At 34.1% G+C, this 57671-nt stretch carries 50 protein-coding genes (1 of these 50 only partly in view); 20 read left to right on the top strand and 30 right to left on the bottom strand.

From position 1 onward, the window contains the following. From T367_RS0119700 to T367_RS0119685, 4 genes are all read right to left on the bottom strand, one after another. Positions 1-772, bottom strand: partial view of a mechanosensitive ion channel family protein gene (locus T367_RS0119700; protein WP_027421366.1) — the beginning only. The gene continues 1106 nt to the left of window position 1, outside the view; 772 of the gene's 1878 nt are visible here — the first part of the coding sequence; its start codon is at positions 770-772; the stop codon falls past the left edge of the window. A 17-nt stretch (positions 773-789) separates the two neighbouring features. Further along, positions 790-1572, bottom strand: coding sequence for a transporter (locus T367_RS0119695; protein ID WP_027421365.1), 783 nt, complete (start codon positions 1570-1572; stop codon positions 790-792). Continuing rightward, a complete protein-coding gene (locus tag T367_RS0119690; RefSeq protein WP_027421364.1) occupies positions 1562-2467 on the bottom strand; it encodes a mechanosensitive ion channel family protein in 906 nt (301 codons plus the stop codon). The genes T367_RS0119695 and T367_RS0119690 overlap by 11 nt, the downstream gene beginning before the upstream one ends. A 277-nt stretch (positions 2468-2744) precedes the next feature. After that, the gene (locus T367_RS0119685; protein ID WP_027421363.1) at positions 2745-3371 is read right to left on the bottom strand and encodes a TetR/AcrR family transcriptional regulator; all 627 of its coding nucleotides are present in this window, start codon (positions 3369-3371) and stop codon (positions 2745-2747) included. 84 nt (positions 3372-3455) lie between these two features. On the opposite strand from T367_RS0119685, the gene T367_RS0119680 reads away from it, so the two are divergent. The 11 genes from T367_RS0119680 (at position 3456) to T367_RS0119630 (ending at position 12104) form a co-directional block, all read left to right on the top strand. Further along, the gene (locus T367_RS0119680; protein ID WP_027421362.1) at positions 3456-3875 is read left to right on the top strand and encodes an LIC_13387 family protein; all 420 of its coding nucleotides are present in this window, start codon (positions 3456-3458) and stop codon (positions 3873-3875) included. A 93-nt stretch (positions 3876-3968) separates the two neighbouring features. Then, positions 3969-4811, top strand: coding sequence for a helix-turn-helix domain-containing protein (locus T367_RS0119675; protein ID WP_027421361.1), 843 nt, complete (start codon positions 3969-3971; stop codon positions 4809-4811). Positions 4812-4900: 89 nt separating this feature from the next. Then, positions 4901-6334, top strand: a complete 1434-nt coding sequence (locus T367_RS0119670) for a zinc-dependent metalloprotease (protein ID WP_027421360.1) — start codon at positions 4901-4903, stop codon at positions 6332-6334. A gap of 107 nt (positions 6335-6441) precedes the next feature. Continuing rightward, entirely contained in the window at positions 6442-7206 is a 765-nt protein-coding gene (gene map / locus T367_RS0119665) for a type I methionyl aminopeptidase (protein WP_027421359.1), read from the top strand. A gap of 103 nt (positions 7207-7309) precedes the next feature. Next, entirely contained in the window at positions 7310-8026 is a 717-nt protein-coding gene (locus T367_RS0119660; RefSeq protein ID WP_027421358.1) for a VIT1/CCC1 transporter family protein, read from the top strand. Between the two features lie 185 nt (positions 8027-8211). Next, positions 8212-9135 carry a hypothetical protein gene (locus tag T367_RS0119655; RefSeq protein ID WP_027421357.1) on the top strand — a complete coding sequence of 308 codons (924 nt, stop codon included), beginning with the start codon at positions 8212-8214 and terminating at the stop codon, positions 9133-9135. A 101-nt stretch (positions 9136-9236) separates the two neighbouring features. Then, the gene (locus T367_RS0119650; protein WP_072032231.1) at positions 9237-9659 is read left to right on the top strand and encodes a GNAT family N-acetyltransferase; all 423 of its coding nucleotides are present in this window, start codon (positions 9237-9239) and stop codon (positions 9657-9659) included. A 13-nt stretch (positions 9660-9672) separates the two neighbouring features. Continuing rightward, positions 9673-10512, top strand: coding sequence for a sulfurtransferase (locus tag T367_RS0119645; RefSeq protein WP_027421355.1), 840 nt, complete (start codon positions 9673-9675; stop codon positions 10510-10512). Between the two features lie 2 nt (positions 10513-10514). Next, positions 10515-10913: a hypothetical protein gene (locus T367_RS0119640; RefSeq protein ID WP_035846441.1), complete on the top strand. Its 399-nt coding sequence runs from the start codon at positions 10515-10517 to the stop codon at positions 10911-10913. A gap of 4 nt (positions 10914-10917) precedes the next feature. Further along, positions 10918-11382, top strand: a complete 465-nt coding sequence (locus T367_RS0119635) for a DinB family protein (protein WP_027421353.1) — start codon at positions 10918-10920, stop codon at positions 11380-11382. A 2-nt stretch (positions 11383-11384) separates the two neighbouring features. Beyond that, positions 11385-12104: a hypothetical protein gene (locus T367_RS0119630; protein WP_027421352.1), complete on the top strand. Its 720-nt coding sequence runs from the start codon at positions 11385-11387 to the stop codon at positions 12102-12104. 44 nt (positions 12105-12148) lie between these two features. Here T367_RS0119630 and T367_RS0119625 read toward each other — a convergent pair whose 3' ends face one another. Beyond that, positions 12149-13948 carry a T9SS type A sorting domain-containing protein gene (locus T367_RS0119625; RefSeq protein ID WP_027421351.1) on the bottom strand — a complete coding sequence of 600 codons (1800 nt, stop codon included), beginning with the start codon at positions 13946-13948 and terminating at the stop codon, positions 12149-12151. Between the two features lie 204 nt (positions 13949-14152). Between T367_RS0119625 and T367_RS23290 the strand changes: the two genes are divergently transcribed. Together T367_RS23290 and dinB are read left to right on the top strand one after the other, a co-directional pair. Further along, a complete protein-coding gene (locus T367_RS23290) occupies positions 14153-14467 on the top strand; it encodes a hypothetical protein (protein ID WP_051568692.1) in 315 nt (104 codons plus the stop codon). Continuing rightward, complete coding sequence (gene dinB / locus T367_RS0119615) at positions 14464-15555, top strand: DNA polymerase IV (RefSeq protein WP_027421350.1); 1092 nt, start codon at positions 14464-14466, stop codon at positions 15553-15555. The genes T367_RS23290 and dinB overlap by 4 nt, the downstream gene beginning before the upstream one ends. Positions 15556-15560: 5 nt before the next feature. Here the strand turns inward: dinB and T367_RS23285 are convergent, their stop codons facing one another. From T367_RS23285 to T367_RS0119575, 8 genes are all read right to left on the bottom strand, one after another. Continuing rightward, positions 15561-16490, bottom strand: coding sequence for a GSCFA domain-containing protein (locus T367_RS23285; RefSeq protein WP_035846426.1), 930 nt, complete (start codon positions 16488-16490; stop codon positions 15561-15563). After that, a complete protein-coding gene (locus T367_RS23280; protein ID WP_051568691.1) occupies positions 16480-17193 on the bottom strand; it encodes an ABC transporter ATP-binding protein in 714 nt (237 codons plus the stop codon). The genes T367_RS23285 and T367_RS23280 overlap by 11 nt, the downstream gene beginning before the upstream one ends. Continuing rightward, complete coding sequence (locus T367_RS0119600) at positions 17180-18190, bottom strand: iron ABC transporter permease (protein ID WP_035846417.1); 1011 nt, start codon at positions 18188-18190, stop codon at positions 17180-17182. Before T367_RS0119600 ends, T367_RS23280 begins: the two co-directional genes overlap by 14 nt. Positions 18191-18214: 24 nt before the next feature. After that, complete coding sequence (locus T367_RS0119595; protein ID WP_027421348.1) at positions 18215-19330, bottom strand: ABC transporter substrate-binding protein; 1116 nt, start codon at positions 19328-19330, stop codon at positions 18215-18217. Beyond that, complete coding sequence (locus T367_RS0119590) at positions 19320-20600, bottom strand: polysaccharide deacetylase family protein (protein WP_027421347.1); 1281 nt, start codon at positions 20598-20600, stop codon at positions 19320-19322. The genes T367_RS0119595 and T367_RS0119590 overlap by 11 nt, the downstream gene beginning before the upstream one ends. Further along, a complete protein-coding gene (gene wecB, locus T367_RS0119585; RefSeq protein ID WP_027421346.1) occupies positions 20597-21739 on the bottom strand; it encodes a non-hydrolyzing UDP-N-acetylglucosamine 2-epimerase in 1143 nt (380 codons plus the stop codon). Before wecB ends, T367_RS0119590 begins: the two co-directional genes overlap by 4 nt. A gap of 60 nt (positions 21740-21799) precedes the next feature. Beyond that, positions 21800-22489, bottom strand: a complete 690-nt coding sequence (radC, locus tag T367_RS0119580) for a RadC family protein (RefSeq protein ID WP_027421345.1) — start codon at positions 22487-22489, stop codon at positions 21800-21802. Positions 22490-22617: 128 nt separating this feature from the next. Continuing rightward, positions 22618-23325 (bottom strand): hypothetical protein, encoded by a 708-nt coding sequence (locus T367_RS0119575; RefSeq protein WP_157454324.1) that lies wholly within the window; start codon positions 23323-23325, stop codon positions 22618-22620. A gap of 169 nt (positions 23326-23494) precedes the next feature. Here T367_RS0119575 and T367_RS0119570 point away from each other — a divergent pair, with 169 nt between their 5' ends. Genes T367_RS0119570 through T367_RS23275 form a run of 4 tightly spaced genes read left to right on the top strand, consistent with a single transcriptional unit; the run spans position 23495 to position 27777 of the window. Next, entirely contained in the window at positions 23495-24103 is a 609-nt protein-coding gene (locus T367_RS0119570) for a hypothetical protein (RefSeq protein ID WP_027421343.1), read from the top strand. A 15-nt stretch (positions 24104-24118) separates the two neighbouring features. Further along, complete coding sequence (locus T367_RS0119565) at positions 24119-24565, top strand: rhodanese-like domain-containing protein (RefSeq protein WP_051568690.1); 447 nt, start codon at positions 24119-24121, stop codon at positions 24563-24565. A 17-nt stretch (positions 24566-24582) separates the two neighbouring features. Then, complete coding sequence (gene priA, locus T367_RS0119560; protein ID WP_027421341.1) at positions 24583-27066, top strand: replication restart helicase PriA; 2484 nt, start codon at positions 24583-24585, stop codon at positions 27064-27066. A gap of 9 nt (positions 27067-27075) precedes the next feature. After that, entirely contained in the window at positions 27076-27777 is a 702-nt protein-coding gene (locus tag T367_RS23275; RefSeq protein WP_051568689.1) for a lysophospholipid acyltransferase family protein, read from the top strand. A 31-nt stretch (positions 27778-27808) separates the two neighbouring features. On the opposite strand, the gene T367_RS0119550 is transcribed toward T367_RS23275, so the two are convergent. After that, entirely contained in the window at positions 27809-28984 is a 1176-nt protein-coding gene (locus tag T367_RS0119550; RefSeq protein ID WP_169736091.1) for a PP2C family protein-serine/threonine phosphatase, read from the bottom strand. A gap of 488 nt (positions 28985-29472) precedes the next feature. Here T367_RS0119550 and T367_RS0119545 point away from each other — a divergent pair, with 488 nt between their 5' ends. Continuing rightward, positions 29473-29988: a DinB family protein gene (locus tag T367_RS0119545; protein ID WP_027421339.1), complete on the top strand. Its 516-nt coding sequence runs from the start codon at positions 29473-29475 to the stop codon at positions 29986-29988. A gap of 84 nt (positions 29989-30072) precedes the next feature. Continuing rightward, a complete protein-coding gene (locus T367_RS0119540; RefSeq protein ID WP_027421338.1) occupies positions 30073-33468 on the top strand; it encodes a WD40 domain-containing protein in 3396 nt (1131 codons plus the stop codon). A gap of 110 nt (positions 33469-33578) precedes the next feature. Here the strand turns inward: T367_RS0119540 and T367_RS0119535 are convergent, their stop codons facing one another. The 8 genes from T367_RS0119535 to T367_RS0119500 form a co-directional block, all read right to left on the bottom strand. Then, entirely contained in the window at positions 33579-34004 is a 426-nt protein-coding gene (locus tag T367_RS0119535) for a hypothetical protein (RefSeq protein ID WP_157454323.1), read from the bottom strand. A 108-nt stretch (positions 34005-34112) separates the two neighbouring features. Then, the gene (locus tag T367_RS0119530) at positions 34113-34856 is read right to left on the bottom strand and encodes a queuosine precursor transporter (protein ID WP_035846403.1); all 744 of its coding nucleotides are present in this window, start codon (positions 34854-34856) and stop codon (positions 34113-34115) included. 149 nt (positions 34857-35005) lie between these two features. Further along, entirely contained in the window at positions 35006-38347 is a 3342-nt protein-coding gene (locus T367_RS0119525; protein WP_027421335.1) for a T9SS type B sorting domain-containing protein, read from the bottom strand. Positions 38348-38474: 127 nt separating this feature from the next. Continuing rightward, positions 38475-39164 (bottom strand): hypothetical protein, encoded by a 690-nt coding sequence (locus tag T367_RS0119520; protein ID WP_027421334.1) that lies wholly within the window; start codon positions 39162-39164, stop codon positions 38475-38477. Between the two features lie 19 nt (positions 39165-39183). Then, the gene (locus T367_RS0119515; RefSeq protein ID WP_027421333.1) at positions 39184-39657 is read right to left on the bottom strand and encodes a hypothetical protein; all 474 of its coding nucleotides are present in this window, start codon (positions 39655-39657) and stop codon (positions 39184-39186) included. Position 39658: 1 nt separating this feature from the next. After that, positions 39659-41140 carry a histidine ammonia-lyase gene (gene hutH / locus T367_RS0119510; protein ID WP_027421332.1) on the bottom strand — a complete coding sequence of 494 codons (1482 nt, stop codon included), beginning with the start codon at positions 41138-41140 and terminating at the stop codon, positions 39659-39661. Between the two features lie 5 nt (positions 41141-41145). Further along, positions 41146-42510, bottom strand: coding sequence for a histidine--tRNA ligase (gene hisS, locus T367_RS0119505; protein ID WP_027421331.1), 1365 nt, complete (start codon positions 42508-42510; stop codon positions 41146-41148). 128 nt (positions 42511-42638) lie between these two features. Next, positions 42639-44906 carry a T9SS type A sorting domain-containing protein gene (locus tag T367_RS0119500; RefSeq protein WP_027421330.1) on the bottom strand — a complete coding sequence of 756 codons (2268 nt, stop codon included), beginning with the start codon at positions 44904-44906 and terminating at the stop codon, positions 42639-42641. Positions 44907-45075: 169 nt separating this feature from the next. Between T367_RS0119500 and T367_RS0119495 the strand changes: the two genes are divergently transcribed. Beyond that, positions 45076-47133, top strand: a complete 2058-nt coding sequence (locus tag T367_RS0119495) for a dipeptidyl-peptidase 3 family protein (RefSeq protein WP_027421329.1) — start codon at positions 45076-45078, stop codon at positions 47131-47133. A 405-nt stretch (positions 47134-47538) separates the two neighbouring features. On the opposite strand, the gene mltG is transcribed toward T367_RS0119495, so the two are convergent. From mltG to T367_RS23270, 8 genes are all read right to left on the bottom strand, one after another. Next, positions 47539-48582 (bottom strand): endolytic transglycosylase MltG, encoded by a 1044-nt coding sequence (gene mltG, locus T367_RS0119490; RefSeq protein WP_027421328.1) that lies wholly within the window; start codon positions 48580-48582, stop codon positions 47539-47541. Next, complete coding sequence (locus T367_RS0119485) at positions 48583-49098, bottom strand: GNAT family N-acetyltransferase (RefSeq protein WP_035846390.1); 516 nt, start codon at positions 49096-49098, stop codon at positions 48583-48585. Further along, positions 49085-49588: a hypothetical protein gene (locus tag T367_RS0119480; RefSeq protein ID WP_027421326.1), complete on the bottom strand. Its 504-nt coding sequence runs from the start codon at positions 49586-49588 to the stop codon at positions 49085-49087. The genes T367_RS0119485 and T367_RS0119480 overlap by 14 nt, the downstream gene beginning before the upstream one ends. Continuing rightward, positions 49578-50360 carry a diaminopimelate epimerase gene (gene dapF, locus T367_RS0119475; protein WP_027421325.1) on the bottom strand — a complete coding sequence of 261 codons (783 nt, stop codon included), beginning with the start codon at positions 50358-50360 and terminating at the stop codon, positions 49578-49580. The genes T367_RS0119480 and dapF overlap by 11 nt, the downstream gene beginning before the upstream one ends. Continuing rightward, positions 50353-50988: a hypothetical protein gene (locus T367_RS0119470; protein WP_027421324.1), complete on the bottom strand. Its 636-nt coding sequence runs from the start codon at positions 50986-50988 to the stop codon at positions 50353-50355. The genes dapF and T367_RS0119470 overlap by 8 nt, the downstream gene beginning before the upstream one ends. A 1245-nt stretch (positions 50989-52233) precedes the next feature. Further along, the gene (locus T367_RS0119460) at positions 52234-54423 is read right to left on the bottom strand and encodes an OmpA family protein (protein WP_169736090.1); all 2190 of its coding nucleotides are present in this window, start codon (positions 54421-54423) and stop codon (positions 52234-52236) included. Between the two features lie 25 nt (positions 54424-54448). Next, positions 54449-55381 (bottom strand): PorP/SprF family type IX secretion system membrane protein, encoded by a 933-nt coding sequence (locus T367_RS0119455; protein ID WP_027421322.1) that lies wholly within the window; start codon positions 55379-55381, stop codon positions 54449-54451. Between the two features lie 55 nt (positions 55382-55436). Then, positions 55437-57671 (bottom strand): T9SS type B sorting domain-containing protein (locus T367_RS23270; RefSeq protein WP_027421321.1); only part of this gene is annotated, 2235 nt, incomplete at its 5' end.

The raw sequence follows: 57671 nt of genomic DNA, 5'->3' as shown, positions 1-57671 counted from the left end.
CCTCAATTTTCTTGGTAGTCCAATTAAATAAACGCCCCGTCCAGAATAATGCAGCAATCAATACGATTAGTACGATAGCGACTAATCCTACTCTTTTTAGAATTGTCATCGTACTGGTCTCGGCATGATATTGATCAATGGCTGCACGAATAATCACAGCATACTCTTCAGCCAATAATTTTAACGGTTTATTGTTCCAAATACCATCATTCTCTGAGACAGAAACGATAATTTGTTCTTTGTACATCACATCAAAAGCACCTTCCACCTCAACGACAGTTAAGCTGTCCTTATCACTTATTTGATCAGCCAAAATATTAATTCTACTTCCAATAGCAATTGCACGATCCTTAGGTGAAAAACTCCCTAATTTCGAATAAATCATGAATAAAGTATCATTAAAAAAGCCGATCACGGGAAAACCGTTCAAGGTCAGACGCATCGCATCAATTTGCATTTTTTTATCCGATAATCTTTTTTCCTTTTCTGTATTTAAAGCTTCTAATTCTTGCAATAATTCTTCCTTCTTAATATTGTCAGTTGTTTGCAAAGAACTCAGTTGCTGCTCCAATTCCATTCGTTTAAGAGAATCCTGAACATATTGAAACTCAATAGCAGCCAATTTTTTATTGAATTCAATTAATTGTACATCGTTCAACGAATCTTTGACATTCGATAAACTATCCAATTCATTAGTATCAGCAGTTAAGTCTTGATTAAAACCAACGAAACTAGTCAGTACAGCGATTATTAATAAGGTAATATTCTTCATTTATTCTAAATTAATTATTAGTTGGATTGATGCCATCCAACAAATCTCCATGATACACCTACACTTACAAAATAACGCATATTATCGTCATTCAATGCCAATCCTCCAAGGACATCCAATTGTAAATCATTGGTAACCAAATACGATATTCCTGCATCCCAAAAAGTATTGTAAAACGATTGTCCAAAATCGCCATAATTCTCTATAAACACACCAACCTTATCCGTCATTGAGTAGGATAAGTTGGCAACATATATGCCTATAGGTTGTGCGTTAAAACCATTATAATCAATACCTAAATTGAGTGTAAGCGCCAATTTTTCAGCTAATTTTTGATTGGCAATCGCCATAATTCTAGGTGCAATAAAACTGACATTATAATCGGGAGACAGTATTGGTAATTTCATTGTCACCTGAATGCCTACAGCGGGCAAATAATTATTCGCTTCAATAATATTAATTCGTGTGCCAATAGTCGCCTGACTCAATCCACTGCGCTCACTTGAAATGAATGGTGTCTCATATTGTTCGTACTGATAAGCCCAGCCCGTATTAATTTCAATTTTTTCTGTCAATCCAAATCTTAAAACTGTATTTGGATTGAAACTATTTTGAGAAAAGTTGAACACATCATTTTGCAAACCTCCATAATCGATTCCTGTTTGCATTTGAAAAACTTTTGCACCAACGGCATATGAACCTATCGCTTGACCTGGTCTTCCACTTCTAATTGTTTCTGCTAATTGCGCAAAGCTATTCGCACTGCAGAATAATAGGATGAGGACAAAACTATTTTTCATCTTTTTGTTCACCTGAATAAGTTGTTATCTCAAGGGAGCTAGTTGCAATCATCAAAAGATCGTCATTTTTATTGATTTCTTCGAGTAATCGTGTATAAAGAATGTCTTTTGTTGATCTTCTCTTTGTATAATCAACAATAAAACGAATGGTGAAAGTGATCCAATTTTCATCAAAACGCATCGTGATCATAGGTTCGACTTGTGCATTTTCAATTTTATATTTACCGTGCATTTCTTGCCATACTTGACTAGATTTCTCGGCAAATTCCCCACAAACCTCATTGGTGATATTCTTGAACAATTCTTTCGCCAATTTAAAATCACTATTCGTTCGTAAAGGCACTTCTATTTCATCCCATAAAAAAGGATAATCAGCCGAGTAATTTTGAATCGGTTCTTTAAAGACGAAACTATTCGACAAAGTTGTTATTCGACCATTATACAAATCACCATTCACCCAATCACCTATTTCCATAATGGTAGTTTTAAGGACTTGAATATCGATAATATCTCCCTTTAAGTCTCCTATTTTAACCCTTTGACCAACTTTTACTTGTTTGGTCACCATAATACTTAACCAACCTGCAAAACTTGTAATGACTTCGGACAATGCGAAAGCAATTCCAGCACTTGCTAGACCAACAGTCACGCCTATATTTCCCAGTTTATCACTGAATACAAAGAGAATTATAATCAGGATAAAAACATAAGCGAAAATATTAGACACCTTTTTCGTACGATAAGTAAAATTTGGATCTTCTACATGTTTCGCAATTGCCTTTTTCACGAAGAATAGAACAACATATACCAATAATATTGCGACTAGCATAATTGCCATCCTATTCACAGTTTCATCACTGAGCCAAGTACTCAAAAAGGTCTTTATTTTATTCATTTTCTATCTAATTTTTTACTAAAAAATACAGTGATAATTTGAGAATCTCAATGCGCTTAAGACCATACAAGCAACAGTCTACCCTACATTAAAACGACTTCTTTAACCGCTCTAATAAAGTTAAACATACGACAAGGATTTAAAAGTGCAATCAAAATTCGAATTTTATTTTTATTAACGTTCGAAAACCACGTTAATTAGTCAAATAACAGAAAATATGTAGCGTTTATAATTTGAAAAAGTCTACAATAATCTTCGATACCCCCCTCAAATTCAATCAAAAAACTTCACCTATAGCAGCCGTATATTCTTTTTGGCCTATTACCGTCAAATACGGAAAAATAGCTTGAGATAAAATCACACCGTATGTCGAAATAGACTTTTTAGTGATTTTAGAATTGAGAATTTCTGCATCAGAGATCCAAAAATCACCTAATATTTGAATGCGTTTATACAAGTTTTTATACTCATCAGGTAAAATTTCTTCTCGCATTAAACCATGTTTCACTAATGATTCAAAAAGGACTGAAAATTGTGTTTCCCTTTGTTTGGACAATTCCATATAATGTCCTTTAATCTTCTCATTCTCTCGCATAATTTGAGCAAAATCAAGTAGAAAAAATCGATACTCATAAAAATTTGTCATGAGTGTTTTTGAAATATTTGCCAATAATTCAAAAGGATTCTGGAGCTGTGTATTGTTCGCCATGCTCTTGTCAATATTCCCAACCAATTGAAAATATAAAGCTTCAATAATATCTTCTCTTTTTTTAAAGTGATAATTCAAATTCCCTTGACTGATTTCCATCTTCTGTGCAATTGTACGAAGTGTCACTTTAGCCAATCCAAGGGAATTAAATAATGATAAGGACGTATCTAAAATTATCTCTTTGGTCTTTTTCATATTTCAAAGATACTCATTTTAGTAACATTGACCTAATTCATAAATAAATTAGTAACTTTGACCTAAATATTAAAAATACACCATATGAAGATTGGCAACATCACTAGTAAATTCGCAAGTTGGGCGCTCCTTTTAGTAGGAATAGGACATACAATGGCCGTATTAACCAGCCCAATTACCGAACAGCAAAGCAACTACATTCAACAAATGAAAGGATTTCCCATAGAGATGTTCGGAAGTAATATTGACATCTATTCGTTCTACCAAGGCTTTAGTTTAATGATGGGACTCTTACTTTTTGGATATGGACTTATCAACCTCATGATTTTAAGTATGCCGCAAGTAATAAAATTGCCAAGAAATATTCTCATTCTAAACGTATTTGTCAGCCTATTGAGCTTTGTCTTATCTGTTCAATACTTCTTCACCGTTCCGGTTATTTTCACTGGAATAGCTTTAACAGGATTTACGATTACACTTTTTACAAAAAAAATTAAATTATAAATGGCGTAGATTTTGTGAACCATTCTTTATTTAATATTCAATTTTATTATTTCGTGCTACAACTTTTAACTTTTTAATCCGTTTGTTTCATTGATGAAAAATATATTTCAATCGGCTGCTCCTGCTTCAAAACTACTTCAAAAGCATATTGCTTATTATTATTTTGATCAATCTACCGACGAATCTCATAAAAAGTCATTTTTTTATTATCCGCATTATAAAAATGCCATGACTATTTATAAAAATTCAACGGTTACGTTAGAAGGTCCCTATTCTACTATTACAAAACCTTCTCCTGTCAACTATTTTTTTGGATTTGCTAAATTGATCAATCATGCAGCAAAGGCGCAGATTCAATCCCCTTTTAATAAAATAGGTATTGTTTTTCAACCACTCGGTCTGAATCAATTCCTACCGGGAAACTTAAGTGACTTCATACAGGACCCAATCACATTAGAATTCAATATTTTCAAGGCATCGTTTGAACCTGTTTTAGACAAAATATACTCGACAGATAATATTGACGAAAAAGTAGCGCTATTGGATGAATATTTTTTGTCCATCTATATTGGTTTTAAAAACGATAAAATTGAAAAAGCGATAGATATTTTGATTAAAAATGATGCTAAATACTCGGTAGATGAATTAGCTGATGCTTTAAATATCAATAGAAAATCGTTATTAAGATTGTTTAGAAAACATCAGAATTGTTCTGTAATAGATTATATCAAACTCATTCAATTCAGGAAAGCGATAGATAATTTTCAAAACTCTGTTGACAAGTCTACATTGACCAAATTAGCACATGACACCTCCTATTATGATCAATCCGACTTTATAAATCATTTTAAAAAATTAACAGGTTTTAATCCAAAATCCTTTTTTAATAACATTTCTGACCAAGGTAAAGAAGGAACCTATTGGACATTTAGTTAGCTAATTTAAGCATTGTCCCAAATTTCCAATTTTCCGTATTATGCAGGCTTTATTTTTGTATTCAAATAATTTATCTTAAATAATTAGATATGAAATACTTTAATATTTTGATGATTCTCAACATGATCATCTTTTTTTCGACTAAAGCTAATGGACAAGGTGCGATAATGGGATTAAATGACCTTGAAATTTCGGCTTCATATCCTAGCTGTGGAAGTTTTAATTTCATGCAAAACATACAAACAGAGACCGCTGATTTAGTTGATTTATCAGATGAATTCATGGAAAAAATAACAAGATTAGTTCAGATTCATAAAGATGACAGAGAATATGCAGATTTACTTGTAATACCTGTGGTTTTTCACGTTGTATACAATGGAGAGGACGAGAATTTACCTGATTCGATTATATACAATCAAATTGAAATATTAAACGAATGCTTTAGACGCACCAATGCTGATGCATCAGAAACAAGATCTGAATTTATTGAACTTGTAGGTGATACTAAAATTGAATTCAGACTTGCAGAAGTTGACCCTTTTGGAGCCGCTACCAATGGTATAACACGAACAGCCACTGATGTGGAAAATTTTGGTGGCATTTTACCATACGGGCCTGGTGAATCAGATGAGATTGCCACTTGGGTTGGCGATAGCTTATACTATAATTTATTCAGATTAACAGAACTGTCCTTAGGAGGTTCTGACGCTTGGGACACAGAAGTATATTTAAATATTTGGAGCGGTGATTTACGAATATTTGAACCAGAATTCGGAGATATAGAAGAGTTGGTCTATTTTGCATTAGCAACACCTCCACTCGATCATGAAAACTGGCCTGAAGAATTACTTACTGAATTAGCTGAATTCGAACAAGGTGTATTAATACATTATGTTAATGTGGGAAGTAATAATCAAAATAGATTACCAGCTCCATATGCTGCTTATAACGGCATTGTTACTACTGGTAAAATATTAGTTCATGAAGTTGGACATTACTTAGGCTTAAGACATATTTGGGGAGATGGAGATTGCACAGCGGATGATTTTATTCTGGATACGCCGAATAGCAATAATTCAAGTAATTGGACCTGTAGTCATGCTGCAAATTCATGTATAGATGATATTGGTGGTACTGACTTGAAAAATATGGTTGAGAATTATATGGATTACTCTAGAGGTAATTGCCAAAACTCGTTCACCATTGGTCAAGCAGATGTCATGAGAACAGTGCTAGAGATCAACCGCCCATTTCTTGCAGAAACCATTTCTACAGCAAATATTGACAATCTGTCTAAATTCGACCATTTAAATATTTATCCGAACCCCTTCAAGACTGAAATACATATTGAAAACGCATCCAACTATTCGAATTTTAAAATCTTTGACCTTTCGAGTAAAATTGTTATTTCTGGTGAGTTAAACAGTACTAGGATTAATGTTTCTGACTTGGCTACGGGAACATATATCATAGAGGTCGCAAATGAAAACAGTATTTTAAGAACTAAGATTGTTAAAGAATAAAGATAATTAGAAACAACTAATTATTCGTACGACCCTGTTGCTTATGCAATGGGGTTTTATTTTTTAATTAATTTTACAATTCGGTTTACAAATTAAATATTCGAATTATGTCTATCACCAAAGAATCTGAATTAGAAGGAATGAAAAAAATTAGTACAGTCGTTGCGACTACGCTAAAAAAGATGCGTGAATATGCCAAGGTTGGTATGTCAACAAAAGAATTGGATGATTTTGGTGGAGATATTTTAAAAAGTTATGGAGCCAAATCTGCCCCATACGAGACTTATAAATTCCCAGGTTTTACTTGTATTAGTGTAAATGAAGAAGGTGCTCATGGAATTCCATCTGCTTTTAAAATTCTAAAAGAAGGTGACCTCATTAATATTGATGTATCCGCTGAATTAGATGGTTTTTGGTCAGACAACGGTGGTTCATTCGTGATGGGTGAAGATATTCACAACCACCAGCCATTGGTAGATGCCTCTAAAGATATTCTACGCAAAGCGATCCGTCAAATTAGAGGCGGTGTGAAAATTGCAGACATAGGTTATATCATTGAATCTGAAGCGAAAAAATCAGGACTAAAAGTCATTAAAAACTTGGCGGGTCATGGTGTTGGCAGAAGTTTACATGAAGAACCAGAAAACATTCTCAACTACCGTGTTCGATCGAATAGAGAGCGATTCAAAAAGAATACAACGGTAGCAATTGAAACATTTATCGCGACGAAATCGACTATTGCTGTTGAGCTAAACGATGGTTGGACATTAGTTGGTAATAAAGGAGGATTTATCACCCAACATGAACATACGATCTTAGTGACAGATAAAGAACCAATTATTTTGACTGCTGCCAACGAAATTTGGAATTAATTCATTCGTTTAGAATTCTTCTAAATTGTCTTTAACATTTTAAAAGCCTAGAAATTTTCTAATTTTACTCAAACATTGCTTTTCACAGCTAATAATCTTAACCATGGCAAATGAAACAGACGAATTAGACGATTATTTAAACAATCATTATATTCATAAAAGCAATTGGTTAAGAGCTGCTGTTCTTGGTGCAAATGATGGAATTTTATCAACGGCGAGTATTGCTGTGGGTGTTGCCGCTGCAAGTGATTTTAGAGAACCTGTTGTACTAGCTACTTTAGCTGGCCTTGTTGCTGGCGCTTTATCAATGGCGGCGGGAGAATATGTTTCTGTCAGTTCACAAACCGACATTGAAAATGCTGATATTGAAAGAGAGAAAGAAGAATTGGCAACCATGCCAGAGATAGAACTTCAACGATTAGCAGATATTTACGCAAAAAGAGGACTTAAAAAAGAAACCGCGCTTGTCGTTGCAAAAGAGCTGACTGAACATGATGCTTTGGCGGCACACGTTCGAGATGAACTAGGGATTAATGAAGTCAGTCAAGCGAAACCAATGCAAGCAGCTTTTGCTTCAGGTACATCTTTTACTGTTGGAGGATTGCTTCCTTTTTTAGTCGTCCTCTTCTACCCGCTTCAAAACATGGAATTGGCACTATACATCTCTGCCATCCTTTTTCTTGGTTTATTAGGAGCATTAGCCGCTCGAACGGGAGGATCAAGTATGGGTAAAGCCATCATTCGAATTACGTTTTGGGGAACAGTAGCGATGGGATTGACAGCATTGGTGGGGTATTTGTTTAATGTGAATGTGGCTTAGGTAGAATTTTTAGTTGTTAAAACCGTTAGTGAATTCAAAATTATTAATTGAAGTCGTCAAATCAATTATCCATTAATTCATTGATTAATAAGTAATAAAATTTGTTAATCAAATCAATATTCTATCAGTCCTTAGAACTACCTACTTTTCTATTCGTTAATTTAGGTCAATATTAAATCACGAAAATGAAATTATTCAACCTCTTTTTTTTCTTATTCTTGACTACAATTATATATGGGCAAACCAGTGAATATGTATACAAGAACCCAAAAGACAGCACTTTCAATTGTTACCTCAAAATATACCCTGAAACAAAAAACATTCGTGGATTGGTTGTTAGAGATTATACCAATCTCCCTGATACAGCACGACAATCCCCCTATCAATTCCAACAACTTTGTTCGCAAGCTGGTTTGATGACACTTTATACCAATACTTCCAATTCCTTTCCCGAATTATTCGAATCCGATCTTACTATAAAACGTTTAGATGAGATGATTCTAGAAGTAGTAAATGAGCACAACATTCCAGCTGACAATATTTTTATTGGTGGAATTTCAGCCAGTGGTGCACGCGCTTTGCGTTATGCCGAATATTGCGCTCAAGGAAAATCTACGATCAATATCAACGGCGCTTTTGCAGTCGACTCTCCATTAGATTTGGCGCGTTTTTATACATCAATTGCAGCACACAGACAAAACTTTAAAGCTGGAATGTTAGAAGAGGCCGATTTTATGCCGCCAGTCTTTCACAAATTATTCGGAGGTGGACCAGACGAAAATTACGAAGGCTATAAAAGCGGATCAGTCTTCACCCATTCAGATAGTTTGGGAGGCAATGCTGTTTATCTAAAATCTACAGCTATTATTTTATTCCATGAACCAGATATAGATTGGTGGTTAGAAGAACGAGGTGCAAGCTATTATGATATTAATTCGTATGATTTAGCAGCATTTACGGCTCTTTTAAGACAACTAGGAAATGAAAACGTCGAATTAATCACAACAACCGGTAAAGGGTTCGACCGTGCAGGCGATAGACGTTGTCACTCTTGGACCATCGTAGATGAAGAATATTTAGTGAATTGGATAAAGGGTCGGTTGCATTAAGTGGATTAAAAAATGCTAACTTACTGAAGCATAAATACCGTTGTTTAAATAAACTTGGAAACACAAACTTTTTGTAAAAAATAAAACATCAATAAATTAATATGATTATTACTAAATTGAACCCCAATATGGATCAAATTGATTGGTATCAAGTTGTTGAACTTTTCACTTTGGTAGAATGGGCAAAAAGAGATATTAAAGAAATTCAAAATGCATTTCTTAAAAGTTCATTTACCTGCTTTGTATACAAGGATGACCGAATTATTGGATTTGGGCGAACTGTTGATGATGGACAGTATTATGCATTATTAGTCGATGTTGCTGTTCATCCGAAATTTCAAAAACAAGGAATTGGCAAATCAATTGTCAATGTATTGTCGACCGCATTGAAAGACTACTTATTCGTTTCTTTGACAGCAGCACCAAATAAAGAAGAGTTTTATCAAAAAATTGGATGGAAAAAACAAAAATCGGCTTATATTTTACCTAAAAATGAAAAACAGCAAGCGGCACACTGTGAATAAAATAATAATATAGATGAATCCGATAATCCATACCAACGAATTAAAATCTTTATTTACGAAAGAAAATTTAGTTTTAATTGACGCACGAAGTGGTAAAGATGCGATGAATAACTATGCCGAAAAGCACATCAAAAAAGCCATATATATTGATTTGAATAAAGATTTGTCTGCACTAAAAGATGATGCAGCAAATGGTGGTAGACATCCACTCCCATCTGTTGATGACTTTATTAAAACATTAAGTCATTTAGGAATAACCAATGCGAGTCATGTCGTTGTTTATGACGACAAAAGTGGCGCGAATGCAGCCGCTCGTTTTTGGTGGATGTTGAAATCGTTAGGTCATCAAAAAGTACAAGTGATTGATGGTGGAATTCAAGCAGCGGAAAGTGCGGAAATTATGATGGAAAGCAGAATTGCTCGACCTAATACTAAGGAAGAATATCAGGCAACAGATTGGAATTTACCTTTGATAGACATCAATGCGGTAGAAGTTTTTGCAAAAGACAATCAGCATATAGTAATTGACGTGCGTGAATCTGGCAGGTATAATGGCGAATTCGAACCCATAGATTTAATTGCTGGTCACATTCCTGGAAGTATCAATTTACCTTTTGAAGACCTCTTAACAGAAAACGGCTTATTTAAATCAAAAGAAGTACTGAGAGAGAAATTCGACCTTGTTTTTGGCACTACCCCATCAAAAAATATTGCAGTGCATTGTGGTTCAGGTGTGACAGCTTGCCATTTAATTTTGGCGATGGATTATGCCGGTCTTGAAATTCCAAAGCTATACGTGGGATCTTGGAGTGAATGGTCGAGAAATAATAAGCCAATAGCGAAGGAGGTTTAATTGTGGTAAAATTGTATTTAATCTTATTATTCGGTCTTATTCATATAGTTGGTATTGCACAAAATGATACAGTTGAAATAGTATCATACGAATTAAAAGGTAAATTAATCAACGAAGTGAACTTACCACCTCATTGCGGATATTTTTTATTTGCGACCGTTTTTGAATTTGAAATTATTGAATATTCGGATTCGAACTATATGTATAAATCAATTGGTGTGCATTTTACATGTCCCGAATTTAATAAAAAGAACTTTTTTGAGGTCGGCAGTATTTATAAGATTCGAATTGTAGATGAAGCTGCGTCCGTCGATCATATCACAAATGTTTCTGTGTTGGAGAAGTATGATTTAGCGCAAAATTTATGGGCAGAAAAAGTAAAAAAAATAAATAAATTCTGAACACATGCAAAAAAACGCAATGTTAGTCGCACTCATGGATGAGTATAGAAGATCAACAATTGACTTGAAATCGATTCTATCTGGAGTTAATCAAGATTTATTCGAAAAAATAACAGACAAGCAAGCAACAGATCCAGATTGCAAATCAATCGAAACAATCTGTTTTCACATAATACAATCCGGATATACTTATGCCAATTACATTAATTCGATATTTGAGAAAAATGTATGGATAGAATACAATGAAAAGATAGTTACTCCGGCAAAAGTGATACAGGAACTGAATAAAATGCTCAACTTTACAGAACAAGCATTTGAAGAATTCTGGGATAAATCAAACGAAGAAATTGAGCTATTTAAAATTCAATCAAGATGGAATGTTAGTTATGATATTGAGCAACTAATGGAACATGCCATAGTTCATATTTTGCGGCATCGTCGTCAAATTGAAAATCGAATAAATAGATAAATATGAAAAGCTCATTACTATTAGCAGTTATAATCGCTTCCTTCCAATTCGCTTGTCAAAACGAACCTAATGTTACGCTTATTCCTTTGAATAACGATACCCTACTTTGGAATAAAACGACACTAGAAACCAAAGCTCAATCGCATTTAGACAGCTCGAATTGGGATATCACAATGCTTCAACAAGACATTGAAAATTACAAAAACTATAAAGAAATATTCGACAGTTACCCACTTCGGAAAACACCCTTTCCTGTTGCTGAATACGAATATGCAGTTGCAAGTAATTCATTTATACTTGAAATTGATTCACATATATTTAAAGTCGTAACAGTTGGTGAATACGAAAATTTTGATAGCGATTCCATCATTAATCAGCTCACATTAATAGTTTTAACGGAAGATAAGGAAGCTGATGAATCAACACTGGTCGAATCACGTAATGCGCCTTATTTAACTGCAACGGGCTATTTCAAATTCGAACAGCATCAATATGATTGGGTTTTCACTGGAAGTCCTGACGGATATGCTAACCTACTCATCAACATGAAATTATTCGATTTACGTTTCGGGCGTACCGTTGTCATCATTCCTCACTCCGATCTTTCATTCAGGTATCTACAAATCAATGACTCACCCAACAATTATACAAATTGGGAAGCCTTTAAAAGCAAGCTTATTTTAGATGAGCAAATTAATAGTGCATTGAAAGTGGTTAAATAAACACAGCTTCTGCATTGCAATCTTCCCGCTACATTAAAACGATACTACTGTCGAATAATTTTAGAAACTTTATTCCCTTCAGATGTTTGTAATTCGATGATATAAACACCATTTGCAAGATGTCCAACATCTAGAATTATATTTTGTGATGCCTTCATCGATTCTTGTAAAACAATCTCTCCTGTTAAGGAATAAATAAGTAAACTATTGATTGTAATTTTATTTTCTGTTTGAATATTTAATCTATTTTTTGTTGGATTAGGGTAAATTGAAATATTATTTAAATTGTGCTCAATAATTCCTGTTTCATCCAAAACAACTGTCACTTCATGACAAATAGTATGCGTTCCACAAATAGGGTTATTAGCCTCCAAACAAACATCATAAGTCCCTGCTGTTTCATATATATATGTCGGATGTTGTTCTTCTGAAGTACCACCATCACCAAAATCCCAAGTCCAAGTTGTTGCAGCATAAGATTCGTCTTCAAAATCAACCTCCATATAATCGCTTGTAAAATCGAAACCTGCACTAATAGAGTCACATGCGATACAAACTGTAGAATCAATAAATTCAGGTATAAGCACATCTGTTTCTGGTGTTGATACAACCCACGGACATTCATTAATTATGACAATACCAGGCATTATACTTGTTCGGCTGGTTGTCTCTGTTGCTCTTATTTCGTACTCTTCACATCCACTTATACCTTCTTCATCCGTTTTTATAAAACGAATATTGCTACCAAAATCTTCTTCTCTATGATCCATAGACATGAATAAATAACCATCATCCTGTGTAATTTCAACACGCGAATTATTAGTATACCCTACATATTGTTTTGACCAAAGTATTTCACCCATGGCATCAATTTTTGTCAAAAAACTTCCATCTCTACATCCAGCATACCCAGACATAATAAAATCACCTTCAGGTGTTTCACGAATTGATCTGCACCAATCATCACAATATACCAATGCATACGATTTAGTCCATAAAGTATCACCAACAGCGTCAGTACGAATAATATAATATTCACTTTCATAACCTTCACCGGCATAGGCTCCAATAACAAGTCCACCGTCAGCCGTTTCAATTGCACTAAAAGGAATTGAAACCGCAGTTTCATTGTGATAAGCTTTTGTCCATAAGGTATCTCCTTCCGAATCTATTTTGAGCAGATTGACATTAGATCCTTCCGGATTAAAATCGGTACTCCCGCCAGCCAATAAAATACCATTATCACTTGTTAGCTCCATTGAATATAAATCGTCAATATCATTTTTCCCATATGTATATGACCAAATTATATCACCATCATCATTAATTTTTGATAAAAAATAATCCTTTCTTCCCTCTCCAAAACTTAGTGTAAAACCTGCAATAACAAACTCATTTTTATTGATCACTTTTATACTATGTAATTGCTCCAAATCTTCACCACCATACATTTTAGACCACACCTCTTCTCCCATCGCATCAACGCGAATTATGTATATATCATAATACAAAGCGTCAAAACTTGAAGAATGTCCGCCTATTATAAATCCTCCATCTGGTAATTGTTCAATCGTAGTTGCGTAATCTCCTGAAAGTCCACCATAAGTTTTTGTCCATTCAATATCCCCATTCATATCTGTTTTATTCAAAACAAAATCAAAGTTTCTTTCAAAGCCATAATCAAGACTGGCAACATGCGCATATCCGCCATCCGCACATGTTATAACTTGACCAGAAATACTGGGTAATGGAGATGCATAAATTTTCTGGAAAGTTATTTGTCCAAAAACTACTGTAATTGGAATTAAAATCAATAAAAATGTAGCGAGTAACGATTTTTTCATATCAATAGTTTTAATTATTTCATGATAAGTACAATTGCAATAATATTAAGTTGTCTGATTGTTTGAGATTATACAAGTTTATAATTGTAATAAAGTGATGAATTATCTAAATTCGTAGGATGAATTACTCATTATTTAGTCAGAAATTCTCGTAATAATTCGATTGAAAATATATTTCAGAACTAAAAAATAATTCAAATTAGTATGTCATCAGAAGAAACGCTTTATATTGAGATAGGTCATTCGATTCCAAACAGTGAGCAGAGTCAAATGTTTGGCAAACCTTGTTTTAAGGTGAATGGAAAAGCATTTATTGCTTTCTTTCAAAATGAAATGGTATTTAAATTAGAAGGAGAAAGTCATAGTTTAGCAATAAATCTTGAGGGCGCCCAATTGTTTGACCCTTCCGGAAAAAAACGCCCAATGAAAGCATGGGTGCAAGTTCCTTATGTATTTAGCGATCAATGGACGGCGTTCGCAAATGCTGCGGCCGAATTTGTTATCGAGACAAGTAGATGACAGCCATCGATCCAAATCGAAAGATTATTCATATAGACATGGATGCATTTTATGCTTCTGTTGAACAATTGGACAATCCTGATTTAAAAGGAAAACCAATTGCTGTTGGCGGAGGCGAAAAGCGAGGAGTTGTTGCAGCTGCCAGTTATGAAGCGAGAAAATTCGGTGTAAAATCTGCCATGTCTAGTGCACTAGCCAAAAGAAAATGTCCGCAATTAATCTTCGTAAAACCCCGATTCGAACGCTATAAAGAAATTTCTAACATGATTCGAAAGGTCTTTCATGAATACACAGATTTAGTGGAGCCTTTATCGCTTGATGAAGCATTTTTGGATGTAAGTGCTAACCTAAAGGGACATCCTTCTGCCACAGCAATAGCTGCAGAAATTCGACAAAAGATTTTTGAAGTGACTGGATTAACCGCTTCTGCGGGAATCTCTATCAATAAATTCACAGCCAAAATTGCGAGTGATATAAATAAACCGAATGGACAAAAAACCATCAAACCAAAGGAAGTTGTTGCCTTTTTAGAATTATTATCTATTCGAAAATTCTTTGGAATTGGAAAAGTAACAGCGGATAAAATGAATAGTTGGGGCATTTATAATGGCGCTCAATTAAAACAACATAGCCGTGAATTCTTGGTCCAAAACTTTGGTAAATCAGGTAATCATTTCTATGATATCGTGCGAGGTATACAATACAGCGAAGTGAGACCTGACCGGATTAGAAAATCTGTTGGTACGGAACATACTTTTGAAAACAATATTTATACTGAAACTGATGCTTTAATTGAATTGGAAAAAATTGCGAATGAATCAGTAAAAAGGCTAAAAAAAGCAAAAACTAAGGGTAAAACGGTCACAATTAAACTAAAATATAACGATTTCACTCAAATTACCCGGAGTAAAACAATTTCAGATTTTACAGATCAAGCCAATCATTTAATGAAGGTAATTAGAGAGATTATGAAAGAAGATTTGATGCAAAAACCAGTGCGATTATTAGGTGTTTCAATGTCTAATTTAAAGGTTGATAAAGAAGAGGAATTGGCCAAGAACAAACCCCAATTAACGTTCAAATTTTAACCAACTTATTTAAGTAGCTGATCAATTTGACGTTGAATTTCCGCCGCTTTAAGTTTTAACTTTTCGTCAGGTTTTGATTTCACAATTTGCAAATGATTCTGCAATAAATACAACTTCTCTTTTAATCGAATGATTTCTTTTGTTTTTGGTGTAAAATAAGTATCAGACAATACTTCAAAAACGTAATTCACCGCCTGATTTGTTGGATGAATTAAATCTTCTTTATAAAAACGATAATCCCTTAAATCATCTATTATCAATTCGTAAGCTGGAAAATAATGAACAAAACCGAATGATTCAACCAAATAATGCGTCAATAAATGCAAGGTAGATTTACTCAGGTTATTTTCATGTAGACCATCCTTAACGTGTCGAACAGGACTGACAGTTAATAGCACTTCCAATTTAGGATTGATTGTTTTTAAATCACGAATAAAATTACGGTAGTCAGCCTTTAGATCGGTTAAATTCAGTAATTCCTTTTTAAAATTAACCTGTGGAATTTTATGGCAATTGGCAACAATATTATTCGATTCAATATGTCGATAAACCCAAGCAGAACCGAATGTTAAAATAAGTCTGTCCGCAGCTAATAATTGTTTCTTTAATGTATTCTGAATGTCGTTTAATTGACGCGTTAAATCTTCTTCCGATTCGCTATTAATTCTCGAGTGAAAATCATAATGAAAACTAGATTCATCCCGTTGAAGGAACATATCAGTATCTACTGCGTCATTAATTGTGTTTTTTAAATTTTTTAAAATAGAATACGGATTAAAAAGCACACCAAAAGGATTGATTTCAGCTTTAAAACCAACTGACTTTAATCGATTACCTACCGAATCGGCAAAACAAGATCCAATACTAACAATTTCTTGCTTAGGATTGATAAAATCCAATTGAGGAGCAATATTTAAGGTTGTTCTAAACTTCATCTAAACCAAAACTTTTATAAATATCAGCTTTAAAAGTAGCTGGATTTTTCAAGTTCAACAATTGTCCTTTTTCAATTAATAAAACGGTGTCACAGTACTTTTCCAAATCATCAGTTTGATGCGTTGAGAACAAGATTAATTTACCTGTCTTATCTACAATTTCCCGCATTAATTTCATTAATTGATGTCGGTTCACTAAATCAAGAAAGGCGCTCGGTTCGTCCAGAAGAATTAGTTGCGTGTCTTGCACCATTGCCCTACCAATCATGATCATTTGCTTTTCTCCATCACTTAAATCAGTAAAGCGGCGGTCACTGAACTTACCTAAATTCAATAAGGCTATAATCTCATCGACCTTCACTTTATCTTCAGCAGTCAATTTAGCCATTAAATTCTGATAAGGTAAACGTCCAAGATTCAATACCTCTCGCCCGGAGTGATTTCCAAATAAAGTTGGTTTCGTTGCGACTACGCTAATCAATTTTGCCAAGTCTTTTGCCGCAAAATCACCAATATTCTTATTGTCCAATGTTATTGTTCCTTCGAATAAGGATTTATTACCTAGAATAGATTTAATTAGGGTTGACTTTCCAGCACCATTTCGTCCCATTAAAGCGACTAAACCATCCTTTAATTCCAAATCTTGAATTTGAAATAGCGGTCCCCCATCCGTTTTGATATGAACGTTTTTAAATTTCAGCATTTCGTTTGTTCATATTCATTATCACCCAAATAATTATAGGTGCTCCAATTAAAGCTGTTACAGTATTTACAGGCAATGTATTCCCACTCAATCGTACAACGATATCAGCTAGAATTGCCAAAAATGCTCCACCTAAAAAAGCGAGTGGAATAATAACCGAATGATTTTTCGACTTTGTCATCCTCCTTATTAATTGTGGAATAGCGATTCCGATAAAACCAATGGGACCACAATAAACAGTGACTATTGCTGCCAATACCCCAGTAATTAGAATGATTAAAAATTTTGTTCTTTTGATATGAATACCTAAGGAATTTGAATAATCTTGGCCTAAAACCAAGCCATTTAGCGGTTTTATCAAGAAAAAACTACAAAGTATTAAAAAAATGATACCGGTTGAAAAGATGGTCAATTCATGGCTATTCAAACCTTCAAAACTCCCCAATCCCCAAATCACAAATGCTCTGGTATCGGCCATACTTGCAGATAAATATAAAATATTGATCAAAGCTGCCGTGAAATAACCAAACATCAAACCAGCAACTAATAACGTTACGGAACTTTTAATAAATCGGGAGATAAAAAGCAATAAAAACAAAACAGCAATTGCTCCAGCCGAACCGGCACCAATAATTCCAAAAAGACCTAATACAGAAGACATACTCGCTCCACCTAATACAACAAAGGCCACTCCTAATGATGCTCCAGAAGTAATACCAAGAACGCCCGGACCAGCCAATGGATTACGAAAATAAACTTGAAGAATTAATCCCGCAACTGACAAAGCTCCACCAGCAAATACGGCCACAATGGATCTAAAAAATCGACTTTCGATGATGTAAGACCAGGCTGCATTCTCCACCACTTCTCCTTTAAAGATACTGATCACATCTGCAGCAGGTATTTTTACCGCACCATATAATATATTCATGACAACGGCTAAAAGAATACCCATTCCAAAAATAATAAATAATATGGCGTCACGCTTTACAATCATTCAGTACTATCTTTTAAGAGAAAATCACTTCAATAATTTAAAGTATTTTGAGTCGAATTGCACATTCGCAGCTGCTGCTTGAATGTCTTTAAGTATCACATCCGGTTCAATTGTACCTTGCGCAAAATAATCAACATTAACTGTATTGCAAAAATATACTTGTCCTTCTTTCACCGATTTAAATTCGGCATACACTTCCTCTTCCTTAACCAAATCGGCAAGTGTAAAATCCTGCGGTCTTTCAGCAATAATGAACCAATAATCAGCCGATACCCCATCATTCCACACGGTTTCTTTTGGTAAACTAATATTTTCAGTTCCTTCCGTATCAGCATAAAAATAATTCAATCCGGCATCCTCAATCAACTGCACTCCTACCGATTGCGGCGAAGGCATATACCAAATTTCATTAAAGGGAACATTCATTATAAAACTTTTCTCTTGCGATATATTATTTGATTTCAATTTTAAATAATTAGCTTCTACTTCCTGAAAATATGCATTGGCTAATTCTGGTTCACCTAATAATAAGCCAAATAACTTTACCCATTCCAAACGAGCTAATTGAGATTCTTCCAAATACTCTGCAATAAACAGCGATTTTAAGGCGCCATAACTTTTGTCATTACTTACATCAATCCCAAAAGGATAAATGGTAAACAATTCAGCTCCTGAACCCAATAGTGATTCTGTATCCACTTTTTCAGTCAAACAAATCTCAAAGGCATTGTTATTTTTCAAAATTTGTTTAACACCGTCGTTGACAACATAGTTTAAACCACAGATTCCTTTAATTAAATTTGTTTTACCCAACTGATTTATGAAGGCAATATGCGTTGTTGACTGACAAGCTAAACTTTGAACAGTTCCATTGATTGCTTTAACCCCATTAGGTAATTGAATGGTATCGTGATAAACAATGTAAATACTATCTCTAAAAAAGGTATTCGCTCCAAACGACTTGGTAATTATTTTAATAAAACCATTCCCTTTTTCTAATTCAAATCCTTTGGCATAGTTGACGCTGAAGACTTCAGGTATTGTTAATTCAATAACTGAATCATTCTGGCTGTCATTGTGTTGAATACAACTAAATTGAAGTACTAATAAGCTTAAAAGCAATAAATAACTATATCTCATACATTTCGTCCTTGTCTATATTGTCTACTTTTATTAAATTCATTGTATGATCGAGGACATCTTTCCATCCTTCCCACTCATCAATATTGGTAATTGAACTATTGTGCCAAATAAACATAAAAAGGCCACCTACAGCTTTGATTTCATTCGTTAGACGGTTGATTTCATTTTTCGCTTCTCCTGGTGTAAATTCAAGATAATCTTTAAATGAATTGTCCATATATGCAAAAGGAAATATGGATAGAGCCGTTTTTTTATTTTTTGCTAGATTGAAATATCTAAAAGGAAAAGAAGTTCCTGCTCTAAAGCCAACCTCATCGGTAAAGCCCATTGAAAAATCGCGTTTAATTCCATTTTCCACTAAGATATCATATGTTTCAGGGAATTTTATTTTCAAAAAATGCTGGCGACTTTTAACGACTTCATGTCCTACAATTTCTTCTAATCGCTTGATTTCATTTTTAATTTTACGGGCATCTAAATAACTTGCATAAGATGGATGAATCCCCATTCCTCCAATAGAATTAAGACCTCTAATTAAAGATCCATAATTACTATTGGTCCATTTAATATTCTTATCATATTTCGCCCAATCCCCTAACAAGGTAAAACATATAATTCTGTGGACTTTGGTCGCTACTAAATTAATTTCCGCATAGGTATCATAAGGATCTTTTTTTGTTCCTGTCAATACAGCCAGGCGTTCAACTATGTTTTTACCTTTAGCAAATCCTCCGATTGTTCGAAAGAATGATCTGTTTTTATATGCCCAAGCGACATCGATATCAAATGAAGGTACCCCTTCAAATTTTGATGCTATTGGTGCATAATCCAATTCTAATTGTTCCCAAAACCCTTTGACTAAAATATCCACCACTGGTTGGCGGTGGAGGTTTAATTTTACGAGCGCGTTATTTTTACTCAAAAATCGGTCATGATGATCTCTTTCGGTCTCAAAATGCTCCTCGTATCTGGTTAGTAAAAAGAATATAACACCTAAATGGTCTGTTACACCATCAATTGCTATTCCACCAGTTTCTTTTGTGATTATTTTATTAGCATAAATGCCCTCTTCAAATAAAATTCCTTGCGGATTTATTTGCAGTTTGGCAGGCAAACTTTTTGACGAATAATTTAAGTCATGGCGCTTTAACTTATGCCATTCCAATTCGTTTGAAACTACATTATACTCTTCACCTTTTCTTTTAAAACAGAAATCTAAAACATAGTTCAGCCTTTTTGAATGATGCTCAGAGAAAACGTTTATCATTTGATATGGGTAATAATTTCGTTGCAAATAAATTCTGCAGCCATACCATCACCAAATATATGTGGGAATTCAATATTATCAAGTTGAATAAAATGCTCATACGCTGCTACAATTCTATCATAATCAGCGTCACATAAAATTGCTGCTCCTTGTGCAACAATTTCAACCCATTCTGTTTCTGGTCGTAAAATAAGACTTGGTTTTTTAAAAAAGTAAGCCTCTTTTTGAACGCCACCACTATCTGTCAAAATCAATTTTGCATTCTTTTCAAGCGCAATCATTTCAAGGAAAGAAACGGGATCGATTATTTTAACATTAGGCAAGTCTTTTAATTTAGTTTGCAATTCTTCAGTTAACAACTGATCCATCATTTTTTTAGTACGTGGATGTAACGGTAAAATTATGGTCTCACTTTTCTCTTTCGCTAAATAAGTAATGGCCTTAAAAATATTGTTTAAAGCAATAGGATCATCCGTATTCGCGTTTCGGTGAATAGTAGTAAGAATATATGGTGTATTAAAATCAACCTCTTTTAAGCCTTCAGAATCTGTATTTGCTTTTTCAGCGAAATAAGTAGAATTATCGAACATGATATCACCACAATGATACACTTTAGGGTTATCAATTGAATAAGGCCCTTCATTGCCTAATTGAAAGCCTTCCTTTTGTAAATTACTTACACCTTGTTCTGTTGGTGAAAAAAGTAAAGTAGACATATGATCACAAGAAATTCTATTTAACTCTTCTGGCATCGACTTATTGTAGGATCTTAATCCTGCTTCAATATGGACGACTGGCACACCTATCTTTGCAGCAGCTAAACTACCTGCAATGGTCGAATTTGTATCACCGTAAACCAATAATGCTTGCGGCTTTTCATTTTCGATAATTTCTTCAATCCCTGATAACATTTTAGCAGTCTGTTCGCCATGCTTTCCAGAACCTACATTTAGATTATAATCCGGCTTAGGAATTTCTAATTCTTCAAAAAATACAGCAGACATATTTGCGTCATAATGTTGACCAGTATGCACAATTACTTCTTTAATTTCTTTAGAAAATTTATTCTTAATAGCTCTACTTATTGCAGCTGCTTTAATAATCTGTGGCCTTGCGCCTATGATGGTGATAATCTTCATTAAAATTTTTCTTTGTCTACAAAGTTAAATTTTTATCCGTTCAATCTTAAAGAAGTAAAATCAAAATATTCCTTCGTCGGCAAAACTATAATAACCTTTATCGGTAATAATTAAATGATCGAGGACAGGTAGGTCAATCATTTTACCAAATTCCTTAATTTTTTTTGTCAAATCTATATCGGCTTGGCTGGGTTTAAGATTCCCTGAAGGATGGTTGTGACAAAGGATTATAGCTGCTGAAGTTTGTGCCAATGCAGATTTAAATATCAATTTGCCATCGACTACAGTTCCTGAAATTCCACCTTTAGATATTAATTCAATTGATTTTATTTCGTTAGACCTACTTAAATTTAAAATATAAAATTCTTCATGGTCTAAATCCTGAAATCTTTGAATCATCACATTGTACACATCTTGAGATGATCCGATCCGATCTTTAGATTTTCCTGCTTCACTTTGTTTTCTTCTACCCAATTCTAGGGCAGCAGCAATCGTTACGGCTTTCGCTTGACCGATTCCTTTAAACTTAGTCAAGTCATGAATTGATAAACGTGCCAATCTATTCAAATCATTATCTACAGACTCGAGAATTTCTTGGCACAATTTCACAGCTGACTTCTCTCTCGTTCCTGATCCTATTAATATGCCTAGAATTTCGGCATTTGATAAGGCTCCTCTCCCCGATTCTACCAATTTTTCTCTTGGTCGATCATCTTTTGACAAATTTTTAATTGAACGGTATTGGGTCATGATTTTGGGTTATCACTCAATAATTCATACGTTATTATTCCTTAAACAAAGCGCATATTGTTAAGTGCATTTAGGTTAAAAATAATAAAAAAAAGAGAAGTTTAATAGTTTAAGCAATTGATAGTCAATTACAATTTAATGGTTAACCCTACGATAATTGGAGGCCCACCGATTGATGCTTCAAAATTAAAGCCAATGATGCTATTCGGAAAATAATGTAAGCCTATCGCTATTTTAGCATGCACAGGTAAATCACTTCCTGATGGTATTGTAATAGGTAAAAAGTCTGAACCGACACTAGAAACTCCAAAACCAAATTGCTCTTCAAAAATTGGTTCGTAATCCTTATCATCAGCCTCATAAGTAAAAACCCTTTTTCGAATGCCAAGGTTTACGCCCGTATAGACATTTACTTTCTCTGTAGAATAAAAATGAAAATTGAATCTAAGAGCGATTCTATATCGCGTCATTTTTTCTTGAAAATTTACGTCTTTTAATATTTCATTTCCTATTATCGAATCCCTGTTGAAAGTTACTTCAGCACTATTATACATAAAGTCAAGACCTAAGCCTATTTTGTCCATCAATAAATAATCGACTTTGATTCCGTAGACACCTCTCAATTTAATTTTTAAATTTTCTTCACCATTAAACCCTCGATAATACATATTCATCCCTCCAGAACTAATATCAAAAACATCAGCATCATGACCGAATAGATCAAGATAAGGTATACCTAAAGTTGGTGTAACAAGTATATTCCCTTTTTTGACTTGACCAGACGCGCTGAAAAAGGTTGCAAAAACAATAAGAAGGGTAATTAATATTTTGGTCAAATTCATCAGTTAAAAATAATTGGATCGCATAAATATAGATAAATATCCTTAAAACAAAATCTTACAGGCAAACTCAGAAAGCCCTTTTAGTTTTAGAGGACATAAATTACTACACTTAATTGTAAAATTCAATAACTAATTCGGTATAAAAATTACTTACATTTGTATTATGCGCAAAATTCTACTTGTTGTTCTGGTTTTCATATCTGTACAGGCTTTTACTCAAATTTACAATCGCGAAAGTCGTGTAAATATTGGCATGAGCAGTATTGCTTTAGAGTTTAAGAATAAGTTTAACTCAATTAATGATACCAGCTTAACACAATTTGAATTTGTTACAAAATCTCCAATAATTTCTTTTACACAAAGTTATGTTTTAGGAAGAGTAATCAGTATTTCTGGTCGGATTGGCTTCCAGTATTTAAATCTCTTTTATAACAATACACATTACGGCTCCCCTATTGTATTTGCAAGTGTAAGTCCAGAATTAACTTTATACAACGGCGAGAAATTCGATTATTACTTAAAACTACAAATTGGCCTTACTTATTGGTTCAATAACCCAGAAATATTAGACAGTGATATCCGACGATTATTTTCTGAAAAAGCAACACTTTTCACTGGCTTTACACTTGTTGGCATCAATTATATGATCTCACCGAAATATGGTTTGAATACAGAATTAACATTGTGGTCGCCAGAATTAATTTCGGTTGGAATTGTTCGCCGTTTTTTAAGAGGATCAATACCTTCGGATATGGACATGAGAAATCTTTAAATTAAAATCAAAATTATGTATAAAAGTATTATTTCAATTTCATTAGTTTCTATTCTCTTATCATGCGGAAGCAGTTTAACTGAAGAAGCACCTCTAGAAAATGCTCAAGAGAATATTGAGGAAACCACTTTAATTGAAAACATTTCGGAAGTAGAATTAATCATTGAAGATGTTGACGCAGATAAATTTAAAGCGATATCTGCTGAGGAAGGAACAATTATTCTAGATGTTAGAACGCCCGAGGAGTTTAATGAAGGTCATGTTGATGGAGCGATAAACATCAACTTCTACGGTGAAGGTTTTGAAGCAGCCTTGGACACTTTAGCAAAAGATAAAAACGTAGTCGTTTATTGTATGGCTGGTGGAAGATCGGGAAAAACCAGTCGTTTATTAAATGATAAAGGATTCAGTAAAGTGTATAATTTGGAGAATGGATTTGGTAATTACCCATACCGCGATTAACAATTCGAAATCAGCACATGACTGAAAGAAAAACTTATTTTGTTGATGTAATAATACCTTTGAGTATACCGAATCGTTATACTTATCGCGTTCCCTTTGAGTTAAATCAAGAACTTGAATTAGGTAAACGAGCAATCGTACCATTCGGGAGGTCAAAATTTTACACGGCTATTATTTCAAGAATACATGAAGAAATTCCTAAAGATTATACGGCCAAATATATTGAGCTGATCTTAGATGAAACACCGATTGTTTTACCTCAACAATTTAAGTTATGGGATTGGATATCGGAATATTACATGGCAGATATTGGCGATGTAATGAATGCAGCTTTACCAAGTAACTTTAAATTAGCCAGTGAAACTGTTATCGTTCTACATCCTGATTACGAGCACAATTCAGAAAACTTGAACGCCAAAGAGGCTTTAATTTTAGATGCTTTAGAATTGCGAACAGAATTAACATTAAAAGAGGTTGGTGAGATTGTTCAAATCAAAACCATTCAACCTATTATTAAAGGTTTAATTGAAAAAAGAGTTGCGATCGTTTCTGAAGAATTAAAGGCAAAATATAGCCCTAAACAAGCTAGTTTTATTCGTTTAGCTGATCAATATGCGGACAATGATAAACTAAGTGCATTATTGAATGAATTAGAGTCGAATAAAAAGAATGAAAAGCAGGTCTATGCCTTACTGAAAATTGTCTCTATTATTGGCATAAATACAGCAGAGCAAATTCCAGTTCTCAAAAAAACTTTAGTCGATGATGACATTTCAAATTCGACACTAAATACATTGTCAAAAAAGGGAATCATTGAAATATTTTCAGCTGACATCTCTAGATTGAAAGATGCGCTTGATGATAATGAACCTATAAAAGCACTGAGTCCAAGTCAAGAAACTGCTTTAATTGAAATTGAGGAGCATTTTAAAACTTTAAATACAGTTTTATTACATGGGGTAACTTCCTCCGGAAAGACTGAGGTCTATGTAAAACTGATTCAAGCTGCGCTAGAAAAGGGAGAACAAGTCTTATTTCTTTTACCTGAGATAGCTTTGACAACACAATTGATTAATCGACTCAGAAAATATTTTGGAGATTTAGTAGGTGTTTATCATAGTAAGTTTAATCAAAATGAACGCATTGAAATTTGGAATCACGTGTTAAATAACAGTGCTGAAAAATACAGAATAGTTCTTGGAGCGAGGTCGTCAGTATTTTTACCTTTTAATAATTTAGGTTTGGTCATCGTTGATGAGGAGCATGAAAACTCTTTTAAACAGTATGATCCTGCACCAAGATACAATGCTAGAGATTTAGCGATTGTTTTGGGCAATATGCATAAAGCTAAAACACTTTTAGGCTCAGCAACGCCATCAATTGAAAGCTATTTTAATGCCAAAGAAGGTCGTTATGGACTGGTTGAACTTTCAGAACGTTTTGGAGGTGTTCAAATGCCAGAAATATTGGTCGCAGATCTCGAAAAAGAGACCAAACAAAAAACAATGAAATCACATTTTTCGTCATTTTTGATGGAGAAAATGGAGGAATCTTTTGAAAATAAGGAACAAGTTATTTTGTTTCAGAATCGAAGAGGCTACAACCCTATTTGGTCGTGCGAATTATGTGCTTGGACGCCTCAATGTACGCAATGTGATGTTTCACTGACTTATCATAAATTGAGTAATGTTTTAAAATGTCATTATTGCGGTTATTATACCAGTCCTCCATCTTCTTGTGGAAGATGTGGAAGTAGAAAATTAAAGATGTTAGGATTTGGTACTGAAAAGATTGAAGACGAATTCAGCCTATTCTTTAAAGATAAGACCATTCAAAGAATGGATTTGGACACCACTAGAGCAAAAAATGCATACGAACAAATCATAAACGACTTTGAACAACGAAATATTGATGTATTGATCGGAACACAGATGATCACCAAAGGTTTGGATTTTGACAATGTTGGATTAGTAGGGATTTTAAGTGCCGATCAATTACTAAACTTTCCGGACTTTAGAGCGTTTGAAAGAGCGTATCAATTAATGGCACAAGTTTCAGGAAGGGCTGGTAGAAAGAGCAAACGAGGAAAGGTTATTTTACAGTCATTTAATCCTAATCATTGGATCATTCAAAAAGTGATTAGCAACGATTATATCGGCATGTATACGCAAGAATTGGTTGAGCGACGCAATTTTCACTATCCTCCATTCTATCGCTTGATATACATTCGTTTGCGACATAAAAACGAAACAACATTAACAGCTGGGTCGATTGATTTAAGCAAAAAATTAAAATCAATCTTTAAAGATCGCGTTTTGGGTCCTGAAGCTCCATCGGTATCGAAAGTTAGAAATTATTATATCAAGTTTATCGTGATAAAGTTTGAACGAGATGCGTCACCTAAGAAAGTTAAAGATATTATAAAAGAAAAAATAAACGTATTTTTGGGTGATCATGACTACCGATCTATTCGTGTAGATATTGATGTAGATCCCCAATAAATAAAGTGTATGATTGCTGTTTTTTCAGTCGTAAAATTATTCTTTTTTGGTCTTTTATCGCTGATTTCCATAATATTGGGAGCGCTATTATATCCATTTCGTATCAATGAGGTGATGATGCTTATCATGCGCAAATTTTGGAGTCCCGTTGTACTTAAATTACTTGGTGTCAAAGTTAAGATTGAAGGATTTGATAAGGTTGACAAGAATGCCAATTATTTAATCATGGCTAATCATAATTCGTTTGTTGACATCCCTGTATTGAGCCATTCATTACCTTTTAATACATTTTTTATAGCGAAACAAGAACTCGGAAAAGTACCATTATTAGGTTGGTATATTCGAGCTTCAGGAATGATATTAATCGATCGGTCTAACCGTATAAAAGCAAATCAAAGCATCGCTCTTGCAGCCAACTATATTGGGAATGGTAAAGTTGTGATTATATTTCCTGAAGGCACTAAAAGCAAAGACGGTAATATTGCAATTTTCAAAAAAGGAGGATTCCACCTAGCTCAGCAAGCTCAAACACAAATTCTCCCTATTAAAATTGAAGGTGCGCGTGAAGTTTGGCCCAATAAACGTCCGTTTTGTTTAAGGAGAGGTGTCATTAAATTAATTATTGGAACACCTATTCAACCACAAGAATTACAAAGTATGGAGATTGGTGCGCAAGCAGAACATGTTCGTTCAATCATTACAAACTTATAATTCATAAAAAAGTATAGATTTTTAGTCAATCTTAAACGGCATGAATTTCACCATCACATTTTTCAAAATTTACGAGATCTACTGCCTTCACTCCCATTATACAAACATCATCTATTTGATCATGATCGCCTTTCCATTTTTTAAAATACTCGTCTAAATACTCTTTCTGCTGATCACATTCAAATCTGTGCAGTTTAAGAATAAGTTCCTTGAACGCTACAATCTTCAACTTCTTTCCTTTCCAACCGCCCAATTGATCAGCAAATCCATCTGAAAACATGTAGATTACATCATCTGGTTCTAAAGCGAATTCATGTAAGGTAAATGGTGTAACCTTGAGATAATTACTGACCGGTTCTCGATCAGGATATAAGATCACAATTTTATTTTTTCGGACAATCCAAAGCGGTCGATTCGCTCCAGCAAAGTATAATTTTTCATTCATTATACAGCAAAAGGCTATATCCATTCCATCATAAATAAACTCCTTTGAGCTGCTAAACTTATCAATAATCAATTCTCTCGTCTGATCTAATATTTCATTTGGATATTTGAGTCCATAATCCTTAATCGCACTATTCAAACTGTTTTGACAAATCACAGCAATAAAGGATCCTGGAATTCCGTGCCCTGTACAATCTCCTACAGCAAAATAGCGAATATTTTCAGATTCGTAAGCCCAATAAAAATCACCAGAGATAATATCCTTCGGTGCATAGAAAACAAAATTATTTGGCAGAATTGAATTGAGTTCAGACTTGTTTGGTAGCATCGCTTGTTGTATTCGCTTGGTATAATTAATCGAATCTATTAAGTCGATATTTAATTCGTCTGCTCTTGATTTTTGAAGATAAACATCTTCCAGATTCAACTTAATACTTTTTAAGAAAAAATTAATTATGAAAAACAGGGTAAAGAAAAGGGTGACAATATTAAAGGCATTAGTAAGCACAACTTCTGCAGGTTCAAGAATAATCATTGGCTGAATATCCAATGGATTAAACTCATTAAAAAGATATCCTAGGGTAGAAAAAACAAGCATAGCCCAAGAATTTACTGGCTTTAATGATAAAGCAAAACCTGTAATAGCTAGTGGAATTAAAAATAAGTGAATGGTATTACAATTGACGAGAGATGAAGTTAAAATGATGTTTATTTGGAGGAATAGACCAACAATAATAAGCATTTCTATTTTCTTATATTTCACTATCGTAAGGTATCCAATATAGCATAAAGTTGTTACAAATAATTGCCATAAGCCTATGTTATAGGCACTGTTATAAAAAAACAGCACCGTAAACATTAAATTAACAATCGAAATCAAGAACATAATAAGATTAATAAATAATCTAATCTGAATCTGTTTCTTCGGTAATTCTAAGTCAATACCACGAAATGAGATGCTACGAAAGGCTCGAAAAGTTGGAATAAAATTCATTTATAGCATTTTGGGTACTTACAATATACGAATTGAAAAATAAAGAGTTTAGTTTCTATCCACATTAATTTTGTTTTTTCGACAAATAGTTAATTTATTCTATGAAATAAACGATGAATCTACATTATATTTCAATTCTCATACTAATTATTAAATATGTTTGCTCAGGTCTTTTGCCAAAACAATAATTCAATTAATAAAAGGATGTACAATTCTTAAATAATAGGTAGATTTATATTCAAATTAAAAGGTCCAAAATGAAAAATCTAGCACTAAACTCATCACCAGAACATTACCATCAGTACATTAATCTTGTTGAAGATACTGATATAAAATCTATGTTAGAAAATGGCGGAATCGAACCTTATTTAGAAACGGTTGATATTTTAGATAATCTAGGAGATAAAGTTTATCAAGTAGGCAAATGGACAGTAAAAGAAATGTTACAACATTTAATTGATGTTGAACGTTTATTCATGAATCGTGCTTTGCGTTTTTTAAGAACCGATCCCACACCTGTTCCTGGTTTTGACCATGATAAATATGTTATGGTATCGCGGGTTGATCATTTAACTGTTGAAGAATTATTAGAGGAATATCAAATTCTCAGATTATCTACAGTACTCTTTTTTAAACATTTATCTGATGAGGAATTAAGTAGATCAGGGACAGCAAACGGTGTGAGTATTTCTTTAATTGCAATAGCTTTTATTCTGGTAGGACATCCTCTTCATCATTTTAAAGTTTTAGAAGAAAAGTATTTTGCCTTATAGATTCATTTGAATTGACAATTTTATCGAACAAAATTGGCTGTTTTAACGTATAGCTCAGTATTATTTTGTCTTAGAAAACATACTATGTACCAGAATTTACTTGCTTTATTTTTATTGCTATCAATTAATCTTGTTTACGGTCAAGAAACACGGCTCGAAACCATTTTACAAAAAGGACATTCTAAGTTTGTGACTTGCGCGGACTTTCATCCTTCTGGTGAATTCGTTGTTACTGGTGGATACGACAATGCTATTATCCTTTGGAATTTGAAATCGGGTAAAGAAATACGTGTTTACAATAGACATACCGCAAGTATTTGGTCTGTTGAATTTAGTATGGATGGCAATCAAATTCTATCTAGTTCTGCTGATCAGTCCATAAAATTATTCGATACCAGAACGGGGGATTTGATTCATTCAATGCCCTTTCCAAAGGATGACATTCGACAAGCTTACTTCAGTTATAATGGCCAACATATTATTGGCTTAAGTAATCGAGATGGGTTATTTATTTTTGATCGCATAACGGGTAAATTAATTGGAAATTATAAAAAAGAATTCGGTATTGGATATCAGCACGGCTTAATCGATCCAAGCGGTGAGAAAGTGATTAATTTAAAAAACAGTAATCAAATTGAAGTCATTTATATCAACACAAAAGATACGCTATTCAATATAGAATTTGATAGGGTATTCAGTAATGCCTTTAGTCCTGACGGAAAAAAAATAGCGATTGGTTCAACCCAATTATTCGCAATAATATATGATGCGAACAATGGTAAAAAATTATTAGATCTAGTTGACCCTTCGGTAACGGATCAATGCACAGGTTGTAATACCAAGATAGCTTGGAGCAATTCGAGTAAATACCTTATCACCATGTCTGGTAGAACACCTGCAACAATTTGGGATGCTACAACCGGTAAGATTGTTCAAACATTACTCAATGACGATACACGTCCAACGATGATGAAATTCAGTCCTGATGATAATTATGTACTGATAAATGCTAATGAGAAAGTTTATGTTTACAATGTAAAAACAGGTAAATTGACAGCTGAAATAGAACATGAAAAACTTAATTATTTCGATATCAATTTCAGTCCTGATAGTAAATCGTTCATCATTCCAGCCGCCAATAATACAGCGGCAACTTATGCAACTAAGAATGGTATAAAAGACGAAACTTTAAGCGGATATCTCAATCGCGACAGGGACGATGGTTTGCGTTATTCTTATTCGAGTTGGGCCGACTCTGGTATCTTAAAATATATTTCATTGCGGCGTGATTTCGAAATCAGTCCTGATGGCAAACATATTGTTATTGGTAATATAGATTCTACAGCATTACTGATAGAAATCACTACAGGACGGGTTGTCAAGACTTTTAAAGGTCATGGAAAAGTTGTTTTGGCCTTTGCTTTTTCTCCTGACGGAACAAAACTTGTAACTGCTGGAGGCGATAGATATACCAAAATTTGGGATGTGAATTCGGGAGAATTATTAGCAGAAAAAAGGCTCCATGTAAATGTAGTATTCGACCTTAATTTCAATTCAACAGGAACAAAGATCATTTCTTCTGGTTGGGATGGTCGTTTCGCTATTTGGGATTTACACTCTGATGATTTTCAGATAAGAGAAACCGAACAAGGCGCTCCTTATCGTGTTAACTTTTCTCCAAACGACTTGTATATTATTCTTACAGATTTAAATGGCAATACGCAATTCTGGGAAAGTGATGCACTTGAAGTATTCAGAGGATTGGTGGGACATTCGAGCATTGTAAGTGATTTTTATTTTAGTCCTAATGGAAAACAAATGGTGACTGCCTCATGGGATGGTACTGCTAAAGTTTGGGACATATTGAGTGGTATGTTAGTTAATAAACTAACCGCACATAATGGACCTGTATATTCGGTTGCTTGGGATCATAAAAACAGGTTTATCGCTTCGGCTGGTGCTGATAATATCATTCGTTTATGGAATCCAGAAAGCAATAAAGTATTACACGAACTACATGGACATAACGAGGTTATCACAGCTGTTAAGTTCACTCCAAACGGAGACCAATTAATCTCAATGAGCATTGAAGGACAGTTAAAAATATGGGATTTAAATTCGTTTACAGAAATCTATTCTCGCATTCAAATTTCCCGAGATGAATGGCTAAGTACTGTTCCTACAGGATATTTTGACGGAACTAAAGACGCGCTAAAAATGGTGAATTATGTGTCTGGAATGGAATCTTTACCGGTAGGATCTTTCTTTGATAAATACTTTTCGCCTGGTTTAATTAAAAGGATTAATGATGGTGAACGATTCAATGAAACGGGGCAAAACATTGAAGAATTAATGGATTCAAGTCCAGGTTTAACTTTTATTCTTGCAGATGGACGGAGAAATATTGCGACACAAACAGATTCGATTTATACCTCTGCAACTGAAAAAGTAAATATTGGTCTTGAGATTGAAGGTGATATTGCCAATTTGGAAGAAGTACGTGTTTATAATAATGGAAAATTAGTATTGATTGAATCACTCAATAATAACGTAACTTTTAGAGGTGGCAATAAAAATGTTCATTTTGTAGATTTACCTTTAAATGCTGGAGAGAATCATATTTCAGGATTTGTTATTAATAAAGATAAAATCGAATCAAATCCTTCGGATCTGATCATTCATTACGATACAAAGGCAACCAATTCTAACCTTTATATCTTGAGTATAGGTATTAATGATTATCAAAACCCCGCGTATCAATTGAATTATGCTGTGAATGATGCTAGATCTTTTACGAAAGCTTTAGCTGCTGGCGGAGATACATTATTCAGTGAAATAATGACATACAATATTGAAAATAGCCGAGCGAATAAACTAGAAATATTAGCGACAATAGAAACGATTAAGCAGCAGATTAGACCCCAAGATGTTTTTGTATTCTATTACGCTGGTCATGGCGTAATGAGTGATAAAAGTAAAGAGAATGAGGCCGACTTTTTTATAGTCACACAAGATATTTTAAACCTTTATGGTGATCCCAATACATTATTCGAGAAGGCAATCTCAGCGAAAGAGCTCATGCAATATTCAATGGAAATTATTGCTGAAAAACAGTTATTTGTTTTAGATGCTTGTCATTCAGGTGGTGCAATAAATCAACTGGCTTTGCGCGGTGACGGTAGAGAAAAGGCTTTGGCTCAATTGGCAAGGAGCACAGGTACTTTCTTCTTAACAGCTTCTCAGAATGCGCAATACGCGAACGAAGTTGGAAATTTAAAGCATGGTCTGTTTACTTATGCACTATTGGAAATTATTGAAGGGCAAATCAAGGACAATGGTGACAACAAATTAACGATTAATGAGATGAAAACTTATGTAGAGGATCGAGTTCCAGAATTATCAGAAACGTATCAAGGATCACCGCAATACCCTACTTCCTATTCTTTCGGGCAAGATTTTCCTTTGGTTATATTGAAGTAATATCTACTAATTATATAAGAGAAATATTCTGATTAAAACTTATTGGAGTACATAAAGAACAATGCTATAATCTTGTTAATGCGTAAAACTGAAATTAATTTGGTTGGAATTTATCTCGCCACTTTTTTCAATACAACTGTATCCACCTTCTCAAATGTTGTTGGCCTTCTAGAATCGTTATAATTTAAACAGAGCACCATATCTCCTGTTGAGTTGAATTTATAAATACCAGGGATCCGCAATAACTCAATATCACCATCGGCCAATTTAAGAATGAAATCAATATGACTTTTCTCATTCGTATCGTCAATAACGTAAGTTAAATTAACAGGGTTACCTTCCATTTCAAAACCATCACCACCTAAAGTATCTCCTTTTACTAAAATGTACGCTCCACCACTTTCATCCAATTTAATGAATCCAATATCTCCATTCTGTTCACCTTGCCACATACCAAGATGTGAAGGTTTCTCATCAACACACCCCACTATTAAGATAAATAAACAGAAAAAAATATAGGGGAACAATTTTGACATTTTAAAAAAAATAGATTTGAATTTCTAATCCGATAAAAATACGATTTTTTAATTAAAACGCTAAATTTATAAATAGAAAGGACTCCGTTGAATATTGAGATTACTCAACTATTTTTCAATGTGACCTGCTTTTATATATTGGGTTAAGTATTTAACTCCAAAATAAAACGGAATAGTATCCAATAAACTTGTCACAAATTTAAATAAATAACTTGCCGTTATAAAGTAGATTAATGGTTCTGTAATATTCCCAAAAGCATCTTTTGGAAGCGCATCAGCATAATAATGTGTAATTAAAATAACAGCGATAGAATCAACCAATTGACTAACTAATGTTGATCCATTATTTCTTAACCATAAGTATTTCCCGCCTGTTTTCTTTTTCAAATAATGAAATATTTGAACATCAATAAATTGAGCTGAAATGTAAGCAATCATACTTGCGGAGGTTGCTGCAAATGTTGCTGTACGCACCTCATAGAAAATCCAACCATTTGTATTTGGAATCACATTTCCTAAATCATCTAATTCCGGTCCTGGCGGTAACACTCCACCAATCCAAATAATAAAAAGTACCCATAAATTCAAGATAAGGCCCATCCAAACAACCATATTGGCCCGTTTTTTACCGAATAATTCACTTATAAAATCAGTACATAAAAATGTAATGGGATAAGCCAAAACCCCAATCGCTATAGGAAAAGGAATTTCATTGCCAAAGAACACAAAATCGAGCGAAATAAACTTCGTAATACCTAAAATATTGAGCATTGTAAGGGAACCCAAAAAAAGGCCACTCAACACCATAAAAACCCATTCAGCTCTCCTATTTTTTCGTTCTAGTTCAAACATCTTGTTTTTTCTTTCAATAAGGACCTTTTTACAAAATCTATTAATTAAAAAATATATCTACTTGAACAAAACTAGTGAAATATGCAGTTCTCAGCGCGAAAGCAAGTTGAAATTTAGAATTGTTAGTAAGAAATTATAGGCGTTACTGATTATTGCCCACCGATTAATAAGGCTACTGTTCCTCTAAATTGATACTCCTTTGCATTACGATCAGTAATTGCTAGGAAATAAACATACATACCTTCTTCGTGTATCCGATTGAAGACATTATTATATCCATCCCATCCTTCGTAAGGATCGTCAGATTGAAAAATTATTTCCCCCCAACGATTATAAATCTGCAGTTGATAAGAATCAAATTCGTACAAAGAAACAACTGGTAGAAAAACAGGATTAGCCCCATTCACAACAAAAGCATTTGGAATATAAACCAATGGTTCAACAACTGCGCAAGCCGTATTTGAAAAAGATGTCTCGCTGAATCCATAAGAATTAATTGTTTCAACTGCTTCAACGCGGTAACAAAATTGACCTTGTGAATTAATAAATTCAGACACATCATCAACAAAAGATCTTACACCTGGCAAAGTTGTAGCAATAGGTGTATCATCAAAAACGCCATTTTCACCCCGGTAAATATTATACCTTTTAACATTCCCATCAAAGCCATAATAGCTTGTCCATGACAGGGTATGTTTCATTTCAACGTGATCTGTAGTAATCTCGAGAAAACTAGTTGTCACCAGGTTTGATTTTTGACCTATGTTACCACAAGTGTCAATGATGTTAATTTGATATTGATAAGCCCCTCTTTCTGGAAAGACATTTTCGTCATAAATTGACATAAAGTCGGAAACGGTGGAAGTGAAATTTGTTACTGAAACAAAATCAGACTCATAAGGAGCTTTAACAATCACATTGTATTCTTTAACAGTCGCACTTATATCTGAATACAATAATAATTCAACATCATTACCCAATGTATGTGTAGCAGTCGCTAAATAATGAAAATCAGGTTCACTTGGTGGTGATGCTAATCGACAGATCTTATTAGAATAAGAAATAGAATCGTTTACAGAAGTTGCGCGCACAACGAAACAGTATTTGGTTCCATAATCAATATTGGTATGATTGTATTTTAATGCTGCTGTTGTAATTGTTTTTGTTAATTCAAACGGACCGTCATTAACACTTACCATTACTTCGTATTTCGCCGTTTCTTCTATCCAACCTTCATAAGGTGTCCAAACCAAGTTAATTGTTCGTGCACAAAGATCATATTCTTCAACCAAGAAGATTGTTGTATGCCCCTCACTCAATGCTGAAGTTTGATAAGTTGGCGGCACTATATCTGTGTAACAAGAATCGAAAGCTGCAATACGGTACCCTTCTGGACCAAAAGATGCTTCAGTTGCGGCATTGGAATAAGTTGTATTGTCTATTCCATAAACAGTATCAATGGCTTCCCAAATACCATCTTTCAGCCAAAAGATGATATAGCCATAGGTATCACTCTGATTGTTTTTATTCCAGCTAATATCTACAAAACCTGTCTCACAATTTACAGAAACCCAGTCTAGTTTAGGAATATCTGGAGCAGAAAAATCTTTTAATATTGCCCCTTCAACATTCGAAGTAGACGTACATCCAGCGTCGTGATTTACGCGAATTTCGTAGGACATAAAATCTTCACAAATATCTACTGTATCCGTAAATTCATTAATTCCGTAATCTCTAGTCCCCCTCAAGATCCATGTTCCAACAGGATACTCTCTATAAATTTCTTGTACTACATCTTCTCCCACTTGAATTGGATCATGCGTATTGTTCCATCGCAACCTCACACGACCATCCAATAGATCATTTAGAGACATAAACATACTACTGAGCGTATCGCTAACGGACTCATTACCTCCATCACAACCATAAAGTGTTTTAATAAAGTAACTTTTTGATACAAGATCTGCCCCTGCTCCAACTACAGTATACGTATTTGTTCCAATTAAAGGAATAGTAGTTATAAATCCATCAGTTGTCGACCATACTTCATAAGCCAAGAACGCACCTTCTGGATCTGCCGGTGGTGACCAATTCAGAACGACATCACCACTAGGTAACACATCAATACAATCCAGATCAGGAGCAGCTACTTCGCCTCTATTTTTAAGTTTTATTCGAACAGTTTTATAGGTCTGACCAGGCACTGTACAATAGTCATCCTTCGCGTTCAGCACAAAAGTATATACTTGTTCTTGCTGTTGCACACCACAAGCATCAAATAAATGATCACATGAAGTTTGCCAATTAAAATTAGTTGTCAATCCTTGAATTCCTTGAATTATTGGAGGCGTATCTAATGTAGCACAAGGCAAATAATCACAACCAGAAGCTGGATCGACTAATCCAGTACCAAAATAATTACCTGTTGGAATAAGTGTAACAGTTTGCGGCGTTCCATCTTGCAGAACTTCCATGTCGCGAATGACGATATCAAAATTAATTAAATCACCAGCAAAAAATTCGGCATCGAAAGTTCCATCAATAAAAGGCGGATCAATAGTCGGTGCTGTATTATCATATCCTAAACAAGGAATTACAACCAATTGTGATTCTCTATTAATTGTAGCGATTAATATGCCATCTCGATAGCAATCAATTCTTTGAGCAAAGCCAAAATTTCCAGGCGTATTCGATTTGAAGGCAATATTTCCTGTTTCAGTATTCATACTAGCAGGAATATTTAATGCATCAAAAGACGCATCTGGCGTAGGATTATTAAAAGCAAAACCAGCTTCGAAAGGCACTGGTGCTGGATTCGTTGGAGGATCAAAAGTACCTGAAGGAAAGTGGTCTAAAGGAACGCCCCATGAGAACACCAACGAATCATTATCTGGATCAAAAGCATTGGCATCAAAATTAAATACAGAACCACTGCAAAGAAGCATGTAAGGATCTTGCGCAAATTGTGGAGATGAGTCTAAACACGAACCGTCAGGTAAAGCGTACATTATAGAAGACAATGTAAAGCCGTATGCGTAAGGGTCTGTTATATTGTCTACATCCCAATTTCGAGAAAATGAATCGTAAGTAAAAGCCCAGCCAGCAGCAGGTGGTGTACCCGTTAATAAAATTGGAGCTGAACGGTAAACGTATTTTTGAATTGCTCCAGGACCTGACCCGCCTCCTGGGCCTACGCCACAATCAATTTCTGAGGGGCTACCTGGAACGACCGAACAATCTGGAGATAAATCTGTCGAACTTAAAAAATCACATGCAATTGAAGTCACTACGTCGTGATTCCAGACTCTTAAATCTAAACTTGGATCGATGATATCAAGACCATTACAATCTCGATAAATAACCAAAGTAAACTCGAAATTATCACCTCCTAAAGCACGCCAAGTAATTTCTCCCCCCATTAAATGAGCAGCATGAATTGGCTTCGCAAAAAAACCAATAAACAAGATTAAAATGAGTTGTTTTAAATACATCTACTCTTAGAACGTAAAATTCCTACTTTTATTTAATACGATAACCAAGTCGTTTGGTTGCTATTAAAGCTTTGCAATTAGGGACTTTTAACATATAATTAAGATTTAAAATCAGGAGCAAAAATTACTACTCAATTCCAAAGTCAGCAACTGTATAAAATAGTTCCGGACCTTTTTGAATATTGGTTGTATCAAATTCGTCTATTTGCAAGTCCTTAAAGACACTGTAAATCTTACCTATACCTGGCGCATATACGGCTTTTTTAACCCGATGATCAACGAACGAAGTGAAGTTTTCACAGACAGCTGTTACACTTGAATCAAAAGCGATATCATTAATGGAGAATGGTTCATAAATTTTATCATAAAAACATTCATGTTCAGAACCGTCATTTAGTGCATTATCGTTCCAACTTCTATTATAAGCAATCGCGAATATCATTTCAATCTTTCGATTATTCTCATCGACAACCTCAGCGGTTGTTCCCGTTCGTTTAATTGTCCATACATCTTTAATCGACCAGCTTAAGGTATCATTCAACCTTTTAAATCGTCGTAATTTAAATGCTTGCTCGCCTTCACCATCAATAAATTCTTCACCGATTACTTCTTTAATTTGATAACGCGAAGTATCATGTGCGGGCTCTAGAACGATATCGTGAAAAATATCAACAACATCATATACCACGAATTTTCCGGTTTCAATTGGAAAATATTCATACCCATAAACAATTGATTTAGGCTCATCTTTTTTACAAGCACTTAATCCTATCAATATTACAGGAATAAAAATTAAATATTTTAAAATAGTATTCATGGTATTGTTTCAATTATTACTACGACATTCGTTTCAATTGCGAACCATACATCAAGCTAAATATCAAACCAATAATACCCGTAAACATCAGCATTACTGTTCCAATAGTCATTCCTTGATAAAAGTAGGTAATTAATAGCAATGGAATAATACTATATGCTAAATACAGATAGAATCCCATTTTCGTCAGTCTGAACATTAAAAATACGCCGATAAAACCAATTATCAAATTCATCAATGTTACGATATTGATCAGATAGAAATTATCATTCGTTATCACCATATAATTAGTAAACTCTTCAAAAAGCCATCCCATCATATTAATAACTTCTAGATCTTGCCCTTCTAACATCGCTATTCTGGCCATCTCTATCTCTTCAGGAGATGATTGTCCTTGCATGAAAGAAAACATTACCAACAAGAAATTGAAGCCAATATAAACCCATGACAAAACACAAAACACCAATAATGCATCGCCTCTTTCTTCTTTCATTTTAAATACTTTTTACAAAATTTATAGATGCTGCAATTAGTGGTTGAAGATAAGTATCATTCTCTACAAATGGAACTTTTTTTCTGTATTCCTTAACAATTGCTTCTATTTTAGGGCTTGATTTTAAAGGTCTTCTAAATTCTAAAGCCTGTGCTGCGTTTAACAATTCAACACCTAAAACTTTGTATAGATTATCAATTATGCGGTACATTTTAGTCGCGCTATTCGCGCCCATACTTACATGGTCTTCTTGCCCATTTGATGATTCAATCGAATCTACCGAAGCGGGATTTGCTAAATGTTTATTTTGACTTACAACTGACGCTGCAGCATATTGGGGAATCATAAAACCAGAATTTATACCTGGGTTAGCGACCAAGAAAGCCGGTAATTTTCTATTTCCTGCGATTAGTTTATAAATTCTACGTTCAGAAATACTTCCCAATTCAGCAATTGCAATCGCTAAAAAATCTAAAGAGATAGCCAATGGCTGACCATGAAAGTTTCCTGCTGAAACGATTTCATCTTCATCAGGGAAAATTGTTGGATTATCTGTTACAGCGTTAATTTCGCGTTCAAAAATTCCTTTTACATGCGCAATAGCATCTTTTGTTGCACCATGCACTTGTGGTATGCATCTATAAGAATATGGATCTTGCACATGTGCCTTTTCTTGCGTAATGATTTCACTTCCAGCCAAGGTTTCTCGAACAATACGTGCCGTTTCTATTTGTCCAGTTTGCTGACGAATGGCATTTACATTGTGATTAAAAGGATTAATTCTTGCGTCATATCCATCAATAGAAATACATGCTATCAAATCCGCTTTTTCAGAAATATCTTCAGCTTTAATCATACACCAAACACCATAACTACTCATGAACTGCGTTCCATTCAATAAAGCCAAACCTTCTTTTGATTGTAAAACAAGCGGTTCCCAATTCATTTTAGCTAACATCTCAGCACCAGTCATTCTAACACCATCAAAATCCACATGTCCTTCGCCTAAAATTGGCAATGATAAATGTGCCAAAGGAGCAAGATCACCAGAAGCACCTAACGAACCTTGTTCGTATACTACAGGAAAGATATCGTTATTATAAAACCCGATCAATCGTTCGACAGTTGCCAATTGAACTCCTGAATGCCCATAAGACAAACCTTGTATCTTGAGCAATAGCATCAATTTCACAATTTCATGCGGCACCTCATCTCCCATTCCACATGCGTGAGAAACAACAAGGTTTCGTTGTAATTGACTCAAATCATTTTTTGAAATATGTGTATCACATAACGAACCGAATCCGGTATTGATTCCGTAAAAAATATGCTCACCCGATGACATTTTATCATCTAGATATTGTCGACATTTAAGTACTTTATTTTTGGAAACAGTTGATAATTCGAGTTGACAATTGCTTTCTAAAATTTCTTTTATTTTGGCAATCGTTAAATGATCTCCATTAATCTGATGTGTTGTCATAAAAATTATAGCTGATTAATAAATTCGCTTGTTGACATTGTGTCTTGATCTCCGCTCACCATATTTTTTAGGGTAATCGAATCATTATTCATTTCATTATCGCCTATTAAAATGACATAAGGAAAACCTCTATCATTGGCATATTTCATTTGTTTTTTCATTGATTTAGCTTCAGGATAAACCTCACATGATACATTTTTATCACGTATTTGTTTTGCTAAATTCAGACATGCATCTTGTTCTTTCTCACCAAAATTAATGAAAAGATATTGTGTTGCAGCCATCAATTCTGTAGGAAATAAATCCAATTCGGTCATCACATCGTAAATTCGATCTGCACCAAATGAAATTCCTACACCCGACATATCTTTTAATCCAAATAATGCTGTTAAGTCGTCATAACGTCCACCACCACAAATACTACCAATTTTCACATTATTAGCCGCTACTTCAAAAATTGCGCCTGTATAATAATTCAATCCTCTTGCTAGGGTTACTTCTAATTCGAGTTTTGCTTTATCTAAACCTAAAGATTTAATACGATTTAAAACAAACTTTAATTCATCGATACCTTTTAATCCGACTTCAGATTCGGCCAAATAAGCCTCCAATTGTTTAATTTTCTCATCATTATTCCCAGATAAATCAAATAATGGGTCAATCTTAGTAATTGCTTCCTGAGAAATACCTCTTTCCACCAATTCTTTGACTACGCCTTCTTTTCCAATTTTATCTAATTTATCGATAGCCACTGTAATGGGAACTAATTTTTCAGATTCACCACACACTTCAGCAATACCAGAAAGAATTTTACGGTTATTAATTTTTATGGTGAAGTCAGTCAGTCCTAACTTACTTAGTACTTCGTCAAAGATTTGAATCAATTCGATTTCATAAATCAATGAATCACTGCCAACAACGTCAGCATCACATTGATAGAATTCGCGGTATCGTCCTTTTTGTGGACGATCTGCTCTCCAAACGGGTTGAATTTGAAAACGTTTAAACGGGAAACTTAATTCGTTTTGATTCTGTACTACATATCTAGCAAATGGTACAGTCAAATCATATCTCAAAGCCTTTTCTGAAAGAGAATTCGCGAATCTAACCAAGTTTTCCTCCTCAAAAGCTTTTGTATCCGCTTTCTTTAGGGTATCACCAGAATTTAGCACTCTAAAAATTAATCGATCACCTTCTTCACCGTATTTCCCCATCAAGGTTTCTGTTTTCTCCATTGATGGTGTTTCGATGGGTAAAAAACCGAATTTTTCAAATACGTTTTTAATGGTTGAGAAAATATAATTCCGTTTTACCATTGTTAGTGGTAAAAAATCTCTTGTTCCTTTTACTATTGAAGGTTTTGCGCTCATTTTAATAAATTGATAAGGCTACAAATTTAAGACTTTCAATGAGAATAAAAATTGCGATTTTCATCTTCATGTAACAAAGTTTAAACAATGTGAAAATAAAGAAAGAATAAGTACAATAAAATTACTGTTTAATACACGATTAATTTTTCAGTAAATATTGAATTTTGATCAGTAATTTTGACCAAATAAGTTCCTTTTGCCACATTATTCAGGTCAACTGAAACAAGATTCGAATTTGGTTTAACCCGTAATAAACTTCTCCCACTTAGGTCAATCAATTCTATAGAAGTTGACTTTAATTGTGCATAAGTTAAACTACCAAGATCCATTGTTACGGCTTGTTTTGTTGGATTAGGATAAATTTTAACATCTACTAGATTGTCATGCGCTGCAATTCCAACAACAGAAATTGGTGCAGACTCAAAAAATCCAACGCCCCCTCTTCTATTCCCTAAAACCATTTCAAATCGGTCATCTCCATTTAGGTTTGCTATTGCTGGAGCTGCGTAGGTCCCTATATTAATATAATCTATATGCATATCCACAAGGTTAAATTCACCCGTAAGGTTATCTTCGATATTATCATAGTAGTATAAAAATCCAAGTTTAGATCCTACTATTAAATGATATTCACCACCTATTTCTATAAATTGTGGAATAGCGTGCCCTTCTATAAATCCTTCTCCAGAAACGTTTACATCACCTAGATTTGGGTTTGTATTTGTAAAAGCATAATCTGAAATAGATCCAGTATTTTCCAAATATTGTAGTTTTCCCGTTCGCCTTCCGATCACTAAATCTAGATCACCATCGCGATCTAAATCTGTTAAATTAGGATAAGCATAAGTCCCTGAAAAAACAGGAGAACCGGTAGCGTCATTCAAAGTAATAAATGTATTAAATATGGCTGGATTACCTGCGCCACCAGTATTCTCAAGGTAATAACAGTAGCCTGTATACTCACCCAAAATCATATCTTCATCACCATCATTATCAAGATCTCCAAAAGCAGGATAGAAGAATAATGTTGCGCCTATTCCCATGGTTGATAAGTCCTGATAATCTTCCGTTATAAATGTAAATTCAGGTTCCGTTTCTGTACCTGTATTTTCATAATAAGATATTCTAGAGATTTGACCTCCTGAAATTGGATTGTATTCTCCTTGACTTGAAACCAATAAATCTAATAACCCATCACCATTGTGATCAAAAAAAATGGGTAATGCACCAGTTCCAATATCTATCATTTCAGACTGTAAGAAGTTTTCAGTTCTATGTTGAAAATCGGGTTCAGTATCTGCCCCTTCATTCTCATATAACCAAACACTTTCTTTATTAACAGATGCTATTTTTGCATTCGGAGAAACAATAAGATCACGTATATTATCATTGTTTACATCGACATGATAACCTGCAGGAAAAATCGGCATATCCACAGCAATTGATGAAGACGGAAAAGCAGGGTCAACTGATCCCATACCCGAATTTGTATTCACTTCTTCTCCAGTATTCATTAATAAAGTAAGGTTTTTATATGAAATATCACCTAAAACAAGATCTAAAACGCCTGAATCATCCATATCTAGTGCCAACAGTGTTGATCCTGAATGTCTATCTTGATGATCCGTTGCACGACCATAATTCCGCGCAAATTCTAAACCTAAACTTTCTTCATCACAAGGATAATCTAAAGTATCCCATAATTCAATATCATTAGATCCACTGTCTTCTCGGAACCTTCCCCAACAAATATTTTTAGTTTCGTAGAGAATAGAATCACAAACCCCATAAGTTTCAACACTTAAATTCTTATGATATTCTACAGCTGTCCCCAATACACCAAATCCAAGAATATCTATATCACCATCGCCATCCACATCAACTAAGGCTGGAATATCTTGCGAACTTAGATACATATACGCATAGCCGTCGTAAATATAAGTTTGAAGCAATTCTACTTCAATTTCAAAACTATTTCCATCGATTACATTCCCTACATTTTTATATAAAGATGTTCCACCAATATTATAAGAGAATATATCCATTAATCCATCGCAATTATAATCGACTAATAAAGCCCAATCATGCAGATTATCCGGAAAATCAGATTCGTATTCAGGCGCATATTGAAAATCATTTTCACCGGGACCACCATTTTGCACGAATGTTAAAATCTTATTACATGTTCTATCAAAAACAAAAAGATCGTTCACGCCATCAAAATTCAGATCAATATTTGAAAATTGACAATAATCCATTCCACCCGCCCAGGGGAATTTTTGTGTAATATCATCTTTGATTACTTGCGTTTCAGTATTGTACTCAAAACCAAATTGAGCAAAAGTAGTTTGAAACGTAGTGATAATACAAAGTGAGCCAATAATCAGTTTTAACATGTATAATTTATTTAAGCACTAAATTAAAGAAGATATACATATAACGCAAAAAATACCACTAACGTTGAGTGAACGGTATGATTCCATACTTGAATTCGACCCGTTCATAAAAAAACTGATTGAATACTGAAAAACATTAGTTAATTTAGAATTTGAAAAACAGATAAATATGAAATTAAACCAATACGGCTACATAACGGCTATTGCTGGATCGATGTTAATGAGCTGCGGTTCAGACGGAACAGAATCAAAGGACAGTACAACAGATTCAACTGAAAAAAAAGACACTGTGATTACGAGCGAAATTTCAGCTGACATGAAAGAAACATTCGGCGATATTCAAATTCTGCAATACCAAATTCCAGGATTTTATCAATTAAGTTTGAAACAACAAAAACTAGTTTATTATCTATACGAAGCAGGCTTATCTGGAAGAGATATGATCTGGGACCAGAACTATAGACATAACTTAGCCATTCGATCGGCATTAGAAAATATTGTTCAAAATTTTGATGGCGACAAGTCGACTGAAGAATGGAGCAACTTTATGGAGTATACGAATAGAGTATGGTTTTCAAACGGAATCCACCACCACTATTCAATGGATAAATTTATTCCAAAATTCAGTCAACCATATTTCACTGATTTACTTTCAAGTACTTCAACAACATTAAGTGACGAAGTAGTGACGGCAATTTTTGATAAAAATATTGACGCAAAACGAGTGAGTTTAGATCCTAAAAAAGATTTAGTATTGAGTTCTGCTACCAATTTTTATGGACCAAATGTTACGCAAAAAGATGTAGAAACATTTTATGCTGACATCATGGCAAATGGCGGTGATAAACCAGTTGAATTTGGTTTAAATTCTCGTTTGGTAAAAGATGCTGACGGCAATGTAACAGAAGAAGTTTGGAAAGTTGGTGGTAAATATAGTGCAGCTATTGAAGAAGTAGTAAAATGGTTGTCTTTGGCACAAGGTGTTGCTGAAAATGATGAACAAGGAAAAGCTTTAGGTTTATTAATTGAATATTACCAAACAGGTGATTTAGAAAAATGGTCTGAATTTAACATTACTTGGTCACAAGCAACAGAAGGAGACATTGATTACATTCAAGGTTTTGTTGAAGTTTATGGTGATCCAAAAGGAATGAGAGGTTCTTATGAATCAATTGTTCAAATTAAAGATTTTGATGCTTCTGCTCGAATGAAAGTAATGGCAGATAATGTACAATGGTTCGAAGATCAATCATCAATTGCTGATGAACACAAAAAACCAGATGTTAAGGGTGTGAGTTATAAAGTTGTGAATGTTGCTGGTGAAGCTGGTGATGCCTCTCCTTCAACTCCAATTGGTGTGAACTTACCGAATAACGAATGGATTAGAGAAGATCACGGATCAAAATCTGTTAGTTTAGGGAATATTGTTGAAGCTTATGACAATGCTAGTGGTGAAGGAATTTTATCAGAATTTGCGAATGATCAAGAAGAAATAGACAGAGCAATTAAACATGGTAAATTAGCTTCTAAATTGCACACTGCAATGCACGAAGTAATAGGTCATGCATCAGGTAAATTAAACGAAGGAGTTGGAACACCAAAAGAAACTTTAAAGAATTATGCATCAACTTTAGAAGAAGCAAGAGCAGATTTAGTGGCTTTGTATTTTTTAATGGATGAGAAATTAGTTGATTTAGGTTTAATGGAATCTTTAGAAGTTGGTAAAGCTGAATACGATTCTTATATCAGAAACGGATTAATGGTGCAAATGCGTCGATTAGAGCCGGGTGCTGATATTGAAGAAGCACATATGCGAAATAGACAATTGGTTGCAGGTTGGGCTTTTGAAAAAGGTGTAGCTAATAACGTAATCACAAAAGATGTTCGCGATGGTAAAACATTCTTCGAAATCAATGATTATGTGGCTTTAAAAGGAATCTTTGGCGACTTATTAAAAGAGATTCAAAGAATTAAATCAGAAGGTGATTATGCTGCTGGACATGATTTAGTTGAGAACTACGGTGTAAAAGTTGACAAAGGCATTCACGCTGAAGTATTGGAAAGAAGTAAAGCATTGAACATTCCTCCATACAATGGATTTATGAATCCTGTTTTAACATCGGTAATGGATGATGCAGGTGAAATTATTGGAATAACAATGAAGCAACCAGGTAGTTTTGCTGAGCAAATGTTAGACTATTCTGCACGATACGGTTTCTTGAAATAAGAAATTTTATAATATTGACTGGAACGGAGGCAATTATAATTGTCTCCGTTTTTTTTGTTTAAGTATTGTGCGTCTATACGATTGAGCAGCAGCAATGCAGACACATGCAGAGCCGATAAAACTATAAACATACAGTTTCAATCATTTAAGAATAAATAAGTGCTTTTAGTAAATTATCGTTTAATTGAATTTTGCGTATAAATTAACAGGCGCTGGATTAATTTCCTCGCAGCGGGTGAATCAATTAAAATCATTTATCCATACTTTCTAAAGGTATGCTCAATTTTAAACTTGTGGTTTAGTTAGATAGCAGCAGAAATACAGCTACATGCAAAGCATTGCATATACCTTATAACTAATCGCAATACACAAACAAAAATCAATACTAACAACTAATAACTCCCCTTATCTCAACCTCATTTTTCGTGCATAAGCATGCCATTTGGCAGCATTTGCATTGTGTTGGGCATTGGTTTTAGCGAAATTATGTAGACCGCTATTATCAGGCTTTGCACACATAAAAATATAATCATGCTGTTCGGCATTTAGCACAGCATCAATGGCTTGTTTAGATGGCATACGAATTGGTCCAGGGGGAATGCCTGGATAGATATACGTATTGTAAGGGCAATCTCTTTGCATATGAATGGTCAATAACCTTTTCACTCCTTTTAATTCATCACCCCAGCAGAATTTTGCAGTAGGATCAGATTGTAAAAGGATTCCTCTTTTAACTCTATTCAGATAAAGCCCCGCAATGATTGGCCATTCTTGTGTGTTAATTCCTTGCTCAGCCTCAATAATAGATGCCAAGGTTGCGATTTGCGATTGGCTGATATTTAATACTGCTTGTTTGGCTTTTCTATCCTCATTCCAATAGTCTTTATACTTTTTCGCCATGAATGCTACAAACTCCTCTGCAGACGTATCCCACTCCCCAATTTCGTATGTATCAGGCAAGAAAAGACTGATCATAGTTGCGGGATTAAATCCAAATTTCTCAATGGTCGCTGTATGATTTAAATAAGCAACAATTTGGGCAGAATCAGCCTCAATATTTGGCGCTACTTTCCCCGCCATATCCTCTATTGTCAAACAATTATTAAAGGTGATTTTTACATCTTTTAATTCTTGATTACCATTCTTAAAACCGTAAAATATATTTTTAATTTTGATACCATCTACTACTCGATATTTTCCCGGTTCGAGGTTCTCATCAGTCAATCCTAATTTAGTAGCATAAGCTAAAAAAGACTTTTTTGACATGATGTCTTCCTTTTCAAATTTAGCAGCCAAATCCATCAATGATTCGTCAGAATGCACATAGATTATTTTTTGATCAACAGACAATGCAATGGTTTTAAAATGCATGTCATAATATGGTTTCCCAATATAGAAGCCAACGCCACCAATAATTAATAGTACAATTAGAATTATTATCTTTTTCATTTAGGCCAATAGTTTTTGATACATCAATTCATCAATCCAATATCCATTATTATTGAACCAATCTTTTTTGGTGCCAATTTTAGTATATCCTACTGATTCGAATAATTTAATACTCTCAACATTATCAACGAGGATATTGCAGTATAAGTTTCTTATTCCGATTACTTCCAAAGCATATTTTTCTATCAAAATCAATGCTTCAGCTGCCAATCCTTTATTTCGGTGTGCTTTATCTATTAAAATGCCTAAACCCGCTCTTTGGTGAAAGGGATCGAACTCAAACATATCGATTGTTCCGACAGGCAAATCATTCTCATTTAAACAGATAACAAACCTAATTTGTTGATGTGTGTACAAGTCCTGAGCACTTTGAATATAGGCATGAATTAATTCTTTTGAAAAAGGAACTTTTGTTCCACTCACGCGCCAATTTAGCGGATCATTTTCTCTTTGCAGAATATGATCTACATCACTCATTTCTAATGTTCTCAAATATATTTTATCAGCTTTCAACATGTTTAAGATTTAAACTTTCTATATGCTTAAAGATATCACTTTTAGAATATTCCTTTAGGTTAAAAGAATTATCTTCATTTAAAAGATGGGTTGAATTGATTTGATAATAGTTCAAAATCAGATTAACCTTGGCGAGATCAGGAATAAATTCGAATATAAAATCGGCCTGACTATTTGGTAGTAGCACATTTTTTATTGGTTGCAAACAAGTAATAGTTTCTGTATCAACGTGCGCATATTTTAAAAATTCACGTTCAACTATATAATCCTTCTGCGCCAATTCGATAAAAATAAGGGGATATTGTTTTTTAGTGAGGACATTTAGAAAAGGCTCAAAATCATCCCCTACAATTGACTTTTTATAGGTCAAAGAATAATACTTTTTATTTTGCACCAAGATGAGGTGTGGAATTTTATCTGGTGAAATTAAAACCAAATAAGAGCCTGACAATTGGAAATCTTGAAAAGGTAGAACTGGTTTAATTTTCATCTTCAATCACACCTTTAAAAACGAATTCAGCGGGTCCTTCAAGCCATATATTTTGATAAACCTTATCATTTTTAGATGCCTCAAGATGAATTCTCAGATGACCACCCTGTGCTTTCACTTCAATAATTCCTTTATCAATATTGTGCTTTTGGGCAAAACTTATTCCACAAGCCGTAGCGCCTGTTCCACATGCTAAGGTTTCAGCTTCTACCCCTCTTTCATAAGTCCAAATCTCAATATTTCTATCCCCTTTTTCAGCTATCAAATTCACATTTGTTCCTTTCGTTTTAAAACGATCAGAATAGCGGATAGATTTACCGTATTCAACTATATTTTCATTCACACCATTACGATATGCGACATAATGGGGTGAACCGGTATCGATAAAATGATCATTTCCAATAGACTCAATTGCACCATATTGTTGCATTTCTATTTTCACATGCTTATCGCTTATTACTGCTTGATGCATACCATCAATTGCTTCGAAATTAGTTTGGTCTTTAATTATTCCTAAAAACTTAGCGAATGCCACACTGCATCTCGATCCATTCCCACAAAAGCTTTGGCTGCCGTCTGGATTATAAAAATCCATTAAAAAATCTCCTTTTGTTGAAGGTTCAATAAATATTAAACCATCTGCTCCTATACCAAATTTACGATCACACCATTTAATTGCGTAGTCCACTTTATTGGCTTTAAAATCATCTTTACTATTATCTATTAAGATAAAATCGTTTCCTGTTCCTTGGTATTTATAAAAATCAATCATTCAATATATTTTCTCGATCCACCTCTACAAAAGGTAAAAATTCTTGTGTCTCTTTTAATCCGTATAGAATGTCTTCAAATCCTATATAATAAACCTTATTTCTTTTATATATTTGGTATTTAAACTGGTCAGACAAACCATAAAGAATCAACTTGTTTTTGGATAATTTATATCCTGAGAAATTCAAAGGCGATTCCCAAAACTCGACTATTAATTCTGTTATTTTAGATTCTTTAATCCCTAACATTTCTTTGAGGGCTGTATCCTTTTTAATTTCTTCAGTTAAAAATATGATTTGATATTTTTTAGATTTAATCATTCGTTCCCGTCGAATGACGATATCGCTATCAATTTCCGAAGTATCTTTAATTTCAATTTGATCAGTAACTTCGGTTGTGTCAACACTTTCAATTGGTATCGTATCTAGACTCAAACTGTCCACTATAATTACAGGAACAGGTACTTCTATCACCTCTTTTTTTATAATCGTATCGTATACAACCTCTGTAATCACTTGGGCTTCTGTGATTTTATTTCTTTTTTCAATAATTACTGTCGAATTTTTCCCAACGAAAAAGCCGATAAGCCCACCGATTAAAAAAACTGATATGACAAGTAAATATTTCATGTAACAAAAGTAGTACAAAGATCTTTGAAAATAGCAAGATTTATTTGAGAAAGCAATGTTCAGTGATTAAATCAATAATTTAACTATAAAAACACTGTTCCTTCAACAATTTCAATGTCTTAAACCAATATTCCAGTAATAGGATTATCCTTCAGAACCGTTACAATCTTAACACATTGTAATTTATTTAGAATGTTTTTTCGGTGATGTCCTTTAATAGGAATAAATAGCGTTCAACGCGATAGTTTAGAATAATCAGTAGATTTTTCTATTTTTTAGTCTTTCACAAAGAGAATGAGTTTTGAAATTTATTAGCTTTTTTAAATTTTAGATATTAAAAATAGCTTAAGATTATAAACAATAGGGTTTCAATTATGAAATAAAAAAGTTATCATTTAAAATAAAAAAAAACAATAGTGCGACTAAAACTTTAAATTTATATTTGACATCGATGTAAAACAATTAATCGTTTTTATCGCATCCTATATATTACTATTTTACTTTTGTAAAGAATAAAATTTCAGTTTGAATCTTGGGTTATTTTCAAATTGAAGAAACCAAATTAACAATCACAATTTGGTTTAAACATTCTTTAATCACACTATCATTTTTTTTCTGTTTTGGGTTATTTTAGTTTCTTAATACTGAAACGAATGTATAAAAAACATATCAATTTCCACCATACTTTTCGACATGTACCTGTAATAAAATCGGCAAACATGGTGTTTTAATAGATTAAATTATTTATAAAAAGACATAATTATCTTTTTAAACTTGAACCTATTGTAAATCAATGGAATTCTTATCGAAGTAATTAACCAATTCATCGAAGAAAATTCCTATTTTTTTTCAATCCATCCCTTTTAAACAAGTATTGAGGTATTATAAAAATGTACAGAATTAGTATAAAAAGCAGAAAATTATATTTCAGTAGAATTGGGATTAAAAATAAAAATGAATGTTTTTACCGTTAAAAAATGTATGTTTTGTAAGTAGATAAAACGACGATATTCATTCGTTTAGAAAGCCAATAATCATCAAATTTATGTAATGATTTGCAATGCAATAATTTTAACGTCCTCCCTTTTTTATTCGATGCTAAAAGATAAATATGATCAACTTGCACTACTACTTTTAACTATTGGTAATAAGATACACTCAGAACGAGGTTTCAATCTTAAGGCTATAAAACTAAAAAGCTCGGAAGTAATAACTCCCGAACTTTAATAAATTAAGATACTTTATTTATAATTTCACGATAATAAACTCAGTTCGTCTATTCTCTTGATGTTTCTCTTCAGAACATTTTACACCATCACCACATTCGTTTACAAGTTTAGTTTCACCAAAACCTTTACCATAAATACGATCAGGATTTGAGATACGTTCTTTTACGTATTGCGCCGAAGCCTTCGCTCTTTTGTCAGAAAGTGATTCGTTTGACCTTGCACTTCCTCTTGCATCAGTGTGCGACCCTAACTCTACTTCCATCTTAGGATTTTCGTTCATCACTTTTACAATTTTGTCTAATTCAGTTGCGGCATCTGGTCGAATTTTGTATCGCCCTAAATCGAAGTAAATTGGTTTAATGTCTATAATCTTAGAAAGATCACCACCTAACTCAATTTTTTCTAGTGATAAATCTAGTTCGCTATGCACTTCATATTTACCTTCTTTATCAAAAAGCGTATTATAAGTTACCGTTTTAGATAAATACCCATCTCTTTCAATTTCGATATTATAACTACCACGATCGTTTAATTTTTTATTCGCCAAAGCTTTAAAATAATCACCTTTTTGATCAGTTAAGTATTCTTCAACTTTCCCTGTCATATTATCCGTAATTCTCATTCTTACACTATCCAATGGCATTTTTGAAGCCTTACCAGTGATCAACGCATAAATTGATAAGCCAGGATCTTTTTCAAGTTCCAAATCAGCGATAATGATATCGTCAATTGTTTCAGTATTTGCGGTATTACTTCCTGCAAAATATTTCTCTTTTACTCCATTTAAAGTAAATTGTTTATCGCCATCAACCAAGAATTGGTAACTGCCATCTTCTTTTGATGTAGCTGTTCCAGCTACCGCTCCTTCAGCATCCTTTAAAACGACCTCTACACCAGCCAATATTTCACCTTTTTTATCCTTAGCAATACCTTTAATCGTTTTACCAAACATAAATGGAGCATTCATTGTCACGCTATAAATATCATCATCCCCTTTTCCTTCTATTCTGTTAGAAGATAAATAGCCAGATTTTTGATCAGCGTCAATAATCAATGCGAAATCATCTAAGCTAGAATTAATAGGAGCTCCAATATTCATTACTTTTCCAATTTCATATTCATCTTTTAATTGAGCAACAAAAACATCTAATCCACCTAAACCGAATTTACCGTCAGACGAAAAAAGCAACATTTCATTTCCAGCATGAATAAAAGGAAAGACTTCATTACCTTCTGTATTAATAGTCGCTCCTAAATTAATAGGTTGACCATAAGTACCATCTTCATTCATTTGAACTTTGTAGATATCTGCGCCGCCTATACCTCCAACCATGTCAGAAACGAAGAATAACCATTTACCATCCTTAGACATTGTTGCATGTCCGCAAGAATGATCTTTTGAATTAAAAGGCAATTCGATTGGATCTGTCCATTCATCATCAACAAATTTAGAAGACATCAACATCAATCTTGTCATTCCATCGGCATCTTTTTCATTATAATTGTTTCGGGTAAAAATCATAAACGTACCGTCACTATTAAAACAAACAGGACCTTCATGAAATTTCTTATTAAACCTGCTATCGAATTTTATTGGACTTTTGATTTGATTCCCTTCTTTTTCTGCGATATACATATCCAAGAAAGGTAATTTATTCCAATTCCATCTTCTGTAAATCGGTCCTATTTGTGTATTTGTTGAAGCGTAAACCAATTTATTTTTATAGAAAGAAACACCAAAATCTTGTGCTTCAGAATTCATTTCAAGATTCTCAATACTAAATTGGCCATTATCTTCTTGAATTTTTGTTCTTACATCTACATTCTCTGTAAACTCAACACCTCTTGAATCATCCAATTTTCTTTCGGCAAAAGCTTTCATCCAAAGATCTGCATCATCATAATTTTTAACTTCCTTTAGAATGGCAGCATAGTTATATAAATCATCCGCTATATTCCCTTCGGTCAGCACAACATCTCTAAACACAGCCTCAGCTTTATTAAGTTCTCCCGTATTCCAGTAGCTGATACCTAATTTTCTTTTATCGTCTAAAGTAGTTAGCTCTATATTTTCAAATCTTTTAATCGCTTCATCGTAGGAAAAATTTTCAAACAAATAGTTCGCTTTTTTCAATTTACCTGGATTTGACTCTTGCGCGTAAACTGCGGAACTTATTATAAATATAATTAGTAATAACTTTTTCATCGTCATCTATTTCTTTACTATCAAATTAAAAATATCTTGGAGATTGAATCTTCCCTTTACCTGAGAACATAAAATCATATCTCAGCATTAGTTCATGAGATCCAGCATTGTACACAGAGGTTTTATTTGCATAAGACCAGTCGAAAGAATAACCTAATGAAAATTGCTGTGTTAAATTAAGACCTGCTAAAATCCCCAAAGCATCCGTTGTTCTCCACATTGGGCCAACCCAATATTTATCAACAAAATAAAACAAAGCCGTTAAGTCTAATTCCATCGGAGCACCCTGTGTTGCCTTAATGAAAGTAGTTGGTCTCAATTTAATTGTTTGTCTTTCGTTGATTGGAAAAACCGTACCTGCAATTAGGTAGAAGTGTCTTTGCTCAGACGACTCTATTGTTGCAGTTGAATTATCATTTAAGTTATTCTCCAATAATTTAGGTGTAGATAAACCAACATAAAATTTAGGTGTAGAATAATAGACTCCAAATCCAAAATTAGGTAATACATCAGATTGGATATCATTTTCAAAAATCGCATCTCCACCTTCAGAAGTAACCACATCCGAAGCCAATTTATTCGTTCTGAAATTAAGTCCTGATTTTAAACCAAAAGACAATTTTCCTGTTTCACGAATTTGAATTTTATAGGCGATATCTAAATTAACCTGAGTTGATTTTGTCGGTCCAATTTGATCGTGCATAAACGATAAACCTAAACCAATTTTATCATTAGCTAAAGGCGCATGAACGGTTAAAGTTTGCGTTGTAGGTGCACCAGGGAAATTCACCCATTGAGACCTGTGCAAACCTGTTACGGTAAGTGCATCTCTACTTCCAGCATAACCAGAATTGACAGCTAATGTATTAAATGAATAGTGCGTAAACATTGCATCCTGTTGCGCTAATCCTATTTCGGATGATGCAACTGCTAACAAAATTAAAATATACTTTTTCATATCTTTTTCTTTAAATGATCCTGGTCGATTAACTCAACCAGGATCGTTTTTAATTTTATCTTTCTAAGTAGATGTAGTTTTTAATTATCTCACTACCATCGCCTAAGTCAATCACGTAGAAGTATGTTCCAGGAGGCAATTGATCGCCAACGTTAAGGCCAAATTGATTTGTCCCATCCCAATCATTCTGGTAATCCGAAGAAGCAAACACTTTACTTCCCCATCTATTGAAGATTATTACAGAAACATTTTCCATATCCTCAATTCCTAATACGATGAACGTATCATTTTTACCATCACCATTTGGAGAGAAACCTGTTGGTGCAATCACACCCGTTTCTTCTGTACAAACATCTGCATCTAAATAATCTGGAATGTTATCACCGTCACAATCAGTATAGTCTCCGAATTCATCTGTATCAGATTCTTCACTTGTTGGTATCCCGTCATTATCATCATCAGTATCTAGATAATCATTAATTCCGTCACCATCTGTATCATCTGGTCCAGTACCATCTCCGTTTGGATCATTCTCAACATCATCAGGTACACCATCATTATCAGAATCTTCATCCTTATAATCATCAATACCATCACCATCTGTATCAGGAGGTGTTATTCCGCCAGTGTTGTCATCTAAACCATCACCATTCTCATCAATGAAGTCATCAATTACACCATCACTATCTGTATCTGTTCCGCCACCTTCAATAATGTCATCAATTCCATCATTATCTGAATCTGAATCTGTATAATCTGGATTTCCGTCACCATCTGTATCTATTGGATCAGTTGTTTGATTGTTATCATCCCAACCGTCACCATCTTCATCTGTAAAATCATCAATCACACCATCTCCATCTGTATCATTCTGACCATTTTCTTCAGTATCAGTTATTCCATCATTATCAGAATCTAAATCCTCGTGATCTGGAACACCGTCACCATCTGTATCTAATAGACCATCTGTCATGTCATCATCATCAGCACCGTCTCCATCTGCATCAACAAAATCATCAATTCTTCCATCACCATCTGTATCAATTCCACCATCTTCAATAATATCTGCAGTACCATCGTTGTCAGAATCAAGATCTAAATAATCTGAAACGCCATCACCATCAGTATCTTCAGAACCGTCAGTTACATTGTTATCATCCCATCCGTCACCGTTTTCATCTGTAAAGTCGTCAACGTGACCGTCATTATCAGCATCTATTCCACCATCTTCAATGATATCAAATATGCCGTCATTATCAGAATCTACATCTTGGAAGTTTGAGTTACCATCACCATCCGTATCAGGATTAATGATATCTGTTCCTCCGTTATCAGCATCATATAAATCGTCTAAGCCATCTCCATCAGTATCATTCACCAATGTTCCGTCTTCATTTATATCATCAACTTTACCATCCCCATTTGCATCTTCGCCACCAGCTTCAATGATATCTGAAATTCCATCATTATCTGCATCTAAATCCCAAATATCAATTATTCCGTCACCATCTGTATCAGTTGGATTCGTATAAGGATCACCATCTCCGTCAAGATCTAAATCTTCAACAGCATCAGGAATTCCATCATTGTCGTCATCTAAATCAGCGATATCAACAATTCCGTCACCATCCGTATCAACTAAGTTTTCTCTAAAATCTAAATCTCCTATTCCTGGTGCATCAGCATCAGCAAGTGTACCATCTGTTAAAGGATCTTCAGTTCTATTACCACCATTAATACCAGCAGTTGCATCACTTAAAATCACATCATCAAATGCATCATCTAAACCATCATTATCCGTATCATCTCCAGAAGGAACAGTATCAGCGACACCATCTCCATCTAAATCATGACCTTCAATTAAATCAGATTCACCATCATTGTCAGAATCTAAATCAACATAATCTGGTTCTGCATCACCATCGTGATTGTTAGGAACGATTGGTGTTCCTGATTCATCTAAATCGTAAGCATCATCTATTCCATCACCGTCCGAATCAGTTCCAGTTGGTGCGATATAATCAGCAGTTGCTTGCCCTTCAATATTATCAATGATTCCGTCTCCGTCTGCATCAATATCTACGTAGTTTGCACCACCTTCGCCATCAGTATTTGGCAATGGTAAAGCCGTTCCACCGTCACCAGCACCAGGAGCAGTATTATCATCCGTATCTACAACATCTGAGAAACCGTCACCATCAACATCTGCAAAATCATCTAAGATTCCATCGCCATCAGCATCAGTTCCGCCACCTTCAATCGCATCTACTATTCCATCATTATCAGAATC

It is taken from the genome of Crocinitomix catalasitica ATCC 23190 (assembly GCF_000621625.1).
In the GTDB taxonomy this organism is placed as follows: Bacteria; Bacteroidota; Bacteroidia; order Flavobacteriales_D; family Crocinitomicaceae; genus Crocinitomix; species Crocinitomix catalasitica.
The sequence above is the reverse complement of the archived record's forward strand: the minus strand, read 5'-3'. Positions and strand labels throughout refer to the sequence as shown.

Bases quoted from the DNA above. Each gene is read 5' to 3' on its own strand.
- T367_RS23285 (WP_035846426.1), bottom strand. From the start codon at position 16,490: ATGAAGTTTAGAACAACCTTAAATATTGCTCCTCAATTGGATTTTATC.
- hisS (WP_027421331.1), bottom strand. From the start codon at position 42,510: ATGAGCGCAAAACCTTCAATAGTAAAAGGAACAAGAGATTTTTTACCA.
- T367_RS23280 (WP_051568691.1), bottom strand. From the start codon at position 17,193: ATGCTGAAATTTAAAAACGTTCATATCAAAACGGATGGGGGACCGCTA.
- T367_RS0119625 (WP_027421351.1), bottom strand. From the start codon at position 13,948: ATGAAAAAATCGTTACTCGCTACATTTTTATTGATTTTAATTCCAATT.
- T367_RS0119600 (WP_035846417.1), bottom strand. From the start codon at position 18,190: ATGATTGTAAAGCGTGACGCCATATTATTTATTATTTTTGGAATGGGT.
- T367_RS0119645 (WP_027421355.1), top strand. From the start codon at position 9,673: ATGAATCCGATAATCCATACCAACGAATTAAAATCTTTATTTACGAAA.
- T367_RS0119495 (WP_027421329.1), top strand. From the start codon at position 45,076: ATGAAATTAAACCAATACGGCTACATAACGGCTATTGCTGGATCGATG.
- T367_RS0119630 (WP_027421352.1), top strand. From the start codon at position 11,385: ATGAAAAGCTCATTACTATTAGCAGTTATAATCGCTTCCTTCCAATTC.
- T367_RS0119595 (WP_027421348.1), bottom strand. From the start codon at position 19,330: ATGAGATATAGTTATTTATTGCTTTTAAGCTTATTAGTACTTCAATTT.
- T367_RS0119685 (WP_027421363.1), bottom strand. From the start codon at position 3,371: ATGAAAAAGACCAAAGAGATAATTTTAGATACGTCCTTATCATTATTT.
- hutH (WP_027421332.1), bottom strand. From the start codon at position 41,140: ATGACAACACATCAGATTAATGGAGATCATTTAACGATTGCCAAAATA.
- T367_RS0119530 (WP_035846403.1), bottom strand. From the start codon at position 34,856: ATGTTTGAACTAGAACGAAAAAATAGGAGAGCTGAATGGGTTTTTATG.
- T367_RS0119480 (WP_027421326.1), bottom strand. From the start codon at position 49,588: ATGAAAATTAAACCAGTTCTACCTTTTCAAGATTTCCAATTGTCAGGC.
- T367_RS23290 (WP_051568692.1), top strand. From the start codon at position 14,153: ATGTCATCAGAAGAAACGCTTTATATTGAGATAGGTCATTCGATTCCA.
- T367_RS0119650 (WP_072032231.1), top strand. From the start codon at position 9,237: ATGATTATTACTAAATTGAACCCCAATATGGATCAAATTGATTGGTAT.
- T367_RS0119670 (WP_027421360.1), top strand. From the start codon at position 4,901: ATGAAATACTTTAATATTTTGATGATTCTCAACATGATCATCTTTTTT.
- T367_RS0119675 (WP_027421361.1), top strand. From the start codon at position 3,969: ATGAAAAATATATTTCAATCGGCTGCTCCTGCTTCAAAACTACTTCAA.
- T367_RS0119655 (WP_027421357.1), top strand. From the start codon at position 8,212: ATGAAATTATTCAACCTCTTTTTTTTCTTATTCTTGACTACAATTATA.
- priA (WP_027421341.1), top strand. From the start codon at position 24,583: ATGACTGAAAGAAAAACTTATTTTGTTGATGTAATAATACCTTTGAGT.
- T367_RS23275 (WP_051568689.1), top strand. From the start codon at position 27,076: ATGATTGCTGTTTTTTCAGTCGTAAAATTATTCTTTTTTGGTCTTTTA.
- T367_RS0119690 (WP_027421364.1), bottom strand. From the start codon at position 2,467: ATGAATAAAATAAAGACCTTTTTGAGTACTTGGCTCAGTGATGAAACT.
- T367_RS0119565 (WP_051568690.1), top strand. From the start codon at position 24,119: ATGTATAAAAGTATTATTTCAATTTCATTAGTTTCTATTCTCTTATCA.
- T367_RS0119520 (WP_027421334.1), bottom strand. From the start codon at position 39,164: ATGAATACTATTTTAAAATATTTAATTTTTATTCCTGTAATATTGATA.
- T367_RS0119535 (WP_157454323.1), bottom strand. From the start codon at position 34,004: ATGTCAAAATTGTTCCCCTATATTTTTTTCTGTTTATTTATCTTAATA.
- T367_RS0119545 (WP_027421339.1), top strand. From the start codon at position 29,473: ATGAAAAATCTAGCACTAAACTCATCACCAGAACATTACCATCAGTAC.
- T367_RS0119540 (WP_027421338.1), top strand. From the start codon at position 30,073: ATGTACCAGAATTTACTTGCTTTATTTTTATTGCTATCAATTAATCTT.
- T367_RS0119660 (WP_027421358.1), top strand. From the start codon at position 7,310: ATGGCAAATGAAACAGACGAATTAGACGATTATTTAAACAATCATTAT.
- T367_RS0119515 (WP_027421333.1), bottom strand. From the start codon at position 39,657: ATGAAAGAAGAAAGAGGCGATGCATTATTGGTGTTTTGTGTTTTGTCA.
- radC (WP_027421345.1), bottom strand. From the start codon at position 22,489: ATGACCCAATACCGTTCAATTAAAAATTTGTCAAAAGATGATCGACCA.
- T367_RS0119460 (WP_169736090.1), bottom strand. From the start codon at position 54,423: ATGAAAAAGTTATTACTAATTATATTTATAATAAGTTCCGCAGTTTAC.
- T367_RS0119680 (WP_027421362.1), top strand. From the start codon at position 3,456: ATGAAGATTGGCAACATCACTAGTAAATTCGCAAGTTGGGCGCTCCTT.
- T367_RS0119570 (WP_027421343.1), top strand. From the start codon at position 23,495: ATGCGCAAAATTCTACTTGTTGTTCTGGTTTTCATATCTGTACAGGCT.
- T367_RS0119455 (WP_027421322.1), bottom strand. From the start codon at position 55,381: ATGAAAAAGTATATTTTAATTTTGTTAGCAGTTGCATCATCCGAAATA.
- T367_RS0119695 (WP_027421365.1), bottom strand. From the start codon at position 1,572: ATGAAAAATAGTTTTGTCCTCATCCTATTATTCTGCAGTGCGAATAGC.
- mltG (WP_027421328.1), bottom strand. From the start codon at position 48,582: ATGAAAAAGATAATAATTCTAATTGTACTATTAATTATTGGTGGCGTT.
- T367_RS0119500 (WP_027421330.1), bottom strand. From the start codon at position 44,906: ATGTTAAAACTGATTATTGGCTCACTTTGTATTATCACTACGTTTCAA.
- T367_RS0119635 (WP_027421353.1), top strand. From the start codon at position 10,918: ATGCAAAAAAACGCAATGTTAGTCGCACTCATGGATGAGTATAGAAGA.
- T367_RS0119470 (WP_027421324.1), bottom strand. From the start codon at position 50,988: ATGAAATATTTACTTGTCATATCAGTTTTTTTAATCGGTGGGCTTATC.
- map (WP_027421359.1), top strand. From the start codon at position 6,442: ATGTCTATCACCAAAGAATCTGAATTAGAAGGAATGAAAAAAATTAGT.
- wecB (WP_027421346.1), bottom strand. From the start codon at position 21,739: ATGAAGATTATCACCATCATAGGCGCAAGGCCACAGATTATTAAAGCA.
- T367_RS0119485 (WP_035846390.1), bottom strand. From the start codon at position 49,098: ATGTTGAAAGCTGATAAAATATATTTGAGAACATTAGAAATGAGTGAT.
- dinB (WP_027421350.1), top strand. From the start codon at position 14,464: ATGACAGCCATCGATCCAAATCGAAAGATTATTCATATAGACATGGAT.
- dapF (WP_027421325.1), bottom strand. From the start codon at position 50,360: ATGATTGATTTTTATAAATACCAAGGAACAGGAAACGATTTTATCTTA.
- T367_RS0119590 (WP_027421347.1), bottom strand. From the start codon at position 20,600: ATGATAAACGTTTTCTCTGAGCATCATTCAAAAAGGCTGAACTATGTT.
- T367_RS0119525 (WP_027421335.1), bottom strand. From the start codon at position 38,347: ATGTATTTAAAACAACTCATTTTAATCTTGTTTATTGGTTTTTTTGCG.